54 protein-coding genes and 2 pseudogenes (1 of these 56 only partly in view) are annotated in these 55,437 nt (G+C 73.7%); 32 read left to right on the top strand and 24 right to left on the bottom strand.

The window, feature by feature from the left end:
• Positions 1-26 precede the first annotated feature (26 nt).
• The 6 genes from nhaA to LG395_RS13065 all read right to left on the bottom strand — a co-directional run bounded on the left by nhaA (position 27) and on the right by LG395_RS13065 (position 6,230).
• Positions 27-1,922, bottom strand: a complete 1,896-nt coding sequence (gene nhaA, locus LG395_RS13040; protein ID WP_225809464.1) for a Na+/H+ antiporter NhaA — start codon at positions 1,920-1,922, stop codon at positions 27-29.
• Between the two features lie 126 nt (positions 1,923-2,048).
• Positions 2,049-2,315, bottom strand: coding sequence for a DUF2630 family protein (locus tag LG395_RS13045; protein WP_225809465.1), 267 nt, complete (start codon positions 2,313-2,315; stop codon positions 2,049-2,051).
• A 140-nt stretch (positions 2,316-2,455) separates the two neighbouring features.
• Complete coding sequence (locus LG395_RS13050) at positions 2,456-2,824, bottom strand: hypothetical protein (RefSeq protein WP_225809466.1); 369 nt, start codon at positions 2,822-2,824, stop codon at positions 2,456-2,458.
• A gap of 195 nt (positions 2,825-3,019) precedes the next feature.
• Positions 3,020-3,601, bottom strand: a complete 582-nt coding sequence (locus tag LG395_RS13055; RefSeq protein ID WP_225809467.1) for a rhodanese-like domain-containing protein — start codon at positions 3,599-3,601, stop codon at positions 3,020-3,022.
• A 226-nt stretch (positions 3,602-3,827) separates the two neighbouring features.
• Positions 3,828-4,571, bottom strand: a complete 744-nt coding sequence (locus tag LG395_RS13060) for a sulfite exporter TauE/SafE family protein (protein WP_225809468.1) — start codon at positions 4,569-4,571, stop codon at positions 3,828-3,830.
• Between the two features lie 300 nt (positions 4,572-4,871).
• Complete coding sequence (locus LG395_RS13065) at positions 4,872-6,230, bottom strand: MBL fold metallo-hydrolase (RefSeq protein WP_225809469.1); 1,359 nt, start codon at positions 6,228-6,230, stop codon at positions 4,872-4,874.
• 118 nt (positions 6,231-6,348) lie between these two features.
• Between LG395_RS13065 and LG395_RS13070 the strand changes: the two genes are divergently transcribed.
• A complete protein-coding gene (locus tag LG395_RS13070) occupies positions 6,349-6,630 on the top strand; it encodes a metal-sensitive transcriptional regulator (protein WP_225809851.1) in 282 nt (93 codons plus the stop codon).
• Between the two features lie 376 nt (positions 6,631-7,006).
• On the opposite strand, the gene LG395_RS13080 is transcribed toward LG395_RS13070, so the two are convergent.
• Positions 7,007-8,926: an ABC transporter ATP-binding protein gene (locus tag LG395_RS13080; protein ID WP_225809470.1), complete on the bottom strand. Its 1,920-nt coding sequence runs from the start codon at positions 8,924-8,926 to the stop codon at positions 7,007-7,009.
• A 142-nt stretch (positions 8,927-9,068) separates the two neighbouring features.
• On the opposite strand from LG395_RS13080, the gene LG395_RS13085 reads away from it, so the two are divergent.
• On the top strand, positions 9,069-9,533 hold the full coding sequence (locus tag LG395_RS13085; protein ID WP_225809471.1) for a hypothetical protein: 465 nt from the start codon (positions 9,069-9,071) through the stop codon (positions 9,531-9,533).
• Between the two features lie 157 nt (positions 9,534-9,690).
• Here LG395_RS13085 and LG395_RS13090 read toward each other — a convergent pair whose 3' ends face one another.
• The 3 genes from LG395_RS13090 to LG395_RS13100 form a co-directional block, all read right to left on the bottom strand.
• Positions 9,691-11,262: a glycoside hydrolase family 30 protein gene (locus LG395_RS13090; RefSeq protein WP_225809472.1), complete on the bottom strand. Its 1,572-nt coding sequence runs from the start codon at positions 11,260-11,262 to the stop codon at positions 9,691-9,693.
• A gap of 131 nt (positions 11,263-11,393) precedes the next feature.
• Positions 11,394-12,290 (bottom strand): N-acetylmuramic acid 6-phosphate etherase, encoded by an 897-nt coding sequence (murQ, locus tag LG395_RS13095; protein WP_225809473.1) that lies wholly within the window; start codon positions 12,288-12,290, stop codon positions 11,394-11,396.
• Between the two features lie 467 nt (positions 12,291-12,757).
• Positions 12,758-13,702, bottom strand: a complete 945-nt coding sequence (locus LG395_RS13100) for a MurR/RpiR family transcriptional regulator (RefSeq protein ID WP_225809474.1) — start codon at positions 13,700-13,702, stop codon at positions 12,758-12,760.
• A gap of 222 nt (positions 13,703-13,924) precedes the next feature.
• Between LG395_RS13100 and LG395_RS13105 the strand changes: the two genes are divergently transcribed.
• From LG395_RS13105 to LG395_RS13120, 4 genes are all read left to right on the top strand, one after another.
• The gene (locus LG395_RS13105) at positions 13,925-14,926 is read left to right on the top strand and encodes an N-acetylglucosamine kinase (protein WP_225809475.1); all 1,002 of its coding nucleotides are present in this window, start codon (positions 13,925-13,927) and stop codon (positions 14,924-14,926) included.
• A gap of 8 nt (positions 14,927-14,934) precedes the next feature.
• Positions 14,935-16,506 (top strand): sodium:solute symporter, encoded by a 1,572-nt coding sequence (locus tag LG395_RS13110; protein WP_225809476.1) that lies wholly within the window; start codon positions 14,935-14,937, stop codon positions 16,504-16,506.
• A gap of 148 nt (positions 16,507-16,654) precedes the next feature.
• Entirely contained in the window at positions 16,655-17,821 is a 1,167-nt protein-coding gene (locus LG395_RS13115) for an anhydro-N-acetylmuramic acid kinase (protein WP_225809852.1), read from the top strand.
• 16 nt (positions 17,822-17,837) lie between these two features.
• Entirely contained in the window at positions 17,838-20,717 is a 2,880-nt protein-coding gene (locus tag LG395_RS13120) for an FAD-binding and (Fe-S)-binding domain-containing protein (protein WP_225809477.1), read from the top strand.
• A gap of 358 nt (positions 20,718-21,075) precedes the next feature.
• Here LG395_RS13120 and LG395_RS13125 read toward each other — a convergent pair whose 3' ends face one another.
• A complete protein-coding gene (locus LG395_RS13125) occupies positions 21,076-21,663 on the bottom strand; it encodes a TetR/AcrR family transcriptional regulator (RefSeq protein ID WP_225809478.1) in 588 nt (195 codons plus the stop codon).
• A 353-nt stretch (positions 21,664-22,016) separates the two neighbouring features.
• Here LG395_RS13125 and LG395_RS13130 point away from each other — a divergent pair, with 353 nt between their 5' ends.
• From LG395_RS13130 to LG395_RS13145, 4 genes are read left to right on the top strand one after another with little or no spacing between them, the layout of a single operon-like run.
• Positions 22,017-22,598 (top strand): (2Fe-2S)-binding protein, encoded by a 582-nt coding sequence (locus LG395_RS13130; protein ID WP_225809479.1) that lies wholly within the window; start codon positions 22,017-22,019, stop codon positions 22,596-22,598.
• The gene (locus tag LG395_RS13135) at positions 22,595-23,587 is read left to right on the top strand and encodes an FAD binding domain-containing protein (protein WP_225809480.1); all 993 of its coding nucleotides are present in this window, start codon (positions 22,595-22,597) and stop codon (positions 23,585-23,587) included. Before LG395_RS13130 ends, LG395_RS13135 begins: the two co-directional genes overlap by 4 nt.
• Complete coding sequence (locus tag LG395_RS13140) at positions 23,584-25,722, top strand: xanthine dehydrogenase family protein molybdopterin-binding subunit (protein ID WP_225809481.1); 2,139 nt, start codon at positions 23,584-23,586, stop codon at positions 25,720-25,722. Before LG395_RS13135 ends, LG395_RS13140 begins: the two co-directional genes overlap by 4 nt.
• The gene (locus LG395_RS13145) at positions 25,715-26,875 is read left to right on the top strand and encodes an XdhC family protein (protein WP_225809482.1); all 1,161 of its coding nucleotides are present in this window, start codon (positions 25,715-25,717) and stop codon (positions 26,873-26,875) included. The genes LG395_RS13140 and LG395_RS13145 overlap by 8 nt, the downstream gene beginning before the upstream one ends.
• Before the next feature lie 27 nt (positions 26,876-26,902).
• Here the strand turns inward: LG395_RS13145 and LG395_RS13150 are convergent, their stop codons facing one another.
• Positions 26,903-27,901 carry an aldo/keto reductase family protein gene (locus LG395_RS13150; protein ID WP_225809483.1) on the bottom strand — a complete coding sequence of 333 codons (999 nt, stop codon included), beginning with the start codon at positions 27,899-27,901 and terminating at the stop codon, positions 26,903-26,905.
• A 103-nt stretch (positions 27,902-28,004) separates the two neighbouring features.
• Positions 28,005-28,613, bottom strand: coding sequence for a TetR/AcrR family transcriptional regulator (locus LG395_RS13155; protein WP_225809484.1), 609 nt, complete (start codon positions 28,611-28,613; stop codon positions 28,005-28,007).
• Between the two features lie 157 nt (positions 28,614-28,770).
• On the opposite strand from LG395_RS13155, the gene LG395_RS13160 reads away from it, so the two are divergent.
• The 4 genes from LG395_RS13160 to LG395_RS13175 all read left to right on the top strand — a co-directional run bounded on the left by LG395_RS13160 (position 28,771) and on the right by LG395_RS13175 (position 33,921).
• Entirely contained in the window at positions 28,771-29,724 is a 954-nt protein-coding gene (locus tag LG395_RS13160; protein WP_225809485.1) for an alpha/beta hydrolase family protein, read from the top strand.
• A 197-nt stretch (positions 29,725-29,921) separates the two neighbouring features.
• Positions 29,922-30,746 (top strand): aldo/keto reductase, encoded by an 825-nt coding sequence (locus tag LG395_RS13165; protein ID WP_225809486.1) that lies wholly within the window; start codon positions 29,922-29,924, stop codon positions 30,744-30,746.
• Between the two features lie 49 nt (positions 30,747-30,795).
• A complete protein-coding gene (locus tag LG395_RS13170) occupies positions 30,796-31,590 on the top strand; it encodes an SDR family NAD(P)-dependent oxidoreductase (protein WP_225809487.1) in 795 nt (264 codons plus the stop codon).
• Positions 31,591-31,854: 264 nt separating this feature from the next.
• A complete protein-coding gene (locus tag LG395_RS13175; RefSeq protein WP_225809488.1) occupies positions 31,855-33,921 on the top strand; it encodes a SpoIIE family protein phosphatase in 2,067 nt (688 codons plus the stop codon).
• A gap of 76 nt (positions 33,922-33,997) precedes the next feature.
• On the opposite strand, the gene LG395_RS13180 is transcribed toward LG395_RS13175, so the two are convergent.
• A complete protein-coding gene (locus LG395_RS13180; protein ID WP_308071257.1) occupies positions 33,998-34,399 on the bottom strand; it encodes an antibiotic biosynthesis monooxygenase family protein in 402 nt (133 codons plus the stop codon).
• A pseudogene (locus LG395_RS13185) lies at positions 34,385-34,762 on the bottom strand (RidA family protein); the annotation flags it as partial. The pseudogene LG395_RS13185 and the gene LG395_RS13180, both read right to left, overlap by 15 nt.
• 72 nt (positions 34,763-34,834) lie before the next feature.
• Between LG395_RS13185 and LG395_RS13190 the strand changes: the two are divergent.
• Positions 34,835-35,770 (top strand): LysR family transcriptional regulator, encoded by a 936-nt coding sequence (locus LG395_RS13190; protein WP_225809489.1) that lies wholly within the window; start codon positions 34,835-34,837, stop codon positions 35,768-35,770.
• A 75-nt stretch (positions 35,771-35,845) separates the two neighbouring features.
• Here the strand turns inward: LG395_RS13190 and LG395_RS13195 are convergent, their stop codons facing one another.
• Entirely contained in the window at positions 35,846-37,078 is a 1,233-nt protein-coding gene (locus LG395_RS13195; RefSeq protein ID WP_225809490.1) for an SUKH-4 family immunity protein, read from the bottom strand.
• A 103-nt stretch (positions 37,079-37,181) separates the two neighbouring features.
• Between LG395_RS13195 and LG395_RS13200 the strand changes: the two genes are divergently transcribed.
• The gene (locus LG395_RS13200) at positions 37,182-39,506 is read left to right on the top strand and encodes a hypothetical protein (protein WP_225809491.1); all 2,325 of its coding nucleotides are present in this window, start codon (positions 37,182-37,184) and stop codon (positions 39,504-39,506) included.
• Between the two features lie 650 nt (positions 39,507-40,156).
• Here LG395_RS13200 and LG395_RS13205 read toward each other — a convergent pair.
• Together LG395_RS13205 and LG395_RS13210 are read right to left on the bottom strand one after the other, a co-directional pair.
• On the bottom strand, positions 40,157-40,378 hold the full coding sequence (locus LG395_RS13205) for a hypothetical protein (RefSeq protein ID WP_225809492.1): 222 nt from the start codon (positions 40,376-40,378) through the stop codon (positions 40,157-40,159).
• Between the two features lie 115 nt (positions 40,379-40,493).
• On the bottom strand, positions 40,494-41,381 hold the full coding sequence (locus LG395_RS13210; RefSeq protein WP_225809493.1) for an SDR family NAD(P)-dependent oxidoreductase: 888 nt from the start codon (positions 41,379-41,381) through the stop codon (positions 40,494-40,496).
• A 56-nt stretch (positions 41,382-41,437) separates the two neighbouring features.
• Here LG395_RS13210 and LG395_RS13215 point away from each other — a divergent pair, with 56 nt between their 5' ends.
• Entirely contained in the window at positions 41,438-41,902 is a 465-nt protein-coding gene (locus tag LG395_RS13215; protein ID WP_225809494.1) for a MarR family winged helix-turn-helix transcriptional regulator, read from the top strand.
• A 71-nt stretch (positions 41,903-41,973) separates the two neighbouring features.
• On the opposite strand, the pseudogene LG395_RS13220 reads toward LG395_RS13215, so the two are convergent.
• Positions 41,974-42,405, bottom strand: a pseudogene (locus tag LG395_RS13220) (LysR substrate-binding domain-containing protein); the annotation flags it as partial.
• Positions 42,406-42,441: 36 nt separating this feature from the next.
• Positions 42,442-42,918 carry a MarR family winged helix-turn-helix transcriptional regulator gene (locus LG395_RS13225; protein ID WP_225809495.1) on the bottom strand — a complete coding sequence of 159 codons (477 nt, stop codon included), beginning with the start codon at positions 42,916-42,918 and terminating at the stop codon, positions 42,442-42,444.
• 73 nt (positions 42,919-42,991) lie between these two features.
• Here LG395_RS13225 and LG395_RS13230 point away from each other — a divergent pair, with 73 nt between their 5' ends.
• Positions 42,992-43,915, top strand: coding sequence for an alpha/beta hydrolase (locus LG395_RS13230; protein ID WP_225809496.1), 924 nt, complete (start codon positions 42,992-42,994; stop codon positions 43,913-43,915).
• A 252-nt stretch (positions 43,916-44,167) separates the two neighbouring features.
• On the opposite strand, the gene LG395_RS13235 is transcribed toward LG395_RS13230, so the two are convergent.
• Positions 44,168-44,758, bottom strand: coding sequence for a TetR/AcrR family transcriptional regulator (locus LG395_RS13235; RefSeq protein WP_225809856.1), 591 nt, complete (start codon positions 44,756-44,758; stop codon positions 44,168-44,170).
• Between the two features lie 692 nt (positions 44,759-45,450).
• Here LG395_RS13235 and crcB (LG395_RS13240) point away from each other — a divergent pair.
• From crcB (LG395_RS13240) to crcB (LG395_RS13250), 3 genes are read left to right on the top strand one after another with little or no spacing between them, the layout of a single operon-like run.
• A complete protein-coding gene (gene crcB / locus LG395_RS13240; protein ID WP_225809497.1) occupies positions 45,451-45,936 on the top strand; it encodes a fluoride efflux transporter CrcB in 486 nt (161 codons plus the stop codon).
• Positions 45,933-46,289, top strand: a complete 357-nt coding sequence (locus LG395_RS13245; RefSeq protein ID WP_225809498.1) for a DUF190 domain-containing protein — start codon at positions 45,933-45,935, stop codon at positions 46,287-46,289. The genes crcB (LG395_RS13240) and LG395_RS13245 overlap by 4 nt, the downstream gene beginning before the upstream one ends.
• Positions 46,286-46,660 carry a fluoride efflux transporter CrcB gene (crcB, locus tag LG395_RS13250; protein WP_225809499.1) on the top strand — a complete coding sequence of 125 codons (375 nt, stop codon included), beginning with the start codon at positions 46,286-46,288 and terminating at the stop codon, positions 46,658-46,660. The genes LG395_RS13245 and crcB (LG395_RS13250) overlap by 4 nt, the downstream gene beginning before the upstream one ends.
• 22 nt (positions 46,661-46,682) lie before the next feature.
• On the opposite strand, the gene LG395_RS13255 is transcribed toward crcB (LG395_RS13250), so the two are convergent.
• Both LG395_RS13255 and LG395_RS13260 read right to left on the bottom strand, forming a co-directional pair.
• The gene (locus LG395_RS13255) at positions 46,683-47,060 is read right to left on the bottom strand and encodes a fic family toxin-antitoxin system, toxin component (RefSeq protein ID WP_225809500.1); all 378 of its coding nucleotides are present in this window, start codon (positions 47,058-47,060) and stop codon (positions 46,683-46,685) included.
• On the bottom strand, positions 47,060-47,299 hold the full coding sequence (locus tag LG395_RS13260; protein WP_225809501.1) for a hypothetical protein: 240 nt from the start codon (positions 47,297-47,299) through the stop codon (positions 47,060-47,062). Before LG395_RS13260 ends, LG395_RS13255 begins: the two co-directional genes overlap by 1 nt.
• 214 nt (positions 47,300-47,513) lie before the next feature.
• Here LG395_RS13260 and LG395_RS13265 point away from each other — a divergent pair, with 214 nt between their 5' ends.
• The 11 genes from LG395_RS13265 to rox all read left to right on the top strand — a co-directional run bounded on the left by LG395_RS13265 (position 47,514) and on the right by rox (position 54,762).
• A complete protein-coding gene (locus tag LG395_RS13265; protein WP_225809502.1) occupies positions 47,514-47,750 on the top strand; it encodes a CbtB domain-containing protein in 237 nt (78 codons plus the stop codon).
• A gap of 14 nt (positions 47,751-47,764) precedes the next feature.
• Positions 47,765-48,553 carry a CbtA family protein gene (locus LG395_RS13270; protein ID WP_225809503.1) on the top strand — a complete coding sequence of 263 codons (789 nt, stop codon included), beginning with the start codon at positions 47,765-47,767 and terminating at the stop codon, positions 48,551-48,553.
• 42 nt (positions 48,554-48,595) lie between these two features.
• A complete protein-coding gene (nthB, locus tag LG395_RS13275; protein WP_225809504.1) occupies positions 48,596-49,276 on the top strand; it encodes a nitrile hydratase subunit beta in 681 nt (226 codons plus the stop codon).
• Positions 49,273-49,872 carry a nitrile hydratase subunit alpha gene (nthA, locus tag LG395_RS13280; protein WP_225809505.1) on the top strand — a complete coding sequence of 200 codons (600 nt, stop codon included), beginning with the start codon at positions 49,273-49,275 and terminating at the stop codon, positions 49,870-49,872. Before nthB ends, nthA begins: the two co-directional genes overlap by 4 nt.
• On the top strand, positions 49,869-50,249 hold the full coding sequence (locus LG395_RS13285) for a nitrile hydratase accessory protein (RefSeq protein WP_225809506.1): 381 nt from the start codon (positions 49,869-49,871) through the stop codon (positions 50,247-50,249). The genes nthA and LG395_RS13285 overlap by 4 nt, the downstream gene beginning before the upstream one ends.
• 107 nt (positions 50,250-50,356) lie before the next feature.
• Positions 50,357-50,608, top strand: coding sequence for a hypothetical protein (locus LG395_RS13290; protein WP_225809507.1), 252 nt, complete (start codon positions 50,357-50,359; stop codon positions 50,606-50,608).
• Complete coding sequence (locus LG395_RS13295) at positions 50,605-50,904, top strand: hypothetical protein (protein WP_225809508.1); 300 nt, start codon at positions 50,605-50,607, stop codon at positions 50,902-50,904. Before LG395_RS13290 ends, LG395_RS13295 begins: the two co-directional genes overlap by 4 nt.
• A gap of 138 nt (positions 50,905-51,042) precedes the next feature.
• The gene (locus LG395_RS13300; RefSeq protein ID WP_225809509.1) at positions 51,043-52,086 is read left to right on the top strand and encodes a hypothetical protein; all 1,044 of its coding nucleotides are present in this window, start codon (positions 51,043-51,045) and stop codon (positions 52,084-52,086) included.
• A 99-nt stretch (positions 52,087-52,185) separates the two neighbouring features.
• Positions 52,186-52,611, top strand: coding sequence for an organic hydroperoxide resistance protein (locus tag LG395_RS13305; protein ID WP_225809510.1), 426 nt, complete (start codon positions 52,186-52,188; stop codon positions 52,609-52,611).
• Between the two features lie 64 nt (positions 52,612-52,675).
• Complete coding sequence (locus LG395_RS13310) at positions 52,676-53,173, top strand: allene oxide cyclase barrel-like domain-containing protein (protein ID WP_225809511.1); 498 nt, start codon at positions 52,676-52,678, stop codon at positions 53,171-53,173.
• Positions 53,174-53,325: 152 nt separating this feature from the next.
• Positions 53,326-54,762, top strand: a complete 1,437-nt coding sequence (gene rox / locus LG395_RS13315; RefSeq protein WP_225809512.1) for a rifampin monooxygenase — start codon at positions 53,326-53,328, stop codon at positions 54,760-54,762.
• Positions 54,763-54,822: 60 nt separating this feature from the next.
• On the opposite strand, the gene LG395_RS13320 is transcribed toward rox, so the two are convergent.
• Positions 54,823-55,437, bottom strand: the 3' portion of a protein-coding gene (locus LG395_RS13320; protein WP_225809513.1) for an aldo/keto reductase. 372 nt of this gene lie beyond the right edge of the window; only the last 615 of its 987 coding nucleotides appear in the window; its start codon lies off the right edge, out of view — the gene reads right to left on this strand; it ends in the stop codon at positions 54,823-54,825.

Consider the following 55,437-nt stretch of genomic DNA (forward strand, 5'->3'; position numbering starts at 1 on the left):
CGCACCCCCTGATGCATTCCCGGCCCTCACCGGCTCCCGCGGGCCCCGATCGCCGCCCGCTCACGCGCCGCCCGCACCGCCGCCGACAGACTGGCGATGTCGTACGCCCCGTGGTGCCGGCGCCCGTTCACGAAGAACGTCGGCGTGCCCGCCACCTGGCTGAGGTCCGCCGACTCCACGTCCTCGGCGATCCGCGCCGCGCCCCGGTGGGAGCGCAGGTCCCGGTCGAAGCGCTCGGGGTCCAGTCCGAGGGCGTCGGCGTACGTGCGCAGGTGGCCCAGGCGCAGCTCGCCCTGGTGGCTGAGCAGCAGGTCGTGCATCTCCCAGTAGCGGCCCTGCGCGGCAGCGGCCTCCGCCGCCTCGGCCGCCAGCTGGGCGTGCACGTGCACGTCCGTCAGCGGCAGGTGCCGCCACACGTACCGCACGTCGCCGAAGTCGCCGAGCAGCTCACGGACGACCGGTTCGGCCTGTCCGCAGTACGGGCACTCGTAGTCGCCGTACTCCACGACGGTCACCGGCGCGTGCCGCGGCCCCCGCACGTGGTCGCGGTCGGGGTCGACGGGGACCGCCAGGTCGACGAGCGTCTCCGCGTCGCCGAGCAGCGCCCGCTGCCGCAGCCTGCCCGGCAGCACCGCGAGGACCGCGGTGAGGAGCCGGCTGATCAGGAAGGAGCCGGCCAGCGCGCTCAGGATGCCGATCTTCGCGTCCGCCAGCTCGGTCCCCCGGAAGGCCAGGGTCGCGATGAGCAGGGAGACGGTGAAGCCCGTCCCGGCCAGGGCGCCGCCCGCCGCGACGGCTCCCCAGCCGACCGGCGGCCGGACCCGCCCCCGGCTGACCCCGTACGCCAGCGCCGACGCGCCGACGATGCCCAGCGGCTTGCCGACGAGGAACGCGAGCAGGATGCCGAGCGTGACCGGCGAGGTGAACGCCCGCGCCAGTTGGCCGGCGTCCAGCGGGATACCGGTGTTGGCCAGGGCGAACAGCGGGACGACGAGATAGCTGGTCCACGGGTGGTACAGGCCCTGGAGCCGGTCGTTGGGCGAGATCGCGGAGGCGAGGCCGGCCTGCGCCGAGCGCGCCAGCTCGGGCGTCGGCTGCTCGCGGAACATCCGGAACAGGCCCGTGGCGTGTTCCAGGTCGGCGCGTGCCGCCGGGTACGCGTACGTGATCAGGCCCATGGCGAGTCCGATGACCACGGGATCGACACCCGACTCCAGCAGCGCGGCCCAGGCGACGAGCGCCAGCAGCGCGTAGACCAGGCCCCGGCGCACCCCGAGCGCGCGGACGAGCAGGACGACGCCGAACACCGCGACCGCGATCAGCAGCGCCGGTACGTCGACGTGCGCGCTGTAGGCGACGGCGATGACGCCCAAGGCGACGAAGTCGTCGACGACCGTGATCGTCAGGATGAAGATCCGCAACCCGCTCGGCAGCCGCTGCCCGACGACGGCGAGCATGCCGAGGGCGAAGGCGGTGTCGGTGGACATCGCCGCACCCCAGCCGTGCACGGACGGGTGCCCCGCGTTGACCGCGAGGAAGAGGGCGACCGGTACGGCCATCCCGCTGATGCCGGCGGCGAGCGGCAGGGCCAGACGCCGGCGGTCGCGCAGTTCGCCCATGTCGAACTCGCGGCGCGCCTCCAGTCCGACGACGAAGAAGAACAGCGCCATCAGACCACTGTTGATCCACTCCCGCAGCGAGAGCGACAGACCGTGGGTGCCGATCCCGACGGACAGGTGCGTCTGCCAGAACGACGCGTAGCCCGCGGGCGCCGCGTTGGCCCACAGCAACGCGACGAGCGCCGCCGTCACCAGGACGGCGGCGCTACCGGTCTCGGTCCGCAGGAAGTGGCGCAGCGGAGAGCGGGAGCCGGCGCAGGCGGTCTGGCCCGAGAGGTCGTCGGGTGCGAACGCCATGCTCATCCGTGCTCATCTCCACCTCGCGCCGAGTCTCGTGCCGGCCGGCACTGCCGTGGCAACAGCGGCAGGTGGGGCGTTCATTCCGGGGACGGAGACCGGGGGACGGGGCGGACGAGCCCCTGCCGGTCGTCAGGACAGGTACCGCTCCACCTGCGACGCCGGGCGCACCTGGGCCTCTTCGGGGTCCTGGCCGGCCGCGACGCGGGCCCGGCGCTGCCGCAGGAGGTCCCAGCACTGGTCGAGCTCGGTCTCCAGCCGCGCCAGCCGTTCCTGCTCGGTCGGCTGGTCGATGCTGTGGTCCGCCAGACGGTCCCGCAGGTCCTTCTCCTGGTTGATCATGTCCGTGATGCGTCCGAGGATCTGCTTCTCGGCCTCGGCGCCGGGTCCCGTCGTCATGTCTCTCTCCCCAAGCCGTGATCCGACCTCAATCAGTCGATTTCATGTATTGAACAGCAGGTTCGAGCCGTTCGCCACGGCGGGGCGAGAGGTGATCGTTTCCCGGTCCGGGGACGCCGGGGAATGCCGGGGAACAGCCTTCAGGACGTGAGGACGACCCGGCCGCCGGCCCGGCCGCCGCTGTCACTCGTCACGCACTCCTGGTAGGGGTTCGGGTCGCCCTGGCGCTCCTGGCACGTCCAGGCGGTTCCCCCGACACTGATGGTGGCGGGCGCCCCCGACCTGCCGGCCGCGGCCTTGGTGTAGGCGCTCGCGACCTCCAGGGCGGTGGCGCAGGACCCGGCCGGCTCGGCCCAGACCGCCAGCCCGGTGGCCTTGTCCGCACCGCAGAACGTGACCGGCGACCGGGCGGCGGCGCCCGTACCGGCGAACGCGGGGGCCGGGGCCCCGAGGCACAGCGCGGCGGCGCCCAGCAGGCCCGCTGCCGTCCCCGTCATGATCGAGCGCATCACAGGTGTCTCCCTCGCGGTGACGAACGAGGCCGGGACAGGCCGGCCGTCGGTCGGGCACACCGGTGCCCGGTCTCCTCTCCGTACGATCATCCACGGGGGCGGGGCGATCGGCACGCTGCCGTCCGCCGGACGGTGGGACCGGGGAACGAGCGCGGGCGGCCGGGCGGGGCTGACGTGGACCAACGGCTCGTGTCACGGGGCGGTGGCGCGCAGCCGGGCGAGTGTGGCGTCCAGGTCGGCCCGGCGGGGGCGGTTGTGGGGCAGCTTGGCGAGCGCGGCCGCCATGCCGCAGGTGTTGGTGAGGGCGGAGAGGACCAGGCCGGCCGCGACCCCGGCGGACAGCAGGTGGAAGGCCGGATGGACCGCCAGGCCGGACAGGAGGCCGAGCAGCACGACCGTACCGGCGGTGAACCGGACCTGGCGTTCCATGCTCCAGGTGGCCTTCGAGGTGGCCTCGGGCCGGTGGGTGTCGTAGCCCCCGGCCGTCCAGGCGGCGGTTCCTCCGGCGAGGGTGCCGGCGGCGATGCCGTTCCCGGCGAGGACGCGGCAGGCGTTCTCCGAGCGGGCTCCGGAGGCGCAGACGACGAGGATGTCGCCGCGCTCGGCGGCGGAGCGGATGTCGGGCAGGGCCCGGTCGAGCTGGTCCAGCGGGATGTTGAGGGCGCCCGGCACGTGTCCACCGGCGTACTCGCCGGGGGTGCGGACGTCGATGACGGTCAGCTCGTGCAGGCGGGCGTGGGCCTGGCGGGGGTCGACGGTGGTGGGCGTGATCATGACGGATGCCTCTCTGTGGTGTGTCGGGGGATCTGTGGTGGCAGAGCGGGGGCGTCTGTGTGGTCGTGGTGCGGGGGCGTTCGTACGGCCGTGGTGCGGGGGAGGGCGTCCGTACGGCCGTGATCCGGGGAGGGGCGTGCGGCCGTGATCCGGGGAGGGGCGTGCGGCCGTGGTGCAGGGAGGGCCGTGCGGCCGTGGTGCGGGGGTGTCCGCGGCCCTCGCTCGCTCATACGAGGACGTCGACGAGCATGAACGCCGCTACCGCGAGCAGCACGCAGGCGAAGACCTTCTGGAGTGTCCGGCCCTCGGTCTTCCTCGCCAGGCGCTTGCCGTCCCAGGCGCCCAGGATCGCCGCCCCTGTGAACGGCGCCGTCACGGCCCAGTCCAGGTGGGTCCCGGCGCCGCCGCGAGCGGCGAGCGCGGCCAGTGAGTTGATCGTGATGACCAGCAGGCTGGTGCCCACGGCGGCGCGCATGGCCAGGCCGAGGACACCGACCAGCGCCGGTACGGCGAGGAAGCCGCCGCCCACGCCCAGGAAGCCGGTCACCGCGCCCAGCCCGGCCCCGGCGGCGCCGGCCTTCCCGGGGTGGACGTGGCCGGACGGCTCCGTCCCCGCGGGGCGCAGCATGCGCAGGGCCGCCGCCCCCGCCACGACGGCGAAGGCCGCGGTGAGCACCGGCTGCGGCAGGCGCCCGGCGGCCGCCCCGGCGAGCATCGCGGGCACGACGCCGGCCGCGGCGAACAGCAGCCCGGTGCGCCAGGCCACGTTGCCGTCCCTGGCGTGCCCGGTCAGGGCCGTGACCGAGGTGAGGGTGACGATGACCAGACTCGCCGTGGTCGCTTGCGCCGGGGTGAAGCCGAGGAGGTAGACGAGCGCGGGTACGGCGAGCACACTGCCGCCGCCACCGAGGCCGCCGAGGGCGAGGCCCACCACGGCACCCGCGAGAAGCGCGAGAACCAGGCTGGTCATATGGCCTGACCGCCGTTCCCGCGCACGCCGCTGTTCCCGCGTGCGCCGACCGCCGGGTGGGGTGCCGTGGCGGGCGGCGCCGTCCCCGCGATCAGCCGGGACGGCGGGACGTGGACCGCGGTGGACGCGTGTCCGGGGCACCACTCGCCGTCCTCCCGCGGGTCCGGCGGCACGGCCCAGGTGTCCGCGCCCCCGGTACGTCGCGGGGGTTCGCCGGCGGTGACACGGACACGGTCTCCACCGCGCCGGGACATCGACATCACTCAACCTCTCCAGAGCCAGAAGAACGAGGGGGCGCGGTCAGCCGGTGACCACGGTCAGTCCGGCCCCGGCGGCGGCGTCGAAGCCGTCGTCCACGGCCACCACGTCACGGCCCGCGGCATCGAGCAGCGAGGCGGCGATCCCGGCGCGCATGCCGCCGGCGCAGTGCACCCACACGGTGCCCGTCGGCACCTCGCCGATCCGCTGGTGCAGTTGGTGGACCGGGATGTGGACCGAGCCCTCGATGTGTCCGGCGGCGCGTTCGGAGGCCCGGCGGACGTCGAGGACGACGACGCCGTCCGTGCCCCGCTCGGCCAGACCGGCGAACGTGGACCGCGGGAAGGAGGCCGGCCGGCCGCCCTCCGGCACCCAGCGGTCCGGCGTGCCGGTGGCGGCGGCCGCGGGCCGGTCGATGCCGACCCGGACCAGCTCGCGCTGGGCGGCGGCCAGTTGCTCCGGGGTTTCGGCGAGCAGGGTGACCGGCTTGCCCCACGGGATCATCCAGGCCAGGTACGTGGCGATCTTGCCGTCCGCCTCGAAGTTGAAGGAGCCGGCGACATGGCCGGCCGCGAACGCGACGCGGTTGCGCAGATCGACCACCCACTCGCCGGCGGCGAGCCGGGCGGCGATCCCCTCGGCGTCGGCGACGGCCGGCGGGGTCAGGTCCACCGGTGCGGGCCCGGCGGCGTTGGCCGGCCCCATGTGCGTGTAGTAGGCGGGGACGTCGTCGAGTCCGGCCAACAGGCGGGTGACGAAGGAGTCCACGTCCGTGGTGAGTGCCGCGTTCACGGCCTTCTCCCTGCCGATCGTCGTGGCGTCGCCCCCGGCCTGCGCCGAGGAACAGAAGCTCCCGAAGCCGTGCGTGGGCAGTACGGGCGTCTCGTCCGGCAGTTCGGCCGCCAGGCGGCGGGCCGAGGCGTGCTGGGCGCGTGCCAGTCGCTCGGTGAGCCGGGGTTCGACCAGGTCCGGCCGGCCCACGGTGCCGATCAGCAGGGAACCGCCGGTGAACGCGGCGACCGGCCGGCCGTTGTCCTCCAGCACGTAGGAGGTGTGGTGCGGGGTGTGGCCCGGGGTGGCGACCGCCCGCAGCGCGAGCCCGGCGTCGACCTCGGCCACGTCGCCGTCGGCCACCGGCACACGGGCGTACGACACGCGCGCTCCGGCCGGTACCAGGTAGGCGGCACCCGTCAGCCGGGCCAGCTCCTGCCCGCCGGTGACGTAGTCGTTGTGCAGGTGGGTCTCCACCACGTGCGATATCCGCACCCCGCGCCGGGCGGCCGCGGCCAGGACCTGGTCGATGTCGCGCGGCGGGTCGACCGCCACGGCCTTGTGCCCGCCGCCGGCCAGATAGCTGCGGTTGCCCAGCCCCTCCAGCTCGATGGTGTCGACGAAGAACATCGGGCACTCCCTTCCTCAGAATTACCCCCCGGGGTATTGAAAAGACCGTAACACGGGTACCCCGGGGGGTATCCCAGGGGCGTAAGGTACCCGCAGGGGTATGACGGAGGAGTGGATCGTGGAACTGGGGATGGCTGCGGACGAGCTGAAGGCGGTGGTCAACCGGCTGCGCCGCGCGCAGGGGCAGATCGCCGGCGTGATCAGGATGATCGAGGAGGGCCGGGACTGCGAGGAGGTGGTCACGCAGCTCGCCGCGGCTTCCCGTGCCCTGGACAAGGCGGGCTTCGCGGTCATCGCCACCGGATTGCAGCAGTGCCTCGGCGACTCGGAGCTCGCCGACGCCGGAGAGCGGGAGCAGATGAGGGCCCGGCTGGAGAAGCTCTTCCTGTCCCTCGCCTGAGCCGGGACAGGGCACGGCAGAGGTGGCGACGGCGGGCGCGGACGGATTCCGCGGGCCGCTCCCCCTCTGCCGGACGAGCGCCGGGAAGCCGTGGCCGTCCGGGGCCGGGCGGGCCGCCGCCCGCCGGAACCGCCGGAGCCGCATCCGTCGCCGCCGTCGGCCACCGCCGTCGACCGCCGGGCCCGGCGCGGCGAGCCGGCTGCCGGCCGGCTCTCGCTCCTCGGGGGCGGCCTGGACCGCGGTCGGCGCTCCGGCACGAGGGCACGCCGCCGCCCACCGTCGCACGGTACGTCCACCGTGTCGTCACCGGCCCCGGCATCCTCGACGTCACCGAGGACGGCCGCCCTCGTCGATACGGCCCCGGACACCGGGCCGGTCAGTGGAACCCGGGGCTCGTACGGGCGGGCGACGGTGTCCTGCGACCCCCGTCCGGTGCCGGGCCGGCCGGTCCGGACTGCTCGGCGGGACCGGTTCCCGGCACCCGGCGTCCCGGGGCCGACTCGGTGCTCTCGCCGAGGAATCCGCCCGACTGGTGCTGCCAGAGCCTGGCGTAGGCGCCGTCCGCGGCGAGCAGTTCCTCGTGGGTGCCCTGCTCGACGACGCTTCCGCGGTCGAGGACGACGAGACGGTCCATGCCGGCGACGGTGCTCAGCCGGTGGGCCACCACGAGGGCCGTACGCCCGTCCATCAGCCGCCACAAGGCGTCCTGGACGAGGAGTTCGCTCTCCGAGTCCAGTGCGCTGGTCGCCTCGTCGAGCAGCAGGACCGGGGCGTCGCGCAGGATGGCCCTGGCGAGGGCGACCCGCTGGCGCTGGCCGCCCGAGAGCTTGACCCCCCGCTCCCCCACCAGCGTGGCGAAGCCGTCGGGGAGCTGGTCGGCGAACTCGGTGACGTGCGCGGCCGCGGCCGCCTCGCGGATCTCCTCGTCGGTGGCGCCGGGCCGGGCGAACGCGATGTTGTCCCGCAGGCTGCGGTGGAACATGGCGGGCTCCTGCGGGACGTAGGCGATCAGTGAGCGCAGGTCGTTCTGGCGCAGCCGGCTGATGTCCTGACCGCCGATCAGGATGCGTCCGCCGTCGACGTCCGACATGCGCAGCAGGAGCCGGGTGAGGGTGGTCTTGCCGCCGCCGGACCTGCCGACCAGGCCGATCCGCGCGCCCGCGGGCACGTCCAGGTCGAGTCCTCGGAAGATGGGCTTCGCACCCGCGTGGGCGAACGTCACCGCCTCGAAGCGGATGCCCGTGTCCCGCGGTGCGAGCGGTTCGGGCTCCGCCGGGTCGAGCACCGTGGGCGGCTCCAGCAGCAGTTCGGTGAACTGCGCGGCTTCGGTCATCGAGCTCTCCAGACGCCGGTAGATCTGGTTGAACTCGAACATGATCTGGGTGGCGTTGGAGTAGTAGGTGAAGCTGACGACGATCTCCTCGACGCCCTGGCCCGAGCCGCCGAAGGCGACGGCCACCAGCAGACCGAGCACGTTGGTCAGCACGGACATGGGGGCGACCAGGGTGTCGACGCGCAGATTGCCGTAGTCCCACGACCTCAGCGTCAGGCGGCGGGAGTCCGCGACACGGCTGCGGTGTTCGTCGGCCTCCCGCCGCTCGGCCGCGAACGCCCGGATGGTCTCCATGTTCACCAGGCTGTCGGCGACGTGTCCGGAGACCCGGGCGATCGCCGCCTCACGTTCGTTGACGAGCCTCTGCCGGCGGCGGATCAGAGGCGTCGCGGCCAGCACGGTCAACGCGATCATCACGAGGAGGCCGACGACGAGCATCGGCTGGTAGCTCCACAGCACCACGGAACCGAACACCAGGGGGACGAGACTGCCCACGATCCGGTACGTCACCGTGTCGACGAAGTCCTCGAAGCGCTTGCCGAAGCTGAGCACCCGTTTGGTCAGGGAGCCGGCGAAGTTGTCGTGGAAGAAGGCCGCGTCCTTGGCCAGGAGTTCGTCCATGCCGCTCACGTACAGGTGTTCCATGCCGAGGGCGTCCAGGCGGTTGAGGCAGTGCTGCCCGACCCGCCAGACGGCCTCGGCGAGCAGCAGCGTCACACCGAAGCCCAGCACGTACGGCAGTGCCGGGCCGAGGGTGAGTCCGCCGTCGCCGGCGGCCTGCCCCGCCAGTTTGGCGATCAGCAGGGGGGCGACGTAGCGGATGCCGATGTTGCCCACGGCCGGTAACAGCAGCGCGGGCAGGGTCAGCCGCCGTAGTCGCATCAGTTCCCGGCCGTAGCGGCGCAGCGCCAGAACGACCGCGCTCCTGCCCGGTGTCGGCCCACGTGCGTCTGTAGTCCCCATCACACTCCCGGAGGTTCGGAGGTCGAAGTCTCCCGTCCGCGGAGTTTCTCAGTCCAGGCATTTAACGCGGAACGGCGAGAACCGGACAGGGGTCCTGCAGCCCGCGTACGCGCCGGCCGACGACGACGGATAGAACACCGGCATGAAGCAATTGGGGGCTCTCTTCACCGCAGTGGTCCTGATCGGCTGGTCGGTGTGGAACCTGTGGAACCTCTACCGCATCGTGACCGGCCTTCGGGACGCACCATGGCGGCGCCCGCTGTGGTGGGCACGTGTCTGCTCCGTAGCGCTCTTCACGGGCCTCGTGTCATGGATCTGGGGGGTGCTCAGAGGAGGGCTCGACGTCCGCGAGACATGCCAGTTCGTCCATCACGAGCACTACGACAGGGCGTACCGGGACGCACACGCGGCGGAATTCCGGAAGTTCTTCCCCCTGCACGACAAGTGCAACGCGCACTTCGATCTGGTTCCCGCATGGGTCAACCCGTCCATCACGGTGTGCGCCGTCATCGCCACGACCGCCGTTGCCGTCCTCCTGAAGTCCGGCATCGCCCACCTACGGAGGCGGTCCGCCGCCGGTGGGTCAGCCCTTTCCGGCAGCACATGACCGTGGAGGCGAGCACCGACGACGGCGCCACCCGGGAAAACGTGTGGGGCGGTCCCACGTCGGGCGGCCGGGCCGACCACGCCACCGCGCGCGTGGCGCCGCGGTGTGCGGGGCGACCCGGTGCCGCGATCACGGAGTGGTCCGCGTCACGCCGGCGTCAGTGGCCCGGGCCGCTCCTCCAGCGGTAGGTGGCGAAGGAGTCCGCCGGGACCGTCACCACGAACGACGTGCCGGCGACGGTGACGCGGACCTTGCCGTCGGTGTGGGTGCTGTTGCCGAGGACCGCGACGAAGGAGCCGTCCTTCTTGCGGTAGACGACGTTGCCGATGCCGTGCTCGGCGGCGCTGGATTCCAGGCGTACGTCGCCGGGCGAGAGGTACTTGGCGAACTGCCCGATCGGGTAGAGCTCGTCGCGGACGGAGAAGTCGCGCGTGGCCGTGTTCACCGTCACCAGCCGGTCCCGCCACTTGGTGGTGGCCGCGACCTGGTTCCAGTCGATGTCGTTGTCCCGGGCGGGTGTCCAGTGCAGCGTGCCGCCGTCCTGGTCGGTGGTCTGGGCCCACAGGATGTAGGAACCGGCGTCGAGGCGGAAGTCGTCGAGGATGGTCGAGGGCGACAGGTCGCTGGTCTCCGTGAGCTGGACCGGCTTGCCCGTCTGCTCGTAGGCGTCGCGCATCACGCGCGGGTCCCCCCAGTAGGGGTGGAAGGCGATGGCGTCGGCCGCCTCGCGGACCTGCGCGCCGGTCACCAAGCCGTCGGGGGCGTCGTCGAAGATGCGGTGGTAGTTCTTGGTCGCCTCGCTGTTGGGGTCGCGCCAGTCCCAGAAGTTGAAGTCGTGCACGTACAGTCCGGTGTTCAGCCGCGCGGCCCGGAACTCCCGCTTGATCGCCAGGGCCAGCTTCTGCTGCTGGGCGACGCTGATGTCCATCGCCGGGTAGACGACGTCCATGCCCGGCTCGTTCAGCAGGGTCAGGGCGTCGACCCGGATGCCGTGCCGGGCGTACGCCTGGACGAACTTGACGTAGTACCGGGCGAAGACGTCGATGCAGTCGTCCCGCAACTTGCCGACCTGGTAGTACTCCGTGCTGCTCCCGGGCTTGAGCGCGACCTGCCCGGTGAACCGGTTGTTCGTCTTCATCCACGCCGGTGCGCTCCACGCGGACGCGAAGAAGGTGGCGTGGGGGTTGTAGCGCTGGATGAGCTTGACCGTGTCGACGATGTGCAGGTCGATGTCCCGCCGGATGGAGAAGTGCTTCAGCCCGAAGTCGTCGGTGACGCCGGCGGGCAGGTCGTCCTCCGACCAGAACGGCAGGTGCTCGATGAGGTCGGGGCTGCCGATCGTCAGCCGGAACCGGTCCAGGCCCGCGCCGTGCACGGGGTCGACGAGCAGCCGGACGGCCTTCTCCCGCTCGGCGGGGGTGAGCTTCCACAGGTTGGACACGCTCGTCTCGTCCAGGGAGAAGCCCACGCCCGCGTACTGCTGCCGGACGGCCTTCGGGTCCGCCACGACGGTGGCGTCGACCGGGCCGCCGGGGTCGGTGCCGGTCCTGACCTCCGGCAGTGGGACCCAGGCCCGCGCGGCGCCGGTGGAGTAGGTGCCGGTCACGATCCGGCCGTGGCCGGGCGGCCCGCCCGCGGCTCGGTCGGCGTGCGCGGCCGGGCCCGCGCCGACCAGCGCGGACACGGTGATGGTCGCGACGGCCGCTAGTGCGGTGAGATGACGTCCCACGCCTGCTCCCTGGGCTCCGGGGGTCTCGGGGGCCGGCGCCACACGTGTGCCGACGGCGCGCGACCGCTCCGGATCCAAGCAATTCCGCGAGGTTAAGTCAAGGTTTGAAGTAAGGCTGGTATGAAGGGTGTTCAGTCCTGACCCACGGCCGTCCGGGTGTCGCCGCCGGACTTCTCCAGGCGCCGGGCGGCCTCCTCGGCGGTGCAGTGCGCGAGCAGCATGACGATGGCGGTCTTGGCGTGTCCGCCCGCCGCCCGCAGTGCCCCGGCGGCGGCCTCGGCGTCCGCGCCGGTCGCCTGGACGACCATGCGGCGGGCCCGGTCGAGCAGCTTCTCGTTGCTGGCCCGGACGTCGACCATCAGGTTCCCGTAGACCTTGCCCAGGCGGACCATGGAGGCGGTGGAGAGCATGTTGCAGACCATCTTCTCGGCGGTGCCGCCCTTCAGCCGGGTCGACCCGGTGAGGATCTCGGGCCCGGTGGGAACCTCGATGGGGATGTCGGCGTAGCGGCTGATCACCGCGTCGCGGTTGCAGGCGACCGAGACCGTCGTCGCGCCCTTGGCGGCGGCGTGCTTCAGACCGCCGACGACGTAGGGGGTACGGCCGCTGGCGGCGAGCCCGACGACCGTGTCGCGGTCGTCCACGCCGATCCCTTCGAGGTCGGCGGCGGCCCGCTCGGGTTCGTCCTCGGCACCCTCCACCGCGACGACGAAGGCGCCGGGACCGCCGGAGAGCAGCCCCACCACCTGTTCCGGCGCGGTGCCGAACGTCGGGGGACACTCCACGGCGTCGAGCAGTCCGATCCGGCCGCTGGTGCCGGCGCCCAGGTAGATGAGCCGCCCGCCCCGGCGCAGGGACGCGGTGATCGCCTCGACGGCGGTGCCGATCTCCGTGAGGGCGCCGCGCACCGCGAGGGCGACGGTCTGGTCCTCGTCGTTCATGACCGACAGCAGTTCGCCGACCGGCATCCGGTCGAGGTCGGCGGTCCGCTCGTTACGGGTCTCGGTGCCGAGAGTGCTGAGGTCCACGGCGGCTTTTCCTTTCCTGGGCGGTACGCAAGCGCTGGGACGGAGCGGGGGCTCCTGGTCGGAGCGGGGGCTCCTGGTCGGAGCGGGGGCTCCGGATCTGAGGGGGCCTCCGGGGGTGGAGCCGAAAGCTGGGGGCCGGGCTGCTGCTCGGAGCCGGGGGCTTCCGGGTACGAGCCGAAGGCTGAGGGGGTGGGGTCCGGGTCGAAGCCGGGGGCTCGGGAGGCGGAGGTTCGACGGCCGGGGATGGTCGGAGTCGGGGGCTCGGGGGGGCGAGGGCGGGAGGCTCGTCGGCGGGCGCTGGAGGTCGGAGTGGGAGGCACGGGGCCGGGGTGCGGGCTGGTGGCCGGGGTCGGAGGCTCGGGGCCGGGGTACGGGCCGGGGGTCAAAGTCGCAGGCTCGGGGCCGGGGTACGGGCCGGGGGTCAAAGTCGGAGGCGATCCCGCGGAGCACCCCGCAGGGGCACGGCGTCAGTCGCTCGGCTGCGCACGGCGTCCTGGATGCGGGGTGCTGCGGCGGCGGACCGCCTCGTAGGTCTCGTGGAGGGCCGCGGTCGCGGCGTCGTAGCTGCGCTGGGCGACGCCCACGAACAGGCAGTCGACGACGGCGAGCTGGGCGATGCGGCTGACGGTCGCGCCGGACCGGAAGGGCGTCTCGCGGGCACAGGTCGTCAGCACGAGGTCCGCGCTGCGGGCGAGCGCGGAGCGGGGGACGTTGGTGAGGGCGATGGTGGTCGCGCCGCGCGCGGCGGCGGCCTGGAGCGGCTCGACGGTGTCCTCGGTCTCCCCGGAGTGGGATATCGCGAGGGCCACGTCGCCGGGTGAGAGCAGCGCCGTCGCGGTGAGGGCCGCGTGCCGGTCGGTCCAGATGAACGCCATGTGGCCGATGCGGTGCAGCTTCTGGTGCAGGTCCTGGCCGACGAAGGCACTCGCGCCGACGCCGAAGATGTCGATCCGCCGCGCTCCGGCCACGGCGTCCACCGCACGGCCCAGGACGTCGATGTCCAGTCCGGCCCCGGAGTCCTCCAGGGCCCGCACCTCGTTGTAGACGATCTTCTCGACGATCTCGCTCAGCGTGTCGGTGGCGCTGATGTCGGTGCTCGGCATCGGGCGCTCGCCGTCGAGGGCGTGTTCACGGGCGGCCGCGGCGGCGAGGGCGAGGCGCAGCTGGGGGTAGTTGGTGATGCCTATCGTCCGGCAGAAGCGCATGACCGTGGCCACGGAGGTGTCCGCCCGCCGGCCGAGCGCGCTGATGGACAGCTCCGACGCCTGTGCGGGATCGGCCAGGACGACGTCGGCCACCCGTCGTTCCGACGGTGCCATGGCGGGCAGCTCGGCGCGGATGCGCGCCAGGGTCCCGGCGGGGGACTCGTCCGCCGGCCGGGCCGGGGTGCGGGGTGGTTTCTGGCCGGCCATGGACCGCTGCCTCCTGGGTGAACGCCCGACTGGGTGGCGCCACAGTAACCACGCCCGGCGAGGACGTCAAAAATTTACGGGACTCACTCGTTGAGGTTACTTATTGACATCCAGAGCTTCGCCTTCTGATACTCGCTGCACCGCGATCCGCGCCGGCCACCGGCCTCCCGGCCACTGGTGACCGCTCGACGTGACGGATCCCTGGACACGAAGGCGTGCCGCATGACAGCAGCAGTCGCGGTGGACCTGGGCAAGACCGGCTGCCGTGCCGTGCTGTGGGACGGCGCCGGCCCCGCCCGGGAGGTCCACGAGGTGCCCGGCGCCCCCGGGCTCGCCACCGAGGACGGGGTGACGACGGCTCGCGCCGCCGTGCTCGCCGCCGTCCGGCCCCTCCTGGCCCGGGAGCCGTCCGTCCGGCCGTCGGCCGTCTGCGTGGGCGCGGCGGGAGCCGCCGCCGCACCGGACGCGGCCCGTGCCCTGGCCGGCCTGCTCCTGGCCGACCTGTCCGCCGATGAGGTGGCCGTGACCAGCGACGCGGTCACCGCCCACGTCGGCGCCCTGGGCGGCCGTACCGGCGTGGTGCTCGCGATCGGCACCGGCGCGGTGGCCATCGGCATCGGGGACGACGGCGCGTACGCCCGTGTCGACGGCTGGGGTCCCTGGCTCGGCGACGAGGGCAGCGGCGCCTGGATCGGCGCCGCCGGGCTGCGGGCCGCGCTGCGCGCCCACGACGGACGCGGTCCGGACACCGCGCTGCTGGCCGCCGCGACCGAGCGCTTCGGCGACCCCGACCGGCTGCCGTCGGCCCTGGGCCGTGACGGCAACCCCGCCCGTACCGCCGCCTCCTTCGCACCGGACGTCGCGCGCACGGCCGCGGCGGGTGACCCCGCGGCCTCGGCGATCGTCCGGGACGCCGCCACCGCGCTCGGCGAGGCCGTGCTCGCCGCGGCCCGCCGGATCGGCGGCGAGCACGGCCTCGACGTCGCCGTCACCGGCGGGCTCACCGGCCTCGGCGAACCGCTGCTCGGGCCGCTGCGCTCGGCGCTCGCCGGCTCCCCGCGCCCCCTGCGGCCGCGACGCCCGCTCGGCGACCCGCTGGACGGCGCGCGCCTGCTGGCCCTGGACGCCCGCGGGCCGCACGAACCCCATGTCGTCCGCGTCCGGCGGACGGCCCCCCTCCCCCCTGTCCCCACCCCGCCGGTCTCCCCGCCGGCCGTTGCTTAGGAGAGAGCGTGCGCCAACTCGACCTCGTGGTGATCGTCGTCTATCTGGTGGCGATCGCCGTGATCGGACTGCGCCTGGCCGGCCGGCAGAAGACGGCGAAGGACTACTTCGTCGGCGAGGGCAGCATGCCGTGGTGGACGGTCTCGTTCTCCGTGGTGGCCACCGAGACCAGCGTGCTCACCGTCATCAGCGTGCCCGGCGGCGCCTACAGCGGGCAGGGTTTCGGCAACGTCGAACTGGCCCTCGGCTACGTCATCGGCCGCGTCGTCGTGGCCACCGTGCTCATCCCCCTGTACAAGCGGGGCGGCTTCGTCAGCGCCTACCAGTACCTCGGGACCAGGTTCGGGCTGAAACTGCAGGGCCTGGCGTCGGTCACCTTCGTCTTCACCCGCCTGCTCGCCGAGGGCGTGCGGCTGTTCGCCTCCGCCATCCCCATCAAGCTGCTGCTCGACGAGTTCGGGGTGCACGCGGGCTACCGCCTCATCATCATCGTGCTCACCGTGATCACCGTCGTCTACACCTACCTCGGCGGCATCAAGGCGGTCATCTGGACCGACGCCATCCAGATGGGCCTCTACCTGGGCGGTGCGGTCCTCGCCATCGCCGTGCTGTCCGGGCACGTCGGCGGCGCAGGCTTCTCGCGCGCCCTGCACGCGGGCGAGTTCAGGCTGTTCGACACCGACTTCACCCTCGCGCACGTCCTGACCAGCCCGTTCGCTCTGCCCACCGCGATCGTCGGCGGCGCGATCTTCGCCATGGCCAGCCACGGCTCCGACCAGCTCATCGTCCAGCGCATCCTGGCCACCCGCTCCCTGCGCGACGGCCAGAAGGCGATGATCGCCTCCGGCGTCTTCGTCACCCTCCAGTTCGCGGCGTTCTCCCTCGTGGGCGCGCTGCTGTGGTCGTACAACGACGGCAAGAGCTTCAAGGAGCTGGGCCTGAACAGCTCCGACAACCTGTACCCGAACTTCATCCTGCACGGCCTGCCCGTGGTGGTCTCCGGCCTGCTCGTGGCCGGCATCCTCGGCGCCGCCATGGGCTCGCTGTCCTCGGCGCTGAACTCCATGTCGAACTCGACGGTCGCCGACATCATCCACAGCTTCTTCCGCACGACGCCGTCCGAGGCGTCCCTGCTGAAGCTCGCCCGGGTGATGACGCTGGTGTGGGCGGCGCTGATGGCGGTCTTCGCCTGCGCGTTCAGCACCAGCACGGGCAACGTCTACCTGACCGGTCTGACCATCGCCGGCTACACCTACGGCGCCCTGCTCGGCGCGTTCCTGCTCGGCCGGATCGTACGGCGCGCGGGCGAGGCAGACTCCGTGGTGGCGTTCCTGGTGACGGTCGGCTTGATGACGTACGTCGTGCGCGAGGTGAAGATCGACGTGACCGTGGGCGGCGCCACCGTGCCGACGGCCATCGCCGCGCAGTGGCTGGTCCCGATCGGCGTGGTGGTCACCCTGGTCGTCGGCGGTCTGATGAGCTTGTTCCACCGCGCCCCCGAACCCGAGGCGGTCCGGCCGGCCGACGGCGAACCGGGCCCGGACGAGGGGCGGGTCACGGCGGCCGTCCACCAGGACTGAGTACCGGTGCGGCCGGGGGACGTGGCGGCCCGCCCCCCGGCCGGCGACCGAGGACCGCACCCACTCCCCCTTCCCGGAGGCACGCACCATGTCCCAGTCGCAGCGCACTCCGTCCGCCGAGCGGACGGGGGGCGGTCCAGAAGGCGCCATGCGGGTGATCGGGCTGATGTCCGGCACGTCGTACGACGCCATCGAGGCAGCCGCCGCCGACCTCACCCTGGACGGCGACACCCTGCTCCTGCGCCCCCTCGGCCACCTCTCCGTGCCCTATCCAGAGGAGCTGCGCGCCCTGATCGCCGCCACGCTGCCGCCGGCCGCCACGACCACGCAGGCCGTCTGCGCGCTGGACAGCGGCATCGGGCAGGCCTTCGCGGGAGCGGCGGCGCGTGCCCTGCGGGAGCTGTGCGCGGGGACGGCGGACCTGGTGGTCTCGCACGGCCAGACCCTGTACCACTGGGTGGAGGACGGCGTCGTGCGCGGCACCCTGCAACTCGGCCAGCCGGCCTGGATCGCAGAGGAGACCGGGCTGCCCGTCGTCTCCGACCTGCGCAGCAGGGACGTCGCCGCCGGCGGCCAGGGCGCCCCGCTGGTCGGCCTGCCCGACACCCTGCTGCTGCGCGCCCTGCCCGGCACCCCGGCGGCGCTGAACCTCGGCGGCATCGCCAACGTCACCGTCCTCGCGCCCGGCGCCGAACCGCTGGCCTTCGACACCGGCCCCGCCAACGCCCTGCTCGACGCGGCCGTACGGCACTTCACCGGCGACGGCGCCGCCTACGACGCGGACGGACGCCGGGCAGCCGCCGGAACCGTCAGCCCCGGACTCCTGCGCCTGCTGCTGGCGGACCCCTACTACCGCAGGCCCGCGCCGAAGACCACCGGCAAGGAGCACTTCCACCTGCCGTACCTGCTGCGGGCGCTCGACGCCGTACCGACCCCCGCCACCGACGACGTGCTGGCCACGCTGGCCCGGCTGACCGCCGTGACCGTGGCCGACGCCTGCCGGGCCCACGGGGTCACCCAGCTCGTCGCCTCCGGCGGCGGCACCCGCAACCCGGTGCTGATGCGCATGATCGGCGAGGAGCTGCCCGGCGTGCCGGTGCGCCGCAGCGACGACCTCGGGCTGCCCTCCGACGCCAAGGAGGCCCTGGCCTTCGCCGTCCTGGGCTTCCTCACCGTCCACGGCCTGCCCGGCACGCACCCCTCCGCCACCGGCGCCGCCAGGGCCACGCTGCTCGGCAGCATCACCCCCGGCCTGGCGCCGCTGCGCCTGCCCGCACCCGCCGCACGGCCGCCGCACCTGCTGCGGATCGTCTGATCCCACCCGAGGACCCATGAGCCCCTCCGACGCCCCCTCCGCCGCGCACGCGCCGGGCCGGCCCGACCGCCTGGCCGAACTGCTGTCCGCGTGCGTCGACGACCCGGCCAGGGTCACGACCGACGTCCCCCGCAGGGTCGCCGCCGCCCACGACGCCTCGCCGTACCTGTTCACCCCGCGCGCGGTGGTGCGGGCCGTGTCGGCGGCCGAGGTGGGCGCCCTGATGGCCGGCGCCCGCGCGGCCGGGCTGCCGCTCACGCTCCGTTCGGGGGGCACCAGCCTCGCGGGACAGGCCGGCGGCGACGGCATCCTCGTGGACGTCCGCAGCGCGTGGCGCGCCGCCGAGGTCCTCGACGACGGGCTGCGCGTGCGGGTGCAGCCGGGGCTGACCGTGCGGCAGGTGAACGCGCGGCTCGCCCGGTACGGGCGCCGGCTCGGCCCCGACCCGGCCAGCGAGTCCGCCTGCACCATCGGCGGTCTGGTCGCCAACAACTCCAGCGGCATGAACTGCGGCACCCGGGACAACGCCTACCGGACCATGGAGTCCCTGCAGTTCGTGCTGCCCTCCGGCACGGTGGTCGACACCGCGCTCCCCGACGCCGACGAGGCGCTGCGCGCCCGCGAACCCGCACTGCACGCGGGCCTGCTGCGGCTGCGCGACCGGGTGCGCGGCTCCGCCGGGTCGCGGGCCACCGTCGAGCGGCTGTTCTCGATGAAGAACACCATGGGCTACGGGCTCAACTCGTTCCTGGACCACGACGAACCGGCGGACATCCTCGCCCACCTGATGATCGGCAGCGAGGGCACCCTCGGCTTCGTCGGGGAGGCCGTCTTCCGCACCGTCCCCCTGCTGCCGCACACCGCCACCGGTCTGCTGGTGCTTCCCGGGCTGGCCGAGGCCACCGACGCCCTGCCCGCGCTGCTCGCCGCCGGGGCCCGCACCGCCGAACTCCTCGACGCGGCGTCGCTCCGGGTGGCGCAGCAGTCCCCCGACCCCGTCGACGAGGTGCGCGGCCTGCGCGTGGAGCGGCACGCGGCCCTGCTGGTGGAGTTCGCCGAGGAGGAGGCCGCACTGCTGGCGGAGCGGGTGGCGGACGCGCGGCGGGTCCTGGACCGGCTGCCCGCCGTCAACGGCACCGCGCTCGTGGGCGACCCGCGCGCGCGGGCCCGGCTCTGGCACCTGCGCAAGGGCCTGTACACCGCCGTCGCGGGCGCGCGCCGCCCCGGCACCACCGCGCTGCTGGAGGACATCGCGGTGCCGATGGACCGGCTGACCGGTACCTGCGAGGGCCTGACCGGGCTCTTCGACCGGTACGGCTACCAGGACGCGGTGATCTTCGGCCACGCCCGCGACGGCAACCTCCACTTCATGCTGACCCAGGACTTCGACTCCGCCGCCGAGGTCGAGCGCTACGCCCGGTTCACCGACGCCATGGTGGACCTCGTCCTGGACGCCGGGGGCACGCTGAAGGCCGAGCACGGCACCGGGCGGGCCATGGCGCCGTTCGTGCGCCGGCAGTACGGCGACGAGCTGTACGACGTCATGCGCGAGCTGAAGCGGCTGTGCGACCCGCACGGGGTGCTCAGCCCGGGTGTGCTCCTGGACGACGACGCGAGCGCGCACCTGCGCAACCTCAAGAGCATCCCGGAGGTCGACCCCGCCGTCGACGCGTGCGTCGAGTGCGGCTACTGCGAGCCGGTGTGCCCCACCGCCGACGTCACCACGACACCGCGTCAGCGCATCGCCCTGCGGCGCGAGATCGCGCTGGCAACGGCGGCGGGGGACGAGGAGCGGCGGCGCGCGCTGTCCGAGGACTACGGCTACGCGGCCGTCGACAGCTGCGCGGCCGACAGCCTCTGCGTCACCGCGTGCCCGGTCACCATCGACACCGGCGCGGTGATGAAACGCCTGCGCGCCGAGGGGCACGGTGCGGTCGCGCAGCGCGCGGGGAACACGGTGGCCCGGCACTGGGGGACCGCCGTCAGGGCCGTACGCGTCGCCCTGAACACGGCGCACGCCGCTCCCTCCCCCGTGCTGCGCACCGCCACCGGCGCGCTGCGCCGGCTGGGGGCGGGCGAGCTGGTACCGGCCTGGGCCGACGACATCCCGCGTGGCGGCCCCGCCCGCCCCGCGCCCCACCGCCCGGCCGGAGCCCGCGCGGTGTTCTTCGCCGCGTGCGTCGGCAGTCTCTTCGCCCCGCAGGACGGCGGACGGGAGAACCCCGGCGGGGCACCCGGCGCGGCCGGGGCCTTCCTGCGGCTGTGTGCACGGGCCGGGGTCCCCGTCGCCGTGCCCTCCGGGCTGGACGGGCTGTGCTGCGGCACCCCCTGGCAGTCCAAGGGGTACACCGCCGGCTACGGCACCATGGCCGCGCGCACCCTGGAAGCGCTGTGGGAGGCGAGCGGGCACGGCCGGCTGCCGGTGGTGTGCGACGCCTCCTCCTGCACGCACGGCCTGGACCAACTGCGCGACGCCCTACCGGAGTCCGACCGCGCCCGCTTCGCCGCGCTGCGCTTCGTCGACAGCGTGGTCTTCGCCGCCGAGCACCTGCTCCCCGCCCTGCCCGAGCCCCGGCGCCTGGGCCGCCTCGCCCTGCACCCCACCTGCTCCACGGTGCACCTCGGCATCGAGACCGCGCTGCGCACCGTCGCCGCGGCGGTGAGCGACGAGGTGACGGTCCCCGACAACTGGGGCTGCTGCGCGTTCGCCGGGGACCGGGGTCTGCTGCACCCGGAGATCACCGCGTCGGCCGTCGCCGCCCAGGCCGCCGAGCTGAAGGCGGGCACGTACGACGCGTACGCCTCCTGCAACCGCACCTGCGAGCTGGGCATGACCCGGGCCACGGGGCAGCCCTACCGTCACGTGCTGGAACTCCTCGACGAGGCGACGGCCTGACGGGGGCACGGTCTGCGGCGCGGCGCCTCACCCGCGAGGCGTACCCATCCCGGCCTCCTCCGGGCGACGTTCCCCCCGGGGGCTCAGGGCCCGCCCGCCCGCGGCCCGGCGCCGCCTCACCCCAGGCGCCTCACCCCACAGCACCCCGTCCCCAGCAGCCGTACGCGGTCCAGCGGCGCACTACCCGGGGCACCCGCGCCCCGGTCCGGCCGCACCTGACCGTGGGGCGACCCACCCGTATCCGGCCACACCTCACTTCCCGAGCCGCGCTCCACGGGGCAAGCCGCCCGCACCTGAGCGGCCCGTACCTCACACTCCGAAGCCGTCGCCCGGTGAGTGACCCGTACCCCGGCGCGCCTCACGCCCCGGGAGCCGCGCGCGTCCCGCCGCGCAGTCCGTCCATGACCAGGTCGAGGAGGCGGGCGGCGCGGGGCTGCCAGTCGTCGTGGGGGTCGAGTTGCCACAGGCCCGCTATGGCGAGGAAGAAGTCGTCCGAGGTGACTCCGGGCCGGATGGTGCCCGCTTCCTCGTTGGCGCGGAGCAACCGCTCCGCCGCGCGGGCCACCGGGGTGGGCGACGGCTTGGCAGGGCCGCCCGGCGCGCCGGTGACCTGGCGTATCGCGTCGGCCAGCCCGGCCTTGGCCATGGCGAACTCGGCGAGCCGGTCCATCCAGGCGCGCAGGGCCTCGTCGGGTGCCCGGCCCGCGAGCAGGTCTTCCGCGCTCTCCGCGACCTGCCGCATCTCGTGGCGGTAGATCTCCAGGACGAGTGACTCGCGGTTGGGGAAGTTGCGGTAGAAGGTGCCCTGCCCGACCCCGGCCTTCTTGGCGATCACGCTCAGCGGGGCGTCGGCGCAGTGCGACAGCTCGGTGAGCGCCACCTCCAGGATGCGCTCGCGGTTGCGCTGTGCGTCCGAGCGCCGGGGTGAGTCCTTCTGCTGCGGCACTCGTCCTCCTCACGGCGTGGCCGAACCTCGCCCTTGCTAAGCGGACAAGTGTCCGTTACGTTTCGTGTGACCGGACAGCTATCCGTTTAGTTTCACCATAGCGGCCGGGGCGGCCCCCCGGCAGTCCGCGGTCGCCCGGACCGGGGTCCCAGCCCCCGGCACCCGGCCCGGCACCGTGCCCTTCGCAGCCCGCCCGCACCCCCGGACCCGCACCTCGAACCCGCACCTCCGCCCCGCCCGTCACGGCACACGCCGCACGGCACACACGCACGGCAGACACCGCAGACACACCCCCCGCGCCGGCCACCCCCGGCAGCCGGCCCCCTGTTCTGGAAACGCGAAAGAAGCAGCCAATGGCCTCATCGACGTCCAGTGTCATCACCCTGAAGATCAACGGCGAGAAGTACACACTGCCCGTCGACCACCGCACCACCCTGCTCGACGCCCTGCGCGAGCGTCTCGACCTCACCGGCACCAAGAAGGGCTGCGACCAGGGGCAGTGCGGCGCCTGTACGGTCCTGCTGGACGGACGCAGGTCCGTCGCCTGTCTGCAACTGGCCGTGGCGGCCGAGGGCCGGGAGATCACCACCATCGAAGGCGTGGCCGACGGCGACCGTCTCCACCCCGTGCAGCAGGCGTTCCTCGACCTGGACGGCTTCCAGTGCGGCTACTGCACACCCGGCCAGATCTGCTCGGCGATCGGGATGATCGAGGAGCACGCGGCCGGCTGGCCGAGCGCCGTCACCGAGGACGTCCGCCCCGAAGCGGGGCCACCACCCCTGACCGCAGAGGAGATCCGCGAGCGGATGAGCGGAAACCTGTGCCGTTGCGCCGCGTACGTCTCGATCGTCGACGCGGTGGCCCGCGCGGCCGGGGCCGGCCAGGACGAGGCCCGCGCGCACTCCGCGACGGGCGCCGAGGAGGCCGTGGCATGAGGGAGTTCGACTACCAGCGGGCGCACGACGTCGCCGGGGCCGTCGCCCTGCTCGGCACCGATCCGGACACCCGCTACCTCGGCGGCGGCACCAACCTCGTCGACCTGATGAAGACCGGTGTCGAGCGGCCCACGCGGCTCGTCGACATCCGCGAACTCCCGCTGGACGAGATCGAGACCACGCCGGAGGGCGGCCTGCGCATCGGCGCCACCGTCACCAACGGCGACCTGGCCGCCCACCCCGAGGTCCGCCGCCGCTATCCGGCGCTCGCCCAGGCGGTGCTCGCCGGGGCCTCCGGGCAGCTGCGCAACATGGCCACGGTCGGCGGGAACCTGCTCCAGCGCACCCGCTGCGGCTACTTCACCGACGTCACCCAGCCCTGCAACAAGCGGGTGCCCGGCAGCGGTTGCCCTGCCATCGAGGGAGAGCACCACAACCACGCGATCCTGGGCGCCTCCGGCCACTGCGTGGCCGTACACCCCTCGGACATGGCCGTGGCTTTGACCGCCTTCGACGCCGTGGTCGGGTTCGAGACGGCGGACGGGCCCGGACAGGTGCCGTTCGCCGACTTCTACCTGCCCGTCGGGGACACCCCGCACCGGGAGACCGCCCTGCCGCCGGGCGCGCTGATCACCGGCGTCACGCTGCCGCCCGCCCCGGTCGCCGCCCGCTCCCGCTACCGCAAGGTCCGCGAGCGTGCCTCCTACGCCTTCGCCATCGGCTCCCTCGCCGCCGCGCTCGACGTCCGGGACGGCGTCGTCCAGGACGCGCGCCTGGCCCTCGGCGCCGTGGCCTCCCGGCCATGGCGGGCCGCCGCGGCCGAGCGGGTCCTGGCCGGCGCACCGGCCACCGCCGATACCTACGCCGCCGCGGCGGACGCCGAGCTGGCGGCGGCACGGCCACTGCCGCACAACGGGTACAAGGTGGACCTCGTCCGCAACCTCGTGGTGGCCGTCCTGACCGAACTCGCCGAGGAGACCGCACGATGACCGCCGTCACCACCGGAACACCCGCGCAGGCGCCTGTCGTCGGCACCGGCCACACCCGTGTCGAGGGCAGGGACAAGGTCACCGGAGCGGCCCGCTACGCGGGCGAGGTGCCCTTCGCCGGCCTCGCCCACGGCTGGCTGGTGCTGTCCACGGTCGCCCGGGGCCGCGTCACCGCCCTCGACACCGAGCCCGTCCTCGCCATGCCGGGCGTGCTGGCCGTGCTGGACCACCGCAACGCCCCGCGCCTGGAGACCGACTACACCGGTCTGATGGGCATGCGGCCCGACCCGACCTGCGCGGTCTTCCAGCACGACCGGGTGCCGCACCGGGGCTGGCCGGTGGCACTGGTCGTCGCGGAGACCTCCGAGCAGGCGCGGGAGGCCGCCGAGGCCCTCGTCGTGCACTACGAACAGGAGCCGCACGACGTCGAGTTCACCGGCGAGCGCCCGGACGCGTACCCGCTGGACGGCCACATGCCGGCGGTGACGGAGAAGGGCGACCTCGACGCCGCCCTCGCCTCCTCGCCCGTCGTCGTGGACGCCGAGTACACCACCCCCGAAGAGCACCACAACCCGATGGAGCCGCACGCGGCGACCGCCCGCTGGGACGGCGGGCGGCTGGAGGTGATCGACTCCAACCAGGGCGTCACCTGGGTCGCCGGCGAACTCGCGAACCTCTTCTCGCTCGACCCGGCCTCCGTGCGGGTGCGCTCCGAGCACGTCGGCGGCGGCTTCGGCAGCAAGGGCGTGCGCGCCCACCAGGTCGCCGCCGTGATGGCCGCGACCGTCCTGCAGCGGCCCGTGCGGGTGGTCCTCACCCGGCGCCAGATGTTCTCGCTGGCCGGCTACCGCAGCCCCACCACCCAGCGGGTCCGGCTCGGCGCCGGCACCGACGGACGGCTGCGCGCGCTGGAGCACAGCTCGGTCAGCGCCACCTCCACGGTGTACGAGTTCGTCGAGGCGAGCGCCGGGGTGGCGCGGGTGATGTACGACGCCGAGGCCCACCACACCGCCAACCGCCTCGTACGGCTCGACGTGCCGACCCCGACGTTCATGCGCGCGCCGGGCGAGGCACCCGGGTCGTTCGCGCTGGAGGCGGCGCTGGACGAACTCGCCGAGAAGTGCGGGATCGACCCGGTCGAGCTGCGGCTGCGCAACGAACCGGACAAGGGCCCGGTGTCGGGCCTGCCGTTCGCCGGCCGCAACCTGGCGGCCTGCTTCCGGGAGGGCGCCCGCCGGTTCGGCTGGGCGGACCGGGACCCGCGCCCCGGGGTGCGCCGCGACGGCCGCTGGCTGCTCGGCACCGGTACGGCCGCGGCCTCGTTCCCGGCGGGCGCAGCGCCGTCCACCGCCGCCGCGACCGCGCACCCGGACGGCACCTTCACCGTGCGGATCTCCGCGGCCGACATCGGCACCGGCGCCCGTACCGCGCTCACCCTGGTCGCCGCCGACGCCCTCCAGGTGCCGCCGGAGCGGATCCAGGTGCGCATCGGGGACAGCGCCTTCGGCCCCGCGATGATCGCCGGTGGCTCGATGGGCACCCGTTCCTGGGCCTGGGCGGTCCGCACCGCCGCGGGTGAACTGCGCGAACGGCTGGCCCTCGGCGCCGACGTCCCGTCGGACGGGATCACCGTGCGTGCCGACACGGCCGAGGCCATCGCCGCCCTGCCGCCCGCCGAACGGCACTCCTTCGGCGCGCAGTTCGCCGAGGTCGCCGTGGACGTCGGCACCGGTGAGGTGCGGGTGCGGCGCATGCTCGGCATCTTCGCGGCGGGCCGGATCGTCAACCCGCTCACCGCCCGCAACCAGCTGCGGGGCGGCATGATCTGGGGCATCTCCATGGCCCTGCACGAGGAGGCCCACCGGGACGGCGCCTCGGGCGGCCACGTCGGCGCCGACCTCGCCGGCTACCACGTGGCCACCCACGCCGACGTGCCCCGCGTAGAGGCCGACTGGATCGAGGACCCGGACCCGGACGACCCGGTCGGCATCAAGGGCATCGGGGAGGTCGGCATCGTCGGCGCCGCCGCGGCCATCGCCAACGCGGTCTGGCACGCGACCGGTGTACGCCACCGTTCCCTGCCCATCCGGCCCGACCGGGTCCTCAGGGCCGCCGCGGGGGCGCCGGATGCTTGACCTGGCCGAGGAGCTGCGCCGCTGGACCGAGGAGGGCCGGGAGTTCGCCGTCGCCACCGTGGTGGCGGTCGGCGGCAGCGCGCCGCGCGGTCCCGGCGCGGCCCTCGCCGTCGACCGCGCGGGCACGGTCATCGGCTCGGTCTCCGGCGGCTGCGTGGAGGGCGCGGTCTACGACCTGTGCCGCGAGGCGCTGCGGACCGGTCAGAGCGTGACGGAACGGTTCGGGTACAGCGACGAGGACGCGTTCGCCGTGGGGCTGACCTGCGGCGGGACGATCGAGGTGCTGGTCACGCCGGTGGCCGGCGACGCCCCCGTACGGACCGTCCTGCGGCCGGCGCTGTCGGCCGCAGCGCAGGGCGAACCGGCGGCCCTCGCCCGGGTCGCCCGGGGCCCCGCCGAACTCCTCGGCCGGGCCCTGCTGGTCCGGTCCGACGGCACGGTGGAGGGCGGTCTCGGCGGCCGCCCGGAGCTGGACCGGGTGGCGGCGGCCGAGGCCCGGGCGCTGCTGGAGGCGGGCCGCACCGGCACGGTGGAGCTGTCGGCGGAAGGCTCGCTCTGCCCTGGCGGTGTGACGCTGCTGGTCGAGTCGAACGTGCCGCCTCCGCGCATGATCGTCTTCGGCGCGGTGGACTTCGCGTCGGCGCTCGCCCGGGCCGGGAAGTTCCTCGGCTACCACGTCACCGTCTGCGACGCCCGCCCGGTCTTCGCCACGCCGGACCGGTTCCCGGACGCCGACGAGGTGGTCGTCGACTGGCCGCACCGCTACCTGCGGAGCACCACGACCGACGCCCGTACGGTCCTGTGCGTGCTCACCCATGACGCGAAGTTCGACGTGCCGCTGCTGAAGGTGGCCCTGCGGATGCCGGTCGCGTTCGTCGGGGCGATGGGTTCGCGCCGCACCCACGAGGACCGCGACCGGCGTCTGCGGGCGGAGGGCCTCACCGAACGGGAGCTGTCCCGCCTCCGCTCGCCGATCGGCCTGGATCTCGGCGCCCGCACACCGGAGGAGACCGCCCTGTCCATCGCGGCGGAGGTCGTCGCCGCCCGGCGCGGCGGGACGGGAGCGCCGCTGACCGGCGGCAGGACGCCGATCCACCACGAGGGCGGGCACGAGAACGGGCACGGGGACGGCGGACGGGCGGCGGTCGCCTGACGGACGCGCCCCCGGTACCCGGCCCGGTCAGCGGTGCTGGACGCCCGGCCGGGCACCGGGGGCGAGGGTCGGTTCGGTGACGGGGACGTCGCCGAGTGCCCGGCCGACGGCGGTCAGCAGGTCGTCGGACAGGTCCACGCCGGAGGCGCCGGCGTTGGCGTGGACCTGTTCGGGGCGGGAGGCGCCGGTGATGGCGGAGGCGACTTCGCCACGGCGCAGGACCCAGGCGAGCGCCAGCGTGGCCATGCTCATCCCGGCCTCCTCGGCGATCGGGACGAGCCGCTGGACCGCTTCCAGGGTGGCGTCGCTGTAGACGAGGTCCTGGGAGACGGCCATGTCGGCGGAGGCGAAGCGGCTGCCTTCCGGTACGGGCTGCCCGGGCTTGTACTTCCCGGTGAGGACGCCCTGGGCGAGCGGGGACCACACGATCTGCGAGATGTCGTGGGCGGCGCAGAGTTCGAAGACCTCGGCCTCGGGGGCCTGCCAGAGCATGGAGTACTGCGGCTGTGAGGAGACGAACAGGCCGGGGCCGGCGACGTCGATCGCGGCCTCGATCTGCTCGGGGGTCCACTCGCTGAACCCGATGTAGCGGGCCTTGCCCTGCTCGACGACCTTCCGGAACGCCTCGACGGTGTCCTCGACCGGCACGGTGGGGTCGAAGCGGTGTGCCTGGTACAGGTCGACGTGGTCGGTCTTCAGGCGGGTGAGGGAGGCGTCGATCTGCTTGGCGATCTGCGCCGGGGACAGGCCCTGGTCGGCCGGGTCGTCCGACATCGGGAAGTAGACCTTGGTGGCCAGGACGTAGGAGTCGCGGGGGTGGGCGGAGAGGATCTCGCCCCACGCGGTCTCGGCGGCTCCCCGGCCGTAGACGTTGGCGGTGTCGAAGAAGTTGATGCCGGCGTCGAACGCCGCCTCGGTGCAGGCGCGGGCCGCGTCCGCCTCGATGCCGCCGGAGTAGGTGAGCCAGGACCCGAGGGAGATCTCCGAGACGTCCAGGTCCGAACTGCCGAGCTTGCGGTACCGCATGGGTGCTCCTTGCTCTCGTTGTCTTCCGGTGGTTCTCGGTGGGCGGGGGCGGGGCGCCCGGTCCAGGATCACGCCGGGCCGGGGGCCGCCGCGACTTCGCCGGTCAGCCCCGCGCCGACGGCGGTGCCGCGAGTCCCTGGAGGAGCAGGGCGACCAGGCGGCGGGGGTCGTAGCGGGGGTCGTTGTCGGCGCCGACGCAGAGGTTGCCGATGCCGCGCATCAGTTCGTACGGCTGGATGCCGGGCCGGATCTCCCCCGCCTCGACCGCCGCGTCGAGCAGGTGCTCGGCGACGGGCAGCAGGCGGTCGAGGAAGTAGGTGTGGAGCGCGGCGAAGCCGCTGCTGTCCGGTTGCGGTGTGCCGGCGAGCCCGTGCTTGGTGACCAGGAAGTCGATGAAGAGGTCGATCCACTGCCGCAGCGCCGCGAGGGGCGAGTCGGCGTCGGCCAGCAGGCGGGGGCCCGCTTCGGCGCACTCCTCGACTTGGTGGCGGAAGACGGCGACGACGAGATCGGCCCGGGTCGGGAAGTGCCGGTAGATCGTCCCCATCCCGACGCCCGCCCTGGCCGCGATCTCGCGGATCGGCGCGTCGACGCCTGAGGTCACGAACACCTCGGCGGCGGCGGCCAGCAGCTTCTGCTGGTTGCGCACCGCGTCGGCCCGCTTGCCCGGGCCGGGGCCCGGCGTCGGCCGGGTCTGACCTGAAGTGGACACCGCTGCGTCTCCTCGCCTCTCGCCGCCCTCAAGCGGAGCAATGTTCCGCATGCACTTGTGAAGCGGAACGACGTTCCGTATCGTAGCCGCCATCCAAGCGGAGCAATGTTCCGTTTCTCTCCGGCCGATGCCGGACCCGAGGAAGAAGGCCGCACCCATGAGCACACCGACCTCCACCGTCACCCCGCCGGCCCCCGTGCTGTCCTACGGCCCGGTGGTGCTGACCGCGCCCGGACGCCCCGTCGACCTCCAGCTGCGCGTCACCGCACCGGCGACCGGGACCGGCCTGCCCGTCGTCCTGCTCTCCCACGGCCACGGCGGTTCGAACAACCTGTCCTCGCTCAACGGTTACGCGCCGCTCGCCCAAGCCTGGGCCGCCGCCGGCTTCGCCGTCGTCCAGCCCACCCACCTCAGCTCCAGGACGCTCGCCCCCCTGCTCGCGGACGCTCCCGGAGCGCCCTTCTTCCTGCGCTCCCGCGCCGAGGACATGACCCGTGTCCTCGACCGTCTCGACGTGATCGAGGACGCCGTACCGGGACTCGCCGGGCGCCTGGACCACGACAGCGTCGCCGTGGCCGGACACTCGCTCGGCGGCTTCACCGCGAGCCTCCTGCTGGGCGCCCGGCTCACCGACCCCGACGACGGCCGCGAGACGCGCCTCTTCGAGCCCCGGATCAAGCAGGGCGTACTGCTGGCCGCACCCGGCCGGGGCGGTGACGTCCTGAACGGCCCCATGGCAGAGCGCCTGCCGGCCTTCCGGACCCTCGACTTCTCCACCATGACCACGCCCGCGCTGGTCGTCGCCGGGGACAAGGACGACTCGCGGCACTTCACGGACATGGGCCCGGCCTGGCACGCCGACCCGTTCCACCTGGCCCCGGCCCCCAAGACCCTGCTCACCCTGTTCGACGCGGAGCACGGGCTGGGCGGGATCGCCGGGTACGACGCCGCCGAGACGACGGACGAGCACCCCGGCCGGGTCGCCGCGCTCGCCCGGCTGACCTCCGCCTACCTGCGCAGCGCGTTCCGCCCGGGCGACAGTGCGTGGCAGGACGCGCAGGACGCGCTGACGAGCGGTCCGGACGCGTTCGGGCGGGTGGAGTCCAAGTAGGCGCACACCTTCCGAAGTGCTTGCGTTTGCGCGTATACCGCGCCTGCAACTATTGTCGACGACCGTAAGGCGTGCGCGCATAGATCGCCCACGCCCAGAAACGTACAACGGTCGCCTCGTACGGCGCGACGAGGGGTACCCAGACGGGACGCCCTCGCACCCGGCGAGCGGCGCACTCCCGGAAGGACGGCACACCCATGAACCCGACCCCGAACGTGACGCTGAACAACGGCATCGAGATGCCGCAGCTCGGCTTCGGTGTCTTCCAGGTCCCCGACGACGAGACCACCGCGGCGGTCACCACCGCGCTCCAGGCCGGGTACCGCAGCATCGACACGGCCGCGATCTACGGCAACGAGCGCGGCGTCGGCCGGGCCATCGCGCAGTCCGGCATCGCGCGCGAGGAACTGTTCGTCACCACCAAGCTGTGGAACGAGGACCAGGGCTACGACGCGACCCTCGCGGCCTTCGACGCCTCCCTCGACAAGCTCGGCCTGGACTACGTCGACCTCTACCTCGTCCACTGGCCCGCCCCGGCCCGCGACCTCTACCTCGACACCTGGCGGGCCTTCGAGAAGATCCTCGGCGAGGGCCGCACCCGTGCCATCGGCGTCTCCAACTTCCAGGTGGCCCACCTGGAGCGGCTGATGGAGAACTCCGGCGTCACTCCCGCGGTCAACCAGGTCGAGCTGCACCCCGGTCTCCAGCAGGAGGAGCTGCGCGCCTTCCACGAGCGGCACGGCATCGCCACGGAGGCGTGGAGCCCGCTCGCGCAGGGTGCGGTCCTCGGCGACCAGGCGGTGACGGACCTCGCCGCGAGGTACGGCGTGAGCCCCGCGCAGATCGTGCTGCGCTGGCACCTCCAGATCGGCAACGTCGTGATCCCCAAGTCGGTGACGCCCGAGCGCATCCGGCAGAACCTGGACGTCTTCGGCTTCGAGCTGACCGACGACGACCTGCGGAGCCTGGCCGCGCTGGACCGGGGCCTGCGGACCGGTCCGGACCCCGACCAGTTCAACTGAGCGCCGTACCACCCCGCCCCAACCCCCGTAATCGTCGAGGAGGTTCGCCATGCACATCGACCTGACCGGCCGGACCGCGTTGGTCACCGGCTCCACCCAGGGCATCGGACAGGCCATCGCCGTCGGCCTCGCCCGCGCCGGCGCGCGGGTGGTCGTCAACGGCCGTCGCGGTGAGACCGTCGAGAAGGCCGTGCAGGAGGTCCGTGCCGAGGCCGGCGCGGCCGACGTCGTGGGCGCGGCCGGCGATCTGGCGACCGCCGACGGCGCCCGGGCCGTGCTCGACGCCGTGCCCCGGATCGACATCCTCGTCAACAACCTCGGGATCTTCGGCGCCACCCCGCCGCTGGAGATCGAGGACACCGAGTGGGTCCGCTACTTCGAGGTCAACGTGCTGTCCGCGGTCCGGCTGATCCGCGCCTGCCTGCCCGGCATGCGGGAACGCGGCTGGGGCCGCGTCGTGAACATCGCGAGCGACTCCGCCGTGGTGATCCCGGCGGAGATGATCCACTACGGCATGACGAAGACGTCCCTGCTGGCGGTCAGCCGCGGTTTCGCCAAGGAGGCCGCCGGCAGCGGTGTCACGGTCAACTCCGTGATCGCCGGGCCCACGCACACCGGCGGCGTCGAGGACTTCGTCCGGCAGCTCGTCGGGGACGAGCTGGGCTGGGACGAGGCGCAGCGCGAGTTCATGGTCAAGTACCGGCCGCAGTCCCTGATCCAGCGGCTCATCGAGCCCGAGGAGATCGCCAACATGGTCGTCTACCTCAGCTCGCCGCTCGCCTCCGCCACCACGGGGGGCGCGCTGCGGGTCGACGGCGGCTACGTGGACTCCATCCTGCCCTGACACCCGGCGACGGCGACGACGCCGCCCCCGGCCGGTTCCGGCCCACCGGGCGGGGGTGGTCACGCCGCGAGGAGCTGGTCGGCGCCTCCCGCTCGCGCATCCGTCCCGTGCACCGGGCCGCGCGCGGTGGCCCCGTGCGCCGGACGCGGGCTCCGCGGGGCTGTGTCGCCCCCGTGGAGGAGCGGGGGGAGCATGGAAGGGACCGGGTCCGGCCGGAACCGGGGCCTGGGCCGGGCGCCGCCGGCCGGTACAGGAGGCTCAGGGATGACAGCCGAATCCTTCCCGCCCGACGACGACGCCTACGACGCCGAGCGGCCCCGGCGGACCAGCCTGCTGGACGTGCTCAGCGTGGCCGCGCTGGTCCTCGACGCCGACGGGCGCATCGTGTTCTGGACCCCGCAGGCCGAGGACCTGTTCGGCTACTCCGCGGAGGAGGCGCTCGGCAGACCGGCGGCCCGCCTGATCATCCACCCCGAGCACCTGCACGCGGTCGTCAAGCTGTTCGCGGAGGTCATGGAGACGGGCCGGAGCTGGGCCGGCGCGTTCCCCATCCGGCACAAGGACGGCGGCACGCGCCTGATGGAGTTCCGCAACATGCGGCTGCTCGACGACCTCGGGGACGTCTACGCCCTCGGGCTCGCCGCCGACCACAGCCTGCTCCAGCGCGTCGAGACCGATCTCGCCCTGTGCGAGCGGCTGATCAACCAGTCCCCGATCGGTCTCGCCCTCATGGACCCCGATCTGCGGTACCTGCTGGTCAACCCGGCGCTGGAGCGGATCGACGGCATCCCCGCCGAGGACCACCTCGGCCGCCGGCTGCGGGAGACCCTGCCCTTCCCCGACGTCGACACCGTCGAGTCCGCGCTGCGCCAGGTGCTCACCACCGGCACCCCGCTGCTCGACCAGTACCACGTGGGCCGGCCCCGCTCCGACCCCGAGCACGAGCACGCCTGGTCCCTGTCCTTCTACCGCCTGGAGGACCCGAGCGGGCGGGTGCTCGGCGCCGCCACGTCGGTCGTCGACGTCACCGAACGGCACCGCGCCGCGGCCGAGGCGGACCGGGCCCGGCGCCGGCTGGCCCTGATCGCGCACGCCTCCACCCGCGTCGGCACCAGCCTGGAGGTGGAGCAGACCGCCGCCGAGCTGGCCGAGATCGCCAGCCGGGAACTCGCCGACGTGGTCGCCGTGGACGTGCTCGACTCCGCCCTGGCCTGCCGCCGCGTGCGCGAGCCGGCGGGCGGCCCGGAGCTGTTCCGCGCCCTCGCCCTGAGCGCGGCCCACCCCACCGTGGCGCTGCGCGCGGCCGACGCCCCCGGTGACCTCGCCTCCTACGACGGGGACCGCCTGGTCACGCTGTGCGTGCACACCGGCCGGCCGGTCCTGGTACGGCACGTCGGCGAACACGATCTGCGGCGGATCGCCCGGGACGCCGAGGCCGCGGCGCTGCTCGCGCGCTCCGGTGTCCACTCGTACCTCGCCGTGCCGCTGATCGCCCACGGCGAGGTGCTGGGCGCCCTCGACCTCAAACGCACCCGCACCCCGGCGCCGTTCGACGAGGACGACGTCATCCTGGCCGGCGAGCTGGCGAGCCGTGCCGCCGTCGCCATCGACAACGCACGCTGGTACCAGAGCGTGCGCAACACCGCGCTGACCCTCCAGCGCAGCCTGCTCCCCGACCACCCGCCGCACCACACCGGGCTGCTCCTGGCCTCCCGCTACCAGCCGGCGCAGGCCACCAGCGAGGTCGGCGGCGACTGGTACGACGTCATCCCCCTCACCGGTGACAAGACCGCCCTGGTCGTCGGGGACGTCATGGGCAACGGCATCGACGCCGCCGCCACGATGGGCCGGCTGCGCACCGCCACCTGCGCCTACGCGGACCTGGACCTGGACCCGGGCGAGGTGCTCCAGCACCTGGACAAGATCACCTGCGATCTGGAGCACTACATCGTGACGTGTCTCTACGCCGTGTTCGACCCGCACACACGACAGTGCCACATGGCCAACGCGGGCCACATGCCGCCCGCGCTGGCCCGCACCGGCGAGGAGCCGAGGCTGCTCGACCTGCCCTCCGGTGCCCCGCTCGGTGTCGGCGGCATCCGGTTCGAGACCGCCACGGCCGAGCTGGCGCCCGGCGACCTGCTCGTGCTCTACACCGACGGCCTCGTCGAGACCCGGCAGCACCCGATCGACGACCGGCTGAACGCCCTGCTCGGGTTCCTCGACGCACCCGAGCGCCCCCTGGAGGAGACCTGCGACCTCCTGCTGTACGGCCTGCGACACCCCGACGACCACGACGACGTGGCCCTGCTGGTGGCCCGGGCCCTGTAGGCGCTGCACCCGGGAGCACACGGCACGGCGGCACCCTTCTGCGGCCCGCCCGGCCCGCCCGACCCGCCCGGGCCGTCTAGGCCCCGCCGGCTCGCGTGAACCCGTGGCTGCGCTCCACCTTCGCCACATGCAGTGTGTAGCTCTGGTACCACTCGGCTCGCCCGCGCCGTTGTGCCGCCCGGTGCTCGGCGTCGGTCCGCCACCGGGTGAGGGCGTCGGCGTCGCGGAAGTAGCCGACGGTGATGCCCAGCCCGCCGGGAGTCTGCGCGTGGTCCATCCCGAGGAACCCGGGGACGTCCTTCACCAGCTCCTCCATACGCGCGGCGGTCTCGCTGTAGCCGCTCTGGTCCGGGCTGCGCACCGTGGTGAAGACAGCCACGTAGTAGGGGGGTTCATGGGCCCCGACGGGCGCGACCGGCGCCACCGCGTGATCGCTCGTGGCACCGGGGTGCGGCGGGACGCGGCGCCGCGCGTACACCTCGATCTCGATCTTCATCCGCGGGTCGGCGAGACCGCACACGAGCATCGTGGCGGCCGGCCGGACGTCGCCGAAGCAGCGGCGCAGCACCGGCCAGCAGGGCTCGAAGTCCTCGCGGTCGGGCAGCAGGTAGCGCACCCGCACCACGTCGGCGAAGGTGCACTCCGCCTCGGCCAGCGCGGCCTCGATGTTGCGCAGGCACTGCTCGGCCTGCACCACCACGTCGTCGGAGATCGTCATCGTGGAGTAGTCGAAGCCGGTCGTCCCGGACACATGCACCCAGTCACCGTCGACCACGGCACGGGCGTAGCCGATCTGCTCCTCGAAGGCCGAGCCGCCGAGGACCGCCTGTCGCTCTGTCATGCGCCGAACGCTAGGTGACCAGCACGGACACGTCTAATACAGCCGAGGGCATGGCCTGATATCTCTGGGCGTATGGAGCGCCCCGAACTCGCCCTGCCTCAGCTGCACGCCTTCGTCGTGCTCGCAGAGGAACTGCACTTCGGCCACGCGGCCGCCCGCCTGGGCATCGCCCAGCCGCCGCTGAGCCAGCAGATCCGCCGCCTGGAGGACAAGGTCGGTCACGCGCTGTTCAGCCGCGAACCGGGACGTGTCACGCTCACCCCGGCCGGCCGTGCGCTGCTGCCCGCCGCCCGGCGCGCCCTCACCGACCTCGCGGACGGCCTGGCCACGGCCAGGGCCGTCGGCGACGGCCGGGCCGGCCGCCTGCGCATCGGCTTCGCCGCCTCCCTCGCCCTGACCGTCCTGCCCGGCCTGCTGCGCACGTTCCGGCAGCGGTTCCCCGGCGTGCACCTGGACATCCACGAGATGACCACCGCTCCGCAGATCGCCGCTCTGCACGACAAGACCATCGACATCGGTCTGCTGCGCGAACCCCCCACCGACGAGAAGGAACTCGGCTTCCGTACCGTACTCAGCGAGCCCTTCGTGGCCGTGCTGCCGTCCGCCCATTCCCTGGCCGCGCAGCGGACCGTACGGCTCGCCCAGCTGGCGGACTCGCCGTTCGTGCTGCTGCCCCGCACGGCCGGCCCGACGCTGCACGACCAGATCGTCGGCCTGTGCGCCACGGCCGGCTTCACACCGCGGATCGCCCAGCACGCGGTGGAGTGGCACACCGTGTGCGCCCTGGTGGGAACCGGCCTGGGCGTCTCCCTGGCCCCGGCGAGCATCCGGCGCATCCGCCTCAAAGGCGTCGCCTTCCGCAGGATAGAACCCGGCAGCGCCCGTACACGCGTGGCCGTCGCCTGGCGTGCGGGCGACCACAACCCCCTGGTCGCACACCTGCTGTCGACCGTCAGCCAAGGACCGCCGGACGGGCGTGCACCCGATCAGGGACGCCCGCCGTCCTGAACCCGCCGGGGACGCCCGCCGTCGGGTACGGGGCCGGGGCGCCCGCGGTCCCGGACGGGGCCGGCACGCGTGCCGTCAGAGGACGCCTCCCGCCTCGTCGTGGAAGACCTCCGGCCAGTACCGGTAGTCGTCCGGGGCCGCGGCGGGGGCGCAGGCGACCGGGTCGACCGCGGCCGGCACCTCGATCATGGTGTCGGCGAGCTGGTGGTAGAAGTCCTCGGTGAACCCGTGCTCCTTGTCCAGGGCCTGTTCCCGCTGGTGCAGCCAGAGCGTGAGGGCGAGGGTGGAGACGTCGGCGTTGACCGGGACGACGTGGTCGGCGCCGAGTCCGGTGTGGAAGAGGGCACCGGTGCGGCCGTCGATCAGCAGGTCGAAGTCGTGGACCAGTCCACCGAGCACCACCAGGTGCTCGGCGTCCGGCGGCAGTTGTTCGCCGCCGTGCCACGGATGGGCGTGGCGGGGGTCGCTCCCCGACCGGGCCCAGTCCTCCGGAAGCGTGACCAGCGGTTCCGCCGGGGGGCCGTAGAACATGAAGCCGTCGCGGGGCGGGCCCACTTCGGTCAGGAAACGGCGGGTCGGAGCGTGGCCGAGGGCCGGCGGCAGCTGGTCGTCGGTGAGCCGCACCATCCCCTCGGTGCCGAACACCCCGTCCAGCAGCCCTTCCGGCAGCTCCAGGGTCAGTCCGCGCCCGGGGCCGGCGATGAGGCCGAGCGGGCGTATCACCGCGGCGATCCTCCAGAACGCCGGTATCGGCCGGGCCCAGCCGGAGCGCGGACCGGCCGGGCCCCAGCCGTCCTCACCCCACTCCTCCTCGGCGAACACCGAGGTCAGCAAGTGCTCCCCGGCCGCGACCGCCTCGGGGCCCGTCCTCCCGGCCAAGCCGGCGAACCTGCCCCGCAGCCCCCGGAAGTCGTCCACCGCGGTGAGGAAGCGGGCCGGCGCGCCGACCGACGGAGCCAGCGGGAACAGCTCCGCCCCGCCCGGCGACTCGGCGTAGAGCCACATGGTGAAGACGCGCCCGGTGACGGCGTCGAGGACGACCTCCTCGCCGTCCTCCCCGCCCTCCCCGACCAGACGGCCGATCAGCAGCAGTGCGGCGAGGTCCGGATCCAGCTCCGCCGGATCGCCGCCCAGCCCGGCCACATGGTCACGGACCGTCACGAGCGAGGGCCCGGTGAGCGGACGGAAGCCGATCAGACCGTGGCCGTCCAGCCGCTCCCCCGGAGCCAGGGCGCGGCGGGCCGGTTCGTGCACGATCGCCGGGTGCGGCGGGTGTTCCGGCATGACGACGCTGGTGTCGGACGACATGTCTCCCCCGTGTGCTGAGTTCGAGCGACTCCTCCACGGTAGGAGCCGCCACTGACAACGGCGGCCCACCGGATGAGGCATATGCCTCTGACATACTCCCGGCATGTCGAGCCGAGATGCGATCCAGTACGCCCCCGACGCCGGGCTGCTCGTGATCCCGGGCGATCCGGCCGAGGACCACGCCCTGGGGTTCGCGGTCTTCGACGACTCCGTCCCCGCCCTGCGCGCGTTCGTCCTGAGCCGGCTGCGGCGGGAGAGCGTCAGGCCGGCACCGCGCGAGGCGGGGTGCGACGCCGTCATACCCGTACGCGTGAGTCTCGTCCCCCGGCCCGACAACGACTACGACACGCGGGCCGTGTCCGTCGCCGCCCCGCCCGAGGACGGCGGGTCCGTCCTCGACCGGCACCTGGGCTACCTCTACGGCAGCGCGCTGGACGTCGCCGGTGAGAGCATCCGCAGGCTCACCGAGGAGACCGGCACGCCCGTCGGCTGCCACGGGTGGATCGAGCTCCACGACCTGGAGAGCGACAGCCGGTTCGACGAGGAGGAGTTCGACGACTTCGACGAGGACGACGCCGACGAGGACGAGCTCGACGACTTCCGCGGCGACGGCGGCGGCCGGCACGGCGGGGCCGCCGGCTCGGACTGGCGGCCCAGCCGCCGCGAGCCGGTGTCGTGGGCGGAGCAGAAGGCCCTCGGGTACGCGGTCGGTGCGGTACGGCTCCTGCTGCCCGGGCGGCACACCGTACGCGCCCTGGTGGAGGCGTGTCTGGCGGAGCACGACGCCGGCCCGGACGCCCGGCAGGAGACTCCGGCCGGTGTCGAGTGGGGCCTGCGCCGGGCGCTGGCCGAGCGGCTCGCCGTCCGGCTGCGGGCCGGTCTGAGCCACCGGGCCGCCGGCGGGGCCTGGGGACGGGAGACCGAGCGGGACCGCGCGCGGCGGCGCCGGGACGCCGGGGCACGGTCGCTCCTGGAGTCCTGGGAGACGTACCGGAACGCGGCGCACGGCCGGCGCGGCCTGCACGCCGTCACCCGTTCCGTCTTCCACCACACCCGGACCCTCGTCCTGGACGAGTCCGGTGTGGAGGTCGGGCAGTACCACGAGCCGGACGGCCCGCTGACCCTGGTCGACGAGCGACTGCGCGGCGAGGCGCTCGACGCGCTGCGCGCGCACGGGGTGGACGTGGACGCGCCCGGGGACCTGGCCGCTCTCGGCGGCTACCCGGACGCGGTGGTCGTCGTGGACCGGGGCAGGTGGTCGGTCCGGCTCCCGCAACCGGGGCTGTCACGGGCCGCGCTTGCCGAAGCCGGCTGGTTCGACCCGGACTCCGGGACGCTCACCGTGTACGCGGCGCCGCTCGCCGAGGCGTTGACGGTGCTGCTGCGCCGGCACGGGGTGCGTCCACTGCTCGTGACGTGGGGGGCGCCGCCCGAGGAGGTGGAACGGCACAACGCCCGGGCCGCGTTCGCTCCGGGCACTGTCAGCCCGGTCAGCCGCTCCAGCCGGGTGACGGACGCGGTGCGGCGGCTGGTGCCGGAGCCCCACCGCCGCTGGCTGCACGCGAGGCCCGGCGGCGGGACGGCCACCGCGACGGCCGGCAGCACACTGCCGCCGCTCGCCGACGACGCGGCGGAGAACCCGTACTACCGGCGCGCCCTGGAAGCGTTGTTCGGGGCCCCGGTGGACCTGGCGGAGCGCGGGCCGTGCCGGCTCTGCGGGCGCTCCGCCCAGTCGTCGCGTCCGGGGCTCTTCTACTGCCATGGGTGCTGTGCCCTCGCGAGGAACGGGGTGCTACGGGACACGGGCGAGGACGGCGCGTGGACGGAGGCGGTCGTGTACGCGCTGCGCCGGCTCGCCGGGACCGAGTTCTCCGGGCCGCCGTCCCTGGCCCAACTCGACCGCGTCAGCGTCTCGTTCGAGTCTCCCGGCCTGGTCGACGAGGCGACGCTCTGCCGTTTCCTGGTGCCGCGCCCCGCCTCCACGCTGCTGGGCGCGCGGCCGGCGCGGCCTGCCCGCACCTGGACGGAGTGGCTGGGGCACGCGGGGCTCCTCACGGACGGGGTCCGTACGTCGATGGGTACGGTGACCAGGGCGACGGACGGGCACCTGTGCCGTTCCCTGTTCGAGCGGCACGTGGACGACTTCCTCCACCACTGGGGCGTGACCCACGAGCCGGAGCCCGCCTATCCGCGCCACCCGGAACTCAACACGACCGGTCTGCGGGCGGACTGGCGCCTGGCGGACGGCACGTTCGTCGAGGCGCTGGGCCTGCTGACGAGGGAGGCGTACGCGGCGAAGGTGACGCGCAAGCGGGAGCTGGCCCGCCGGCACGGCCTGCGTCTCGTCACGGTCACGGCGGAGGACCTGGACCGGCTCCCGGAGATCTTCGCGGCCTGGCTCCCGAACGGCACGGCCGCCGCCGGGTGACACGCTGCTCGCGTGCGGCGCCGCGCCTGGGCCGCCACCGTCGCCGCGGGGCCTGCCGCCACGGCCGGGTCCGCACCCCGGGGCGCCACGGGCGCACCTCGGGAACGCGGGGCCCTGCCGCCCTGGCGGACCGCGCCGACGCGGGGGTTCCAGGACGCACCGCGGGAGGCCGGGCCCGGATCGCGGGTGCCGGACCAGGCGGGCCACGTCGCAGACACCGCGGACCCGCGGTGCCGCCGCCCGGCACCAGTTGCCGACGGCCCCCGGGCCGCCGGCGAGGGCCGGGATCGCGGGGCGCTCGTCGTACGCGTTGACGAGGTTGCCCTCGGTCTCCGTCGCGTACGCCTGCGCGAAGCTGTCGTAGTCGTTCGCCCGCGCGGGTCGGCGGACCGGGCGTGGAGTTACGCCGCCTCGGGTCGCGCGGCAGGCGTGCCCGGGGCGGACTCCTGCGCGTCGTCCGGCAGCCGGCTCTCGTCCTCCCCGAAGTCGGGAGCCTGGAAGGGGTTCGTCGCCGGAGGCGGCGATGCCGCGGCGGGGCGGCGGGGTTGCCCTTCCAGGGCGGAGAACAGCGACGTCGATTCGATGGGAGGTCTCTCTTTCGTCACAGGTCCCCGAGGGGACCTGGTGTGCCGTGACCGGGCACAGCGGTCCTACAGCTTGGTCATCTTGGCGTACGGGCTCAAGATCCGCAATTGCTCCGGGCCGAAGTCCACGAGCGCCGCGATGCCGTCCTCGACGCCGATCACCCGACCGAGGCCGTACACGTCGTGCGTGACCTGGTCACCGACGGCGAAGTGCTTGGGAGCACGTACGGCGGGGGCCTTGAAGGGGCTGGTGGGCAGATGACGCTTGGGCGCAGCAGGCTGGGTCATGCCTCAGTATGCGCCCCCGGGGCGCCCGTTCGCTGTGGCCGTGGGCACAGATCCAGACGGGAACACCGGCGCCACGCCCCTGACCTGCGGTTTTGAAATCACCGACCTGCGGATTTCAGATCCGGCGAGGCGAGATCGGGGGCATCTCCGCGAGCAACGACTCCGTTTCGGTCCACAGTTGCCGTTGGACGTCCGCACCGCGGCCGGGCTCGGGGCACCGCAACGGCTCGGCGTCGCGTACGGAGAAGTAGCCGCCGGTGGTGTGCGCGAACGCCGGGTCGGTCGCCAGGCGGACGATGATCGCCGCGCCCTTGCGCGGGTCGCCGATCCTCAGGACGTCCAGGGCGCGCCGCAGCGCGGCGGAGCCGGGCAGGTCGCGGCCGAGACCGGTGGCGTTGAAGCCCGGGTCGCAGCAGTTCACCGTGACCTTCGTGGCGTCCAGGCGCCGGGCCAGTTCCCGCGTCCACATGATGGTCATCAGCTTGGTCCGGCCGTACCGGGCCATCGACTCGCGCCGCGTGTAGGGGGTGGTGTCCCGCAGGTCCGTGGCCGGCGTGATGCTCCCGGCCCGCCGGGAGGCCTCGGAGGCGACGTTGACGATCCGCGCCGGCGCGGAGGCCAGGAGCGTGTCCGTCAGCGCCTGGGTCAGGACGAACGGGCCGACGTGGTTGACGGCGGTCATCTCCGCGAGCCCCTCGGCCGTGACGCGCTGGGAGAAGGCGTGCAGGCCCGCGTTGTTGACCAGGACGTCCAGCCGCGCGTACCGCGCGGCGATCTCCCGGCCCGCCCGGCGGACCTGCGCGACGACTCCGAGGTCCGCGAGGAAGACGTCGGCGTGCGCGGCACCCCCGGTCGCTTCCGCCAGCTCGGCGAGCAGCGCTTCGGCCCTGTCCGGGGAGCGCGCCACGATGCCGAGGTCGTAGCCGCGGCGGGCGAGTTCCAGGGCGGTGATCCGGCCCAGGCCGGAGGTCGCGCCGGTGATCACAGCGATGGGACGGGTCACCGTGTCTCCATTCGTGAGGTACCTCATCAATGATGTGTGGGACGATACCCGACGTCATGAGCAAGCACGAGACAGCGCCGCCCACCGGCCCCGACCCCGCGGACGTGGGTCTGCGGTTCCTGGGCGTCGCCCACGAGGTCCGGACAGCGGTCGACCACCACATGGCCGCGGCCGGCCTCTCCCTGGCCCGTACCAAGCTGCTGCGGCTCCTCGCCCGGCGCGGCGCTCTCCATCAGGCCGAACTCGCCGAGGCGCTCGGCCAGGCGCCCCGCTCCGTCACCCAGGCCGTCGAAGCCCTGGAACGCCTGCGGCTGGTCACCCGGACCCCCGATCCCGTGGACCGGCGGCGCAAGACCGTCACGCTGACCGAGCAGGGTCAAGCGGCCCTCGCCGCCGGCGAGCAGGCGGGCACCCGGATACTCCGGCGCATCTTCGGCGCCCTCGACGCCCGTCAGCTCAGACGCCTGGAGGAACTCCTCACGCACGCTGCCGAAGCCACCCGACAGAGCGACACCCGCTGACCTCTCGCCCCGGCACGTGGCCACCGTGCCCCCGTCGCGCACCACGTCACCGGTCCGGGGACTCCCCCGCCTCAGGACGGCGACGGGAGCGGCGGCGACGGAGCCGGTGGGTCCCTGTCGAGGGCCGCCGCGCGCAGGGCGGCTGCCACGCGTGTGATCGGGTCCGCCGGCGGATGGGGCAGCCGCGCCGGAAGCACGCGCCGCTGTTCCTGGGGCCCGCCGCGCACCGGGAGGACGCGGACACCCGGTGCGCGGCGGCGAGGGCGGCCGGCACGGTGGTCAGCCCGCAGCCGGCGGCCACGCGGTGCAGCTCGGCGAGCCAGTCCCGCGCGGTGTGGGCGGTCTCCGGCCGCTCGTCCAGGCCCGGCCACACCCCCATGAGCCGGTCCTCGCCCGAGGCCCGAGGAGGACCCCGCGATCCAGCGTTGCCCGCGCAGGTCGCCCACGTCGACGAAGTCGCCGCGGGCCGGCGCATGGCCGGCGGGCACCACCAGGCACAGCGCGCACCGGCGGGCTATCGCACTGGATGCACCTGCAGGTCAGCCCGTGGGCAGGCCGATCTGACGGCGTTCCAGCACGGAGCGGAGCTCCGAAAGGACCTGGACGGTGGCCAGTCCTGACGGGCCGCCGAGGGCGCCTGCGGTCAGCTCGGCCAGCGTTTCGGTGAAGGTCGCCTCCGCCGCCTCGACGAGTTGCACGCCGTCATCGGTCAGGTCCAGCAGTGACGAGCGACGATCCGATGGATTGGTTCGCCGTATGACCCATGCCTGCTTCTCCAGACGATCGATGCCCTTGCTGGTCGCACCGATCCCGATGGCGAACTCGGCGGCAAGGTCCGCCACCCGGGACCCAGGGTGGTCGCGCAGGAAGCGCAGGAATTCGAACTGCGAGGTGACGATCCCGTGCCGCTCGCGAAGACGGTCGTTCAGCGCGTTGTAGAGGCGCGTCTCACAGCGAACGAGGTCGTCGAAGAAGCCCGGGAGGTCGACCCGGCCACCGCTTGACTTAGATGCCATGGCATATATCTTAACATCCATACAGATGCCTAGGCATATAGTTCCTCGGCATGCACTTGCGATGGAGGCGACAGTGAGCAGGCAACAGCGCGCGAAGATCGACGCGATGGCCCGGCGGCCCCGGCCCGAGGGTCCTCTGTCGGTGGAGGAGCTCCGCGCCGGGTTCAGGGCGATGATGGCCGAAATGATCGTCCCGGCCGGGATCCGCACCCGGACCGCGACGCTCGGCGACCGGCCTGCGGTGCTCGTCGAGCCGGCCGGCACTCCGAAGGCCGGGACGATCCTCTACTTCCACGGCGGCTCCTACGTGGTCGGTTCACCGGAGACGGCGATGTCGCTGACGGGGAACCTGGTGACCAGAACGGGATTCAGGGCGTTCTCGTTGGATTACCGGCTTGCCCCCGAGCACCCGTTCCCGGCCGCGATCGAGGACGGGCTGAGCGCCTACCGCGCACTTCTCGACAGCGGCGAGGACCCTTCGGCGATCGCGTTCGCCGGGGACTCCGCCGGTGGCGGCCTCACTGTCTCCACCTGCCTCGCCGCTCGCGGCGCGGGCCTGCCCATGCCCGCCGCGATCGTGGCGTTCTCCCCCGGACTCGACATGACCCGGACAGGCGGGAGCATGACCGGCAAGGCGGGCGTCGACCCGTTCTTCACGCGTGAGGGCATGGAACACACCGGGGCCATGTACCTTGCGGGACAGGACCCGCACCATCCCCTGCTCAGCCCCGCCATCCGCGCGGACCTGACCGGTTTCCCTCCGCTGCTTCTGCAGGCGGGCACCAACGAAATGCTCCTGGACGACTCCACACGCATGGCCACGCGCGCGAGGGAAGCCGGAGTGGACGTCATCCTGGACGTCACCGCTGACGTTCCGCATGTCTTCCAGGCGTTCGCCGGCGTCCTGGACGAAGCCGACGAGGCGCTGGAGCGCGCCGCTCTCTTTCTCCGTCAGCACATCCGCGCCAAGGACACGGCACACACGCCGGCAAGCTGAAGGCGGCATACGCCCTTATACGCCCCCATACGGCCGACGGCCCACACCCCGGGCCCTGGCTCGCCGTTCCCCTTCCTGGCAGCCAGGGCCCCACCCCGCTCCGAGGGCCGTTCAAGACCCCGAGGCCCCTCCGCGGTGAGCAGTGTCTCTCCAGGCGTCCGGATCATCCCGGCGTCGCCGGTCCCGGCCGTGCCCGGGCTTCGCCGGGCTCGTGGACACCGCGCCCCGGCCCATGGGTGTGGCCCGTGAGTGTCAGGTCCCGGGGCGGGTCTCCGGGGCGGCGGTGCGCAGCAGTGCCAGTGTCGTGTCGAGCGCCGCTTCCAGGTGTCCGATGGCGCCGGTGGACATCAGGATGGTCACGCCGCCCTGCACCGCGGCGAGGAGTGCGGCCGCCGTCCGGTCGGCGTCCAGCCGCCGGTCGACCTCGCCGCTGTCCTGCATGTGCCGGATGCCGGTGCGCAGGGCCGACTGCCACTGGTCGATCAACCGGCCCGTGAGTGCCTGCGCGGCCGGCGTGGTGCGGCCCAGCTCGGTGATCAGCACGCCGAGCGGGCAGTCGACGCCCTGCTGTTCGTACCGCCGTACGACCGCGTCGCGCCACTCCTGCCAGGCCGCCCACGAGGTCAGGTCGCTGAGGTGCGGTTCCTGGTCCTCCAGGACGCGCTCGGCCTCGCGGGCGGCCACCGCGAGCAGCAACTCCTCCTTCCCGCCGGGGAAGTAGTGGAAGATCTGGCTCTTGCTGGTCGCGGTGCGGGCCCGGATGTCGTCGAGGGTCGTCCCGGCGGCGCCCCGCTCGCGGATCTCCTGGGCCGCGCCCTCCACGATGCGGCGCCGGGTGGCCATGCCCTTGGCCGTCAGCCGCGGTGCGCTCCGGCCGCTCCTGCTCACGTGCCCTCCTCCACCCCGCCCTGGACTTGCCGGTCCATTTTACGCGAGGGGGCGCCGGTGCCGTCCACTTCGCGTCTGCGGCCTCCGACACTCCCGTACGGTCCGGGAGTTGGCGTGACGGCGAGGCGGGCGGGGACGTGGCACCCAGGACGTGACCCGGAAGCGGCTGGCCGGTGCGGCACGGGCCACGCTGGGTGGCGGGCGGCGACCGGAGGCGGTCGGACGGGTCGCGAACGACGGCCGAGGCGGTCGGACGGATCGCGAACGACGGCCGAGGCGGTCGGACGGGTCGCGGACGGCAGCCGGAGGGTCGGACGGCGGCCGGCAGGGCGCGTACCGGCCGGTGCCGTACGACGCGTCGACGGCGGTCGCCCCGGTGTGGGACGACGCGAGAACCACTGGCCGCGCGCCCCGGGTGGCGACGACCTCGCCGGCCCGTTCTCACCCGGTCCCATCCTTCGGCACCCGGCGCGACGGCCCCGGGCGACCCCGGCTAGCCTGGTCACCAGCGGCAGCCCGGACCGGACGGTCGCGTGGCGGTGGGGCTCGCCGCACCCGAACCGCGGCACCGACGCCGCCGACAGTCCCTGCTGGTGAGCACACGCGCCCGCACGCCGGGCGGCCGCACGAGTAGGAGACGCGCGTCCATGAGAGCTCCCCGCGACCAGATCACGGAGCCCACGGTGTCCGACGCCGACCCGTCCGCGCCCGCGCGGCGCCCCGGACCCGCCGGCGGCCAGGCGCCCGTGGTCGCGGTGGTCGCGGCCGGCGGCGCGCTGGGGGCCGTGGCCCGCTACGGCGCCTCCCTGCTGTGGCCGGCCGCCGCCGGTGCCTTCCCCTGGACCACCCTCACGGTGAACGCGACCGGCTGCGCGGTGATCGGCGCGTTCATGGTCGTCATCACGGAGGTGTGGGCCGCGCACCGGCTGGTGCGCCCCTTCTTCGGCACCGGCGTCCTGGGCGGCTTCACGACCTTCTCCACCTACTGCGTCGACATCCAGCAGCTGGTGCAGAGCGGTCACGCCCGCACCGGCCTGGCCTACCTGGCCGCCACCCTGCTCGCCGCGCTCGCGGCCGTGTGGCTCGCGGCGGCGGCGACCCGCCTTCTGATCGCGTGGAGGAGGACGAGGTGACCCGGCTGCACGGCTCCGCGCTCCGCCTGACCGTCTTCGTGGGCGAGGGCGACACCTTCCGTCACAAGCCGCTCTACGGCGAGATCATCCAACGGGCCCACGAGGCCGGGCTGGCCGGCGCGAGCGCGTTCAGGGGCATCGAGGGCTACGGCGCCTCCTCCCTGATCCACACCAGCCGCCTGCTGTCGCTCAGCGAGGACCTGCCCGTCGCGGTCGTCATCGTGGACGACGCGGCCCGCATCCGCGCCTTCCTGCCCCAACTGGACGACCTGGTGGCGAACGGGCTGGTGGTGCTCGACGAGTGCGAGGTCATCCGCTACGTCGGGCGGGAGAAGGGGAAGCGGGCGAAGTGAACTGGCTCCTCGTCATCGCCGGTGCCGTGGTCGGGGCGCCGCTGCGGTACCTGACCGACCGCGCCGTACAGGCCCGGCACGACACCGGCCTGCCCTTCGGCACCTTCCTCGTCAACGTGACCGGCTGCCTGATCCTGGGGCTGCTGTCCGGCGCGGTCACCTACGGGGCCGCCTCCCACTCGGTGCAACTGCTGATCGGCACCGGGTTCTGCGGAGCGCTCACGACCTACTCGACATTCTCCTACGAGACGCTGCGGCTGGCCGAGGCCGGCGCCAGGTTCTTCGCCGCCGCCAACGTGATCGCCAGCGTGGTCACCGGCCTCGGCGCCGTGTTCATCGGCACCGCCGTCGCCCAGGCGATGTGGTCCTGAACGCGACGGGCGGGCGTGGCGGTCAGCTCGAACGGGGCCAGGTGCGCAGCAGGGCGGCGATCGCCTGCGCGGTGCACAGGGGGTCGCGCAGGAGGTCGCGCAGGGCCACGGCGTCGTCGTGGGTGGGCTTGACCGGGATGCCGGAGGCTTCCAGGTACATCACGCCCGTCGCCGCGGCGACGGCCATGTTGGAGCGTTCGAGCCAGCGGCAGCGCCCCAGGACGTGCACCAGGGCGGCGGCGCGGGCGAAGGGGCCGTCGTAGACGGGCTGTTCCAGCAGTTCCGCCCGGTGACAGGCGACGGCGGCCACCGGTACGCCGTAGTCCTCGGGGGCCGGGTCCCGTGCGCCGGCCAGCTCCGCGACCTCCAGGATCCAGGGGACGTCGACGTACAGCTCCATCAGGCGGCGTGCGCGCCCGGGGTGCCCCGGTCCGCGTCCTCGGCCGCGTCGAAGACGGCCTGGTGCTCGTCGAGGAACCGGCGGGCGGCGTCCATGCCGCGCTCCCGCAGTCCGCCGGTGTCGTCCCGTACGAGGGAGGCGATGTAGTCACCGACGCTGATTCCGCGGTCCCGGGCCCGGGCCCGGGCCAGTTCCGCGATCTCCTCGTCCACGCGCGCGCCCAGCTGTGTCTTCGCCATACGCCGAAGGTAACAGCTGTTACCAGGCTGCGGGCGGCTTTCCGGAAACCGGCGCACACACGCCTGGGAAGGCCCGGCGGGATATGTGTGACCGGAGCCGCACTTCCATTTAGGAGCATGTGCTCGTATCGTGGCGGGGGAGAGCCGATCCCCGCCCTGGCGCCCGGGTCGGCCCCCCTCCCCCGCCCCCGAGGCCCGCACGAAGGAACCCTCCATGCCGCATCCGCCCCTGTCCGCAGCCGGCGACTCCCTCGCAGTGACGGTCCGTCCGCTGCGGGACGCCGCCGTCGTCGTCACCGCCGTCGCCCTCGCCCTGCTGGCGCTGTACGCCGTCTTCCTGGACCAGGGACAACTGCTCTCCCCGGTCCTGGGCAAGGTCGCCACGAGCGCGAACTACCTGCACGAGTTCGCCCACGACGGCCGGCACCTGCTCGGCGCGCCCTGCCACTGACGGGGTACCGCACCATGAGTTCCGTCATGAGCCTGCTGGGCCGGGGCGCGGCCGCGGGGACCGTGGCCGGTCTGCTCAGCGGGGGCTTCTCCTGGTTGCTCGTCGAGCCGCTGATGGACCGCGCCGTGCGCCGGGAGGCCGCCCACGAGGCCGCAGAGCACTCCGCACACGCCGGTCACCACGCGGAGGTCTTCTCCCGGGCCACCCAGCACGCCGGTCTGCTGGTGGCGACGACGGTCACCGGCCTGGCCCTGGGCCTGCTGCTCGCCGTCGTCCACCTGCTGCTGCACCGCCACGCCCCCGGCACCGGGGCCTGGCCGCGGGCGCTGCGGCTGGCCGCCGCCGGATTCACCGGTCTGTGGCTGCTGCCGTTCGTGCGCTACCCGTCGGACCCGCCCGGCGTCGGCGACCCCGGCACGGTCGGTCCGCGCACGCAGGCCTGGCTCGGGGCGGTCGCCATCGGCCTGATCGGCGTCGCCCTGGCCTGGGCCCTGCACGGCCGCCTGGCCCGCCGCGGCCACGGCGCACCGGCCCGGCAGCTCTGCGTGGCGGGAGTCCTCGGCGCGGCGACAGCGGCGCTGTTCACGCTGCCCGGCGATCCCGACGCCCTCACCGTCCCGGCCGGACCGCTGTGGGACTTCAGGCTCTGGTCGGTCGCCACCGCCCTGGTGCTGTGGGCGGCGCTCGGCGCGGCGTTCGGCCTCCTCGGCGAGCGGGCCGGACGCCGCTCCCGGCGGACGGCACCGCACGGCGGACTCCTGGGCGCCACCGCCTCGCCGATCGAGCCGTCCACCCCAAGGTGATCGAAAATGTCCTTTATACGACATCCCCATGAAAGGTCAGCCATGGACGGTATCGCCGACATGGGGGGCACCCCTGGATGGGGCCCGCTCCACCCGCCGAGGGCCGACGAACCGGTCTTCGAACAACCCTGGCAGGGCCGGGCGTTCGCCCTGACGCTCCTGTCCAGCCGCATCGCGTGCGGCGGCTACAACCCCGATGCCTTCCGGCACTCCATGGAGCGCCTGGACCGGGCCGCGTACCTGGACGACGGCTACTTCGGACGCTGGCTCAACGGCGCGGAGCTGATGCTCACCGAGAGTGCCACGCTGGCTCCGGGCGCGATCGACGCCCGCGCCCGCAAGCTGCGGGGCGAGGACGTGGAGGAGCCGCCCGTCCCGGCCCCGCGGCCCGACTACGCGCCGACCGCGGCGCCGGTGGGCGCCGGCTCGCTGCGCTCCGTCGACACCGCCCCGGCCTTCGCCACCGGCGAGCGGGTGCGGACCAAGGACACGCCGGTGCCCGGTCACACCCGGCTGCCGGCCTACGTGCGCGGACACACCGGTGTCGTCGAACGCGTCCAGCCGGGCCACGTGCTGCCGGACACCAACGCGCACTTCCTGGGCGAGAACCCGCAGCACGTCTACTCCGTGCGGTTCGACTCGCGCGAGCTGTGGGGCGCCGACGCCGAGCCCTTCGCCCTCACCGTCGAGATGTACGAGAGCTACCTGGAGAAGTCCTCATGACCACCACCAGCGGAACGGGCGACCGCCTTTCCCCCTCCCTGCGCACGGAGGCGCTCGAGCAGCTGCTCACCGAGCGGGGACTGATCGACCCGAAGACGATGGACGGGATCATCACCACCTACGAGACCAACGTGGGCCCGCTCAACGGCGCCAAGGTCGTCGCGAAGGCCTGGACCGACCCGGAGTACCGGCGCCGGCTGCTCGAGGACGGCACGGCGGCCATCAGGGAACTGGGCTTCTCCGGAGCCCAGGGCGAGCACATCGTCGTGGTGGAGAACACGGCGACCACGCACCACGTGGTCGTGTGCACGCTGTGCTCCTGCTACCCGTGGCCGGTGCTCGGCCTGCCCCCGAGCTGGTACAAGGACCCCGCCTACCGTTCGCGCGTGGTCAAGGAGCCGCGCACCGTGCTGTCCGAGATGGGACTCGACCTCGGCGACGGCGTCCGCATCACCGTCCACGACTCCACCGCCGAGGTGCGCTGGCTCGTGCTGCCCGAGCGCCCCGCCGGAACCGAGCACCTGTCCGAGGAGGAGCTAGTGCCCCTGGTGACGCGGGACGCGATGGTCGGCGTGGCGAAGGTGGCGGCACCGTGAGCGCGCCCCTGGACATCGAGGGGCCGGCCGCGCCGCCGCGCTCCAACGGCGAGCTGGTGTTCGCCGAGCCCTGGGAGAGCCGCGCCTTCGGCATGGCCGTCAGCCTGTACGAGGCGGGCGCGTTCACCTGGCCCGAGTTCCAGGCCGCGCTGGTCGCCCGGATCGCGGCCTGGGAGTCCACGGCGGCGCCGGACGAGCCCTACGAGTACTACCGGCTCTGGCTTGCCGCCCTGGAGGACGTGCTCACCGGCCTGTGCGCCGTGACGACCGAGGAGGTCGCCGCGCGCGCCGAAACCCTGGCCCGGCGTCCACCCGGCCACGACCACTCCGACGACCACGCCCATCCGCATCCGCACGAGCACCCGCACCCTCACTGAGCCGAAGGACGCCGCCGGGCCGCCCCGAGCACGAGGACGGCCTGGTGACGCATGCCCCACCCGAGCAGTGCGCGGGACGCGCTGCCTTTCCAGCGAAGGAATCCCTCATGTCCGTCAGGAACGAACTGCTCGCGACCGTGGCGACGCTGACCGCGGTCGTGGGCCTCGGTACAGCCGGAACGGTGGCCGCCGACGCGGCCACCGCGCAGTGCGGCGACCGCTGCATCCAGATCTACAGCGCGAAGTCCGGCACGGCCGAGCGCCCCCATCTGGTGGAGACCGTCTACCGGGGAGTGGCGGAGGTCGGCAGGCCCACCGTCATGCACCCCGTCAGCACCACCGATCTTCCCGCTCGGTGACCGACGATGTCCCCGGCCGGGGGAAGTGCGGGACCTCCGCCAGGACCGTCTGGATCATCGACACCGCGGATTCGCCCAAGACCGCCGCCCAGGGGCACTTCCCGCTGGTCAACGGCTCGACCACGGACTTCGCGCACCCCTACGCGATGACCTTCGGCCACGGCTCCCCCGACCGCCGTGGCCACGCCGGGGGCCGTGATCACCGCGCCACGGTGCCCGGGCAGATCCGGGTCGCCAGGCTCATGGGCAACCCGTACCACGTGCCCGCCGGTCAGCTGTGGGGCACCACCAAGTAGGCGGCCGCCCCCCCTTCCGAACGAGTCCCGCGCCTACCCTCACCCAAATAGGAGCGTGTGCTCCTAATGTCCGTCGCGCCTCCGCGCGGCCCCGCACATCCCCACGCGACCCGCGACCCACCCTCAGAGAGCCTCATCATGGAAACCCCCGTCGGATCCGCCCACGAACGCCGGCACACGCGCTCCGCGGAGCCCGCGCCCGGCCCGGCCGACCACGTCGCCGTCCACCGCCGGCCGCCGGTGCGGGCCTGGCTGCAACCGGCCCTCGTCGCCCTGGTCGTCGTGGCGGCCTTCGTCAGCTGCTACGTGGGTCTCCAGCGGGACCCACAGCCGCACCACGTCCCCCTCGCCGTCGCCGGCACCGACCTGCCGGGCGAGATACAGCGGGCGCTCGGCGACAGCGTCGAGGTGCGCCGCGCCGCCGACGCCGACACCGCCCGCCGGGCCGTGGAACACCACGACGTCGTCGCCGCGCTCAGCACCGGCGGTCCGGGCGAGCTGCGCCTGGAGGTCGCGGGAGCCAACGGCACCTCCACCACGGCCGCCGTGAAGTCCCTGGTCGGCGCCTACGCGCAGGGGGCGCGCATGCGCGTCGGCACCGAGGACGTCCGGCCGCTGGCCCGCTTCGACGCCCGCGGGCTGGCCGGCTTCTACCTGGCCTTCGGCGTCACCCTGGCCGGCTTCGTGCTCGGCTCGAACGCCGTCGGCCTGGCCGGTCTGCTGCGCCTGCGCCACCGGTTCTGGCTGCTGGCCGGCGCCTCCGCGGCCATCGGTGCCGTGGCCGCGACCATCGCGGGGCCGGTCCTGGGAGCGGTTCCGGCACCGGTCGTCCCGTTGGTCGCCACCCTCGCCCTGCTGGCGGCGGCGGCCGCCTTCACCACCAAGCTGCTCGGCACCTACCTCGGCCCCATCGGCCTCCCGGTCACCACCCTCCTGCTCCTCACCGTCGGCAACGCCACCAGTGGCGCCACCATCGGGGAGGACCTGCTGCCCGCCGCGGCCCGGGCCGTCTCCGCGCTGCTGCCACCCGGCGCCGCCGTCCGTGCCATCGCCGACCTCAGCTACTTCCACGGCGCGCACGCGGCGGGACCCGTCATGACGCTGGCCCTGTGGGCCGTCGTCGCCGCGGTGCTGCTCGTGCCGCGCGCCCGCACGCGGCGGCGCGCCTCCGCGACCACCTGACTCCGCCGCCCCTCCCCGGGCGGCCGGACCGACCCCGCACATCCCCACCTCACAGACCCGTCCACCCCCCAACCCCCCCAACTCCCCCAAGGAGCAGTCATGGCGAACAACAGCTACACCGCGACGGTCGGCGTCACCGGCGAAGGCCGCAACGGCGGCCGGGTCCGTTCCGACGACGGCCTGCTGGAGACCGGCCTGTCCTACCCCAAGGAACTCGGCGGCGCCGGCACCGCGACCAACCCCGAGCAGCTCTTCGCCGCCGGGTGGGGCGCGTGCTTCCTCGGCGCCGTGCGGCACGCCGCCGCCGAGCGCAAGGTCAGGCTGACCAGCACCGCGATCACCACCGAGATCACCCTGCTGAACGAGGACGGCGTGTTCTCCCTCGCCGCCGTCCTGAACCTGGAGCTCGGCGGCGTCGACACGGACACGGCCGGCGAACTCGCCCGTGCCGCGCACCAGCTCTGCCCCTACTCCAAGGCCACCCGCGGCAACATCCCCGTCACCGTCAACGCCGTCGCCGTCTGACCCGGCGGCCTGGACGCCTCCCGCCGTACCACGCACTCCCCCCATGAACGGAAAGAGAACACAGATGCCGGACATCACCGCATCACGCAAGGCCCGCTACCTGCTGGCAGCGGCGGGAGCCGCCGCGGCCGTCGTCGGCGGTGCGGCGCTCGCACCGTCGGCGTCGGCCGACGCGACCGTCGCGAAACCGCCCGCGAGGACCTTCGAACTGGTCGGCAGGCAGACCTCGTCCGGGGACGTCGACCTGGGCGAGCCCGGCATCAGCGTGGGCGATCAGCGCATCGTGCACGAGGACCTCTACCGCCACGGCGAGAAGGTGGGCGACCACAGCGCGGTCTGCACCTTCACCCGGGTCAGCCCGGCCGCCCTCCAGTGCGTCGGCACCTTCGCGCTGCCCGAGGGGCAGTTCAGCGCGCAGTCGCTGCTGCACCTGCCCGCGCCGTCCTCCGTCGACGTCGGCATCACCGGCGGCTCGGGAGCCTACAGCACCGCCCGGGGATTCGTCCGCACCGTTCCCGCGGGCGCCACCGAGCGGCACTTCACCGTCCACCTGCGACGCTGAGGCGCGCGCGGACCGCACACATGACAAAGGCAAGGAGTAACCCACTCCTTGCCACTCTCAACATATAGCGCACAGGGGGCCTTGCCGCAAGGCCCCCGTGGTGGTGCACAATCTCCGGCCTCGACCAGAACCTGCGGAAATGGGGGGCCTTGATGATCGACGTGCTCGTGGTCGGCGGCGGACCGACCGGCTTGATGCTGGCCTGCGAACTGCGGCTGCACGGCGTACACGTGGTCGTGCTGGAGAAGCTGACCGAGCCGACCGAGGAGTCCCGCGGGCGCGGCCTGCACGCGCGCAGCGTGGAGATCATGGACCAGCGCGGCCTGCTCGAACGGTTCCTGGCGGCCGGTGAGAAGTTCCGGGCCGGCGGGCTCTTCGGCGGTGTCATCAAGCCGTGGCCGGAGCGGCTGGACACGGCTCATCCGTACGGCCTCGCCATCTCGCAGCAGGCCACCGAGCGGCTGCTGAACGAGCGTGCCCTGGAGACCGGCGCCGAGATCCGGCGGGGCCGCGAGGTGGTCGGGCTGAGCCAGGACGCGGAGGGGGTGACGGCCGAACTGGCCGACGGCACACGGCTGCGCTCGCGGTACCTCGTCGGGTGCGACGGCGGCCGCAGCACCGTGCGCAAGCTGCTCGGCGTCGGATTCCCCGGTGAGCCCTCCAAGGTGGAGACGCTGCTGGGCGACATGGAGGTGACCGAGGACCCGGAGACGATCGCCGCCGTCGTGGCGGAGGTCCGCAAGACCCAGCTGCGGTTCGGCGCCATCGCCGACGTGGACGGGAAGGAAGGGGTGTACCGCATCGGCGTCCCCGCCGACGGGGTGGCCGAGGACCGTACGACCCCGCCGACCCTGGAGGAGTTCAAGGCGCGGCTGCGGGCGGTCGCGGGCACCGACTTCGGGGCGCACTCCCCGCGTTGGCTGTCCCGGTTCGGTGACGCCACCCGGCAGGCCGAGCGCTACCGGGCCGGCCGGGTGCTGCTGGCCGGCGACGCGGCGCACGTACACCCGCCGACCGGCGGCCAGGGGCTCAACCTCGGTGTCCAGGACGCGTTCAACCTCGGCTGGAAACTGGCCGCCGAGGTGGCCGGCTGGGCGCCGGAGGGCCTGCTGGACAGCTACCACGCCGAACGGCACCCGGTGGGCGCCGCCGTACTGGACAACACCCGTGCGCAGATGACGCTGCTGGGCACCGATCCGGGTGCGACCGCGCTGCGCGGACTGTTCGGCCGGCTGATGGACTTCGAGGAGGTGAACCGGTACGTCACCGGGATCATCACCGCGGTCGACGTGCGCTACGACCTCGGGGAGGGGCACGACCTGACCGGCCGGCGCCTGCGGGACGTCCAGCTGAAGCGGGGCCGCCTCTACGGGCTGCTGCACGGCGGCCGTGGCCTGCTGCTCGACCAGACCGGCCGGCTCTCGGCGGCGGGCTGGGCGGACCGGGTCGACCATGTCGCCGACGTCAGCGAGGAACTGGAGGTGCCCGCGGTACTGCTGCGCCCGGACGGGCATGTGGCCTGGGCCGGCGAGGACCAGCGGGACCTGAGCGAGCACCTGTCCCGGTGGTTCGGGGCCGCCGCGGAGTGAGCGGGCGGGCGCGGTCACCGGCGCGTACGCCTTCCGGCGGCGCCCGCTCGTCCCCGGGGGTCAGCGGTCGACGAAGGTGAGGCTGGTGGCGTCGTAGCGGCTGCCCGCGATGTGCCCGGGCGGGGCCGCGGCCTCGATCGCGGCGATGTCCGCGGCGGACAACCGGAGGTCCAGCGCCGCGAGGTTCTCCTCCAGGTACCGCTGCCGGCGGGTGCCGGGGATCGGCACCACGTCGTCGCCGCGGTGCTGCAACCAGGCCAGGGCCAGCTGGCCGGCGGTCACGGACCTTGCGGCCGCCAGCTCCTCCAGCTTCGCGACGATCGCCAGGTTCCGTTCGAGGTTGCCGTCGGCGAACCGCGGCTGGCCGCGCCGTACGTCGCTCTCCGCCAGCCCGTCGACCGAGCTGTAGCGGCCGGTGAGGAAGCCGCGCCCGAGCGGCGAGAAGGGGACCAGGCCGATGCCGAGTTCGCGGCAGACCGGGAGGGTCTGCGCCTCCAGGTCCCGCGTCCACAGCGACCACTCGCTCTGCAGCGCGGAGATCGGGTGGACCGCGTGCGCCCGCCGGATGGTCCCCGCGGCGGCCTCGGACAGCCCCAGGTAACGCACCTTGCCGGCCCGCACCAGCTCGGCCATGGCCCCGACGGTCTCCTCGATCGGCACCCGGGGATCGACCCG

The organism is Streptomyces spinosus, assembly GCF_020400655.1.
GTDB lineage: Bacteria > Actinomycetota > Actinomycetes > Streptomycetales > Streptomycetaceae > Streptomyces > Streptomyces argyrophylli.

Bases quoted from the DNA above. Each gene is read 5' to 3' on its own strand.
- nhaA (WP_225809464.1), bottom strand. From the start codon at position 1,922: ATGAGCATGGCGTTCGCACCCGACGACCTCTCGGGCCAGACCGCCTGC.
- LG395_RS13045 (WP_225809465.1), bottom strand. From the start codon at position 2,315: ATGACGACGGGACCCGGCGCCGAGGCCGAGAAGCAGATCCTCGGACGC.
- LG395_RS13050 (WP_225809466.1), bottom strand. From the start codon at position 2,824: ATGCGCTCGATCATGACGGGGACGGCAGCGGGCCTGCTGGGCGCCGCC.
- LG395_RS13055 (WP_225809467.1), bottom strand. From the start codon at position 3,601: ATGATCACGCCCACCACCGTCGACCCCCGCCAGGCCCACGCCCGCCTG.
- LG395_RS13060 (WP_225809468.1), bottom strand. From the start codon at position 4,571: ATGACCAGCCTGGTTCTCGCGCTTCTCGCGGGTGCCGTGGTGGGCCTC.
- LG395_RS13065 (WP_225809469.1), bottom strand. From the start codon at position 6,230: ATGTTCTTCGTCGACACCATCGAGCTGGAGGGGCTGGGCAACCGCAGC.
- LG395_RS13080 (WP_225809470.1), bottom strand. From the start codon at position 8,926: ATGGGGACTACAGACGCACGTGGGCCGACACCGGGCAGGAGCGCGGTC.
- LG395_RS13085 (WP_225809471.1), top strand. From the start codon at position 9,069: ATGAAGCAATTGGGGGCTCTCTTCACCGCAGTGGTCCTGATCGGCTGG.
- LG395_RS13100 (WP_225809474.1), bottom strand. From the start codon at position 13,702: ATGGCCGGCCAGAAACCACCCCGCACCCCGGCCCGGCCGGCGGACGAG.
- LG395_RS13105 (WP_225809475.1), top strand. From the start codon at position 13,925: ATGACAGCAGCAGTCGCGGTGGACCTGGGCAAGACCGGCTGCCGTGCC.
- LG395_RS13115 (WP_225809852.1), top strand. From the start codon at position 16,655: ATGCGGGTGATCGGGCTGATGTCCGGCACGTCGTACGACGCCATCGAG.
- LG395_RS13120 (WP_225809477.1), top strand. From the start codon at position 17,838: ATGAGCCCCTCCGACGCCCCCTCCGCCGCGCACGCGCCGGGCCGGCCC.
- LG395_RS13130 (WP_225809479.1), top strand. From the start codon at position 22,017: ATGGCCTCATCGACGTCCAGTGTCATCACCCTGAAGATCAACGGCGAG.
- LG395_RS13135 (WP_225809480.1), top strand. From the start codon at position 22,595: ATGAGGGAGTTCGACTACCAGCGGGCGCACGACGTCGCCGGGGCCGTC.
- LG395_RS13140 (WP_225809481.1), top strand. From the start codon at position 23,584: ATGACCGCCGTCACCACCGGAACACCCGCGCAGGCGCCTGTCGTCGGC.
- LG395_RS13145 (WP_225809482.1), top strand. From the start codon at position 25,715: ATGCTTGACCTGGCCGAGGAGCTGCGCCGCTGGACCGAGGAGGGCCGG.
- LG395_RS13150 (WP_225809483.1), bottom strand. From the start codon at position 27,901: ATGCGGTACCGCAAGCTCGGCAGTTCGGACCTGGACGTCTCGGAGATC.
- LG395_RS13160 (WP_225809485.1), top strand. From the start codon at position 28,771: ATGAGCACACCGACCTCCACCGTCACCCCGCCGGCCCCCGTGCTGTCC.
- LG395_RS13165 (WP_225809486.1), top strand. From the start codon at position 29,922: ATGAACCCGACCCCGAACGTGACGCTGAACAACGGCATCGAGATGCCG.
- LG395_RS13170 (WP_225809487.1), top strand. From the start codon at position 30,796: ATGCACATCGACCTGACCGGCCGGACCGCGTTGGTCACCGGCTCCACC.
- LG395_RS13175 (WP_225809488.1), top strand. From the start codon at position 31,855: ATGACAGCCGAATCCTTCCCGCCCGACGACGACGCCTACGACGCCGAG.
- LG395_RS13190 (WP_225809489.1), top strand. From the start codon at position 34,835: ATGGAGCGCCCCGAACTCGCCCTGCCTCAGCTGCACGCCTTCGTCGTG.
- LG395_RS13195 (WP_225809490.1), bottom strand. From the start codon at position 37,078: ATGTCGTCCGACACCAGCGTCGTCATGCCGGAACACCCGCCGCACCCG.
- LG395_RS13200 (WP_225809491.1), top strand. From the start codon at position 37,182: ATGTCGAGCCGAGATGCGATCCAGTACGCCCCCGACGCCGGGCTGCTC.
- LG395_RS13205 (WP_225809492.1), bottom strand. From the start codon at position 40,378: ATGACCCAGCCTGCTGCGCCCAAGCGTCATCTGCCCACCAGCCCCTTC.
- LG395_RS13215 (WP_225809494.1), top strand. From the start codon at position 41,438: ATGAGCAAGCACGAGACAGCGCCGCCCACCGGCCCCGACCCCGCGGAC.
- LG395_RS13225 (WP_225809495.1), bottom strand. From the start codon at position 42,918: ATGGCATCTAAGTCAAGCGGTGGCCGGGTCGACCTCCCGGGCTTCTTC.
- LG395_RS13235 (WP_225809856.1), bottom strand. From the start codon at position 44,758: ATGGCCACCCGGCGCCGCATCGTGGAGGGCGCGGCCCAGGAGATCCGC.
- crcB (WP_225809497.1), top strand. From the start codon at position 45,451: ATGAGAGCTCCCCGCGACCAGATCACGGAGCCCACGGTGTCCGACGCC.
- LG395_RS13255 (WP_225809500.1), bottom strand. From the start codon at position 47,060: ATGGAGCTGTACGTCGACGTCCCCTGGATCCTGGAGGTCGCGGAGCTG.
- LG395_RS13260 (WP_225809501.1), bottom strand. From the start codon at position 47,299: ATGGCGAAGACACAGCTGGGCGCGCGCGTGGACGAGGAGATCGCGGAA.
- LG395_RS13265 (WP_225809502.1), top strand. From the start codon at position 47,514: ATGCCGCATCCGCCCCTGTCCGCAGCCGGCGACTCCCTCGCAGTGACG.
- LG395_RS13270 (WP_225809503.1), top strand. From the start codon at position 47,765: ATGAGTTCCGTCATGAGCCTGCTGGGCCGGGGCGCGGCCGCGGGGACC.
- nthB (WP_225809504.1), top strand. From the start codon at position 48,596: ATGGACGGTATCGCCGACATGGGGGGCACCCCTGGATGGGGCCCGCTC.
- nthA (WP_225809505.1), top strand. From the start codon at position 49,273: ATGACCACCACCAGCGGAACGGGCGACCGCCTTTCCCCCTCCCTGCGC.
- LG395_RS13290 (WP_225809507.1), top strand. From the start codon at position 50,357: ATGTCCGTCAGGAACGAACTGCTCGCGACCGTGGCGACGCTGACCGCG.
- LG395_RS13300 (WP_225809509.1), top strand. From the start codon at position 51,043: ATGGAAACCCCCGTCGGATCCGCCCACGAACGCCGGCACACGCGCTCC.
- LG395_RS13305 (WP_225809510.1), top strand. From the start codon at position 52,186: ATGGCGAACAACAGCTACACCGCGACGGTCGGCGTCACCGGCGAAGGC.
- LG395_RS13310 (WP_225809511.1), top strand. From the start codon at position 52,676: ATGCCGGACATCACCGCATCACGCAAGGCCCGCTACCTGCTGGCAGCG.
- rox (WP_225809512.1), top strand. From the start codon at position 53,326: ATGATCGACGTGCTCGTGGTCGGCGGCGGACCGACCGGCTTGATGCTG.